This is a genomic window from Actinomadura sp. NPDC000929, from assembly GCF_040492065.1.
Lineage (GTDB): Bacteria > Actinomycetota > Actinomycetes > Streptosporangiales > Streptosporangiaceae > Spirillospora > Spirillospora verrucosospora.
The window spans coordinates 1-43,264 of the sequence record NZ_JBEUPA010000054.1 but is presented as its reverse complement, the minus strand read 5'-3'; the positions used below and the strand labels follow the sequence as shown (position 1 = coordinate 43,264).

At 73.7% G+C, this 43,264-nt stretch carries 45 protein-coding genes, 1 pseudogene and 1 riboswitch; of the genes and pseudogenes, 26 read left to right on the top strand and 20 right to left on the bottom strand.

Translation table 11 applies throughout. The features are described 5' to 3' along the window. On the bottom strand, positions 1 to 627 hold a 627-nt coding region (locus tag ABWI04_RS20295), incomplete at its 3' end, for an MFS transporter (protein WP_353833408.1). Between the two features lie 42 nt (positions 628 to 669). Between ABWI04_RS20295 and ABWI04_RS20290 the strand changes: the two genes are divergently transcribed. After that, positions 670 to 1,878, top strand: coding sequence for an arginine deiminase (locus tag ABWI04_RS20290; protein WP_345171671.1), 1,209 nt, complete (start codon positions 670 to 672; stop codon positions 1,876 to 1,878). 181 nt (positions 1,879 to 2,059) lie between these two features. Here the strand turns inward: ABWI04_RS20290 and ABWI04_RS20285 are convergent, their stop codons facing one another. The 4 genes from ABWI04_RS20285 to ABWI04_RS20270 all read right to left on the bottom strand — a co-directional run bounded on the left by ABWI04_RS20285 (position 2,060) and on the right by ABWI04_RS20270 (position 7,020). Next, positions 2,060 to 2,605, bottom strand: a complete 546-nt coding sequence (locus ABWI04_RS20285) for an ATP-binding protein (RefSeq protein WP_345171673.1) — start codon at positions 2,603 to 2,605, stop codon at positions 2,060 to 2,062. A gap of 371 nt (positions 2,606 to 2,976) precedes the next feature. Next, entirely contained in the window at positions 2,977 to 4,989 is a 2,013-nt protein-coding gene (locus ABWI04_RS20280) for a sensor histidine kinase (protein ID WP_353833407.1), read from the bottom strand. Positions 4,990 to 5,053: 64 nt separating this feature from the next. Continuing rightward, entirely contained in the window at positions 5,054 to 6,400 is a 1,347-nt protein-coding gene (locus ABWI04_RS20275) for a purine-cytosine permease family protein (RefSeq protein WP_345171677.1), read from the bottom strand. Next, positions 6,394 to 6,511, bottom strand: a riboswitch (TPP riboswitch). Its footprint overlaps the gene before it by 7 nt. Positions 6,512 to 6,684: 173 nt before the next feature. Further along, positions 6,685 to 7,020 carry a rhodanese-like domain-containing protein gene (locus tag ABWI04_RS20270; RefSeq protein ID WP_353833406.1) on the bottom strand — a complete coding sequence of 112 codons (336 nt, stop codon included), beginning with the start codon at positions 7,018 to 7,020 and terminating at the stop codon, positions 6,685 to 6,687. Between the two features lie 209 nt (positions 7,021 to 7,229). On the opposite strand from ABWI04_RS20270, the gene ABWI04_RS20265 reads away from it, so the two are divergent. Further along, a complete protein-coding gene (locus ABWI04_RS20265; RefSeq protein ID WP_345171681.1) occupies positions 7,230 to 7,529 on the top strand; it encodes an SSI family serine proteinase inhibitor in 300 nt (99 codons plus the stop codon). Positions 7,530 to 7,652: 123 nt separating this feature from the next. Here ABWI04_RS20265 and ABWI04_RS20260 read toward each other — a convergent pair whose 3' ends face one another. Further along, positions 7,653 to 8,516 (bottom strand): Fpg/Nei family DNA glycosylase, encoded by an 864-nt coding sequence (locus tag ABWI04_RS20260; protein WP_345171683.1) that lies wholly within the window; start codon positions 8,514 to 8,516, stop codon positions 7,653 to 7,655. Between the two features lie 197 nt (positions 8,517 to 8,713). Here ABWI04_RS20260 and ABWI04_RS20255 point away from each other — a divergent pair, with 197 nt between their 5' ends. The 3 genes from ABWI04_RS20255 (at position 8,714) to ABWI04_RS20245 (ending at position 12,214) form a co-directional block, all read left to right on the top strand. Continuing rightward, positions 8,714 to 8,920, top strand: coding sequence for a heavy-metal-associated domain-containing protein (locus tag ABWI04_RS20255; protein ID WP_141579550.1), 207 nt, complete (start codon positions 8,714 to 8,716; stop codon positions 8,918 to 8,920). Positions 8,921 to 8,985: 65 nt separating this feature from the next. After that, positions 8,986 to 9,954, top strand: coding sequence for a DUF8832 domain-containing protein (locus ABWI04_RS20250; protein WP_353833405.1), 969 nt, complete (start codon positions 8,986 to 8,988; stop codon positions 9,952 to 9,954). 28 nt (positions 9,955 to 9,982) lie between these two features. Further along, on the top strand, positions 9,983 to 12,214 hold the full coding sequence (locus tag ABWI04_RS20245; protein WP_353833404.1) for a heavy metal translocating P-type ATPase: 2,232 nt from the start codon (positions 9,983 to 9,985) through the stop codon (positions 12,212 to 12,214). A gap of 178 nt (positions 12,215 to 12,392) precedes the next feature. Here the strand turns inward: ABWI04_RS20245 and ABWI04_RS20240 are convergent, their stop codons facing one another. Next, positions 12,393 to 12,824, bottom strand: coding sequence for a MarR family winged helix-turn-helix transcriptional regulator (locus ABWI04_RS20240; protein ID WP_353833403.1), 432 nt, complete (start codon positions 12,822 to 12,824; stop codon positions 12,393 to 12,395). A 114-nt stretch (positions 12,825 to 12,938) separates the two neighbouring features. On the opposite strand from ABWI04_RS20240, the gene ABWI04_RS20235 reads away from it, so the two are divergent. Further along, positions 12,939 to 14,018 (top strand): alkene reductase, encoded by a 1,080-nt coding sequence (locus ABWI04_RS20235; protein ID WP_353833402.1) that lies wholly within the window; start codon positions 12,939 to 12,941, stop codon positions 14,016 to 14,018. Between the two features lie 4 nt (positions 14,019 to 14,022). Here ABWI04_RS20235 and ABWI04_RS20230 read toward each other — a convergent pair whose 3' ends face one another. The 3 genes from ABWI04_RS20230 to ABWI04_RS20220 form a co-directional block, all read right to left on the bottom strand. Beyond that, a complete protein-coding gene (locus ABWI04_RS20230) occupies positions 14,023 to 14,631 on the bottom strand; it encodes a TenA family protein (RefSeq protein ID WP_353833401.1) in 609 nt (202 codons plus the stop codon). A gap of 176 nt (positions 14,632 to 14,807) precedes the next feature. Continuing rightward, positions 14,808 to 16,985: a bifunctional polysaccharide deacetylase/glycosyltransferase family 2 protein gene (locus tag ABWI04_RS20225; RefSeq protein WP_353833399.1), complete on the bottom strand. Its 2,178-nt coding sequence runs from the start codon at positions 16,983 to 16,985 to the stop codon at positions 14,808 to 14,810. A 1-nt stretch (position 16,986) separates the two neighbouring features. After that, positions 16,987 to 17,547, bottom strand: a complete 561-nt coding sequence (locus ABWI04_RS20220; protein WP_353833398.1) for a hypothetical protein — start codon at positions 17,545 to 17,547, stop codon at positions 16,987 to 16,989. Positions 17,548 to 17,667: 120 nt separating this feature from the next. Here ABWI04_RS20220 and ABWI04_RS20215 point away from each other — a divergent pair, with 120 nt between their 5' ends. Beyond that, positions 17,668 to 18,297, top strand: coding sequence for an RNA polymerase sigma factor (locus ABWI04_RS20215; RefSeq protein WP_345171700.1), 630 nt, complete (start codon positions 17,668 to 17,670; stop codon positions 18,295 to 18,297). Continuing rightward, positions 18,294 to 19,001: a hypothetical protein gene (locus tag ABWI04_RS20210; protein WP_353833396.1), complete on the top strand. Its 708-nt coding sequence runs from the start codon at positions 18,294 to 18,296 to the stop codon at positions 18,999 to 19,001. Before ABWI04_RS20215 ends, ABWI04_RS20210 begins: the two co-directional genes overlap by 4 nt. Positions 19,002 to 19,008: 7 nt before the next feature. On the opposite strand, the gene ABWI04_RS20205 is transcribed toward ABWI04_RS20210, so the two are convergent. Further along, positions 19,009 to 19,812 carry a transporter substrate-binding domain-containing protein gene (locus ABWI04_RS20205; protein WP_345171704.1) on the bottom strand — a complete coding sequence of 268 codons (804 nt, stop codon included), beginning with the start codon at positions 19,810 to 19,812 and terminating at the stop codon, positions 19,009 to 19,011. Between the two features lie 221 nt (positions 19,813 to 20,033). Between ABWI04_RS20205 and ABWI04_RS20200 the strand changes: the two genes are divergently transcribed. After that, entirely contained in the window at positions 20,034 to 20,594 is a 561-nt protein-coding gene (locus ABWI04_RS20200) for a dihydrofolate reductase family protein (RefSeq protein WP_353833395.1), read from the top strand. 61 nt (positions 20,595 to 20,655) lie between these two features. On the opposite strand, the gene ABWI04_RS20195 is transcribed toward ABWI04_RS20200, so the two are convergent. Both ABWI04_RS20195 and ABWI04_RS20190 read right to left on the bottom strand, forming a co-directional pair. Then, positions 20,656 to 21,066, bottom strand: a complete 411-nt coding sequence (locus ABWI04_RS20195; RefSeq protein WP_345171708.1) for a phosphoribosyl-AMP cyclohydrolase — start codon at positions 21,064 to 21,066, stop codon at positions 20,656 to 20,658. A 45-nt stretch (positions 21,067 to 21,111) separates the two neighbouring features. Then, complete coding sequence (locus ABWI04_RS20190; RefSeq protein WP_345171710.1) at positions 21,112 to 21,894, bottom strand: helix-turn-helix domain-containing protein; 783 nt, start codon at positions 21,892 to 21,894, stop codon at positions 21,112 to 21,114. Between the two features lie 86 nt (positions 21,895 to 21,980). Here ABWI04_RS20190 and ABWI04_RS20185 point away from each other — a divergent pair, with 86 nt between their 5' ends. Next, complete coding sequence (locus ABWI04_RS20185) at positions 21,981 to 22,409, top strand: hypothetical protein (protein WP_353833394.1); 429 nt, start codon at positions 21,981 to 21,983, stop codon at positions 22,407 to 22,409. A gap of 69 nt (positions 22,410 to 22,478) precedes the next feature. Here ABWI04_RS20185 and ABWI04_RS20180 read toward each other — a convergent pair whose 3' ends face one another. After that, on the bottom strand, positions 22,479 to 23,057 hold the full coding sequence (locus ABWI04_RS20180; RefSeq protein ID WP_345171714.1) for a TetR/AcrR family transcriptional regulator: 579 nt from the start codon (positions 23,055 to 23,057) through the stop codon (positions 22,479 to 22,481). Positions 23,058 to 23,136: 79 nt separating this feature from the next. Between ABWI04_RS20180 and ABWI04_RS20175 the strand changes: the two genes are divergently transcribed. The 5 genes from ABWI04_RS20175 (at position 23,137) to ABWI04_RS20155 (ending at position 28,181) form a co-directional block, all read left to right on the top strand. Then, entirely contained in the window at positions 23,137 to 24,546 is a 1,410-nt protein-coding gene (locus ABWI04_RS20175; RefSeq protein WP_353833393.1) for an MFS transporter, read from the top strand. A gap of 81 nt (positions 24,547 to 24,627) precedes the next feature. After that, positions 24,628 to 25,650, top strand: a complete 1,023-nt coding sequence (locus tag ABWI04_RS20170) for an MDR family NADP-dependent oxidoreductase (protein ID WP_353833392.1) — start codon at positions 24,628 to 24,630, stop codon at positions 25,648 to 25,650. Between the two features lie 19 nt (positions 25,651 to 25,669). Then, positions 25,670 to 26,044: a MerR family transcriptional regulator gene (locus tag ABWI04_RS20165; RefSeq protein ID WP_345171720.1), complete on the top strand. Its 375-nt coding sequence runs from the start codon at positions 25,670 to 25,672 to the stop codon at positions 26,042 to 26,044. A gap of 90 nt (positions 26,045 to 26,134) precedes the next feature. Further along, on the top strand, positions 26,135 to 26,707 hold the full coding sequence (locus tag ABWI04_RS20160; protein ID WP_345171722.1) for an NADPH-dependent FMN reductase: 573 nt from the start codon (positions 26,135 to 26,137) through the stop codon (positions 26,705 to 26,707). A gap of 1 nt (position 26,708) precedes the next feature. Next, positions 26,709 to 28,181 carry a DHA2 family efflux MFS transporter permease subunit gene (locus ABWI04_RS20155; protein ID WP_353833391.1) on the top strand — a complete coding sequence of 491 codons (1,473 nt, stop codon included), beginning with the start codon at positions 26,709 to 26,711 and terminating at the stop codon, positions 28,179 to 28,181. A gap of 50 nt (positions 28,182 to 28,231) precedes the next feature. Here the strand turns inward: ABWI04_RS20155 and ABWI04_RS20150 are convergent, their stop codons facing one another. Both ABWI04_RS20150 and ABWI04_RS20145 read right to left on the bottom strand, forming a co-directional pair. Beyond that, on the bottom strand, positions 28,232 to 29,038 hold the full coding sequence (locus ABWI04_RS20150) for an SDR family NAD(P)-dependent oxidoreductase (RefSeq protein WP_345171726.1): 807 nt from the start codon (positions 29,036 to 29,038) through the stop codon (positions 28,232 to 28,234). Between the two features lie 110 nt (positions 29,039 to 29,148). Continuing rightward, the gene (locus ABWI04_RS20145; RefSeq protein WP_345171728.1) at positions 29,149 to 29,721 is read right to left on the bottom strand and encodes a CGNR zinc finger domain-containing protein; all 573 of its coding nucleotides are present in this window, start codon (positions 29,719 to 29,721) and stop codon (positions 29,149 to 29,151) included. A gap of 68 nt (positions 29,722 to 29,789) precedes the next feature. On the opposite strand from ABWI04_RS20145, the gene ABWI04_RS20140 reads away from it, so the two are divergent. Continuing rightward, positions 29,790 to 30,179: a carboxymuconolactone decarboxylase family protein gene (locus tag ABWI04_RS20140; protein WP_353833390.1), complete on the top strand. Its 390-nt coding sequence runs from the start codon at positions 29,790 to 29,792 to the stop codon at positions 30,177 to 30,179. Next, positions 30,176 to 31,048 (top strand): phosphotriesterase family protein, encoded by an 873-nt coding sequence (locus tag ABWI04_RS20135; RefSeq protein ID WP_345187655.1) that lies wholly within the window; start codon positions 30,176 to 30,178, stop codon positions 31,046 to 31,048. The genes ABWI04_RS20140 and ABWI04_RS20135 overlap by 4 nt, the downstream gene beginning before the upstream one ends. Here ABWI04_RS20135 and ABWI04_RS20130 read toward each other — a convergent pair. After that, positions 31,045 to 31,494, bottom strand: coding sequence for a hypothetical protein (locus ABWI04_RS20130; protein ID WP_345187657.1), 450 nt, complete (start codon positions 31,492 to 31,494; stop codon positions 31,045 to 31,047). The genes ABWI04_RS20135 and ABWI04_RS20130 overlap by 4 nt on opposite strands. A 47-nt stretch (positions 31,495 to 31,541) precedes the next feature. Further along, positions 31,542 to 32,192 (bottom strand): YoaK family protein, encoded by a 651-nt coding sequence (locus tag ABWI04_RS20125; RefSeq protein ID WP_353833389.1) that lies wholly within the window; start codon positions 32,190 to 32,192, stop codon positions 31,542 to 31,544. Between the two features lie 169 nt (positions 32,193 to 32,361). Here ABWI04_RS20125 and ABWI04_RS20120 point away from each other — a divergent pair, with 169 nt between their 5' ends. Then, positions 32,362 to 33,696: a serine/threonine-protein kinase gene (locus tag ABWI04_RS20120; protein ID WP_353833388.1), complete on the top strand. Its 1,335-nt coding sequence runs from the start codon at positions 32,362 to 32,364 to the stop codon at positions 33,694 to 33,696. Positions 33,697 to 34,085: 389 nt separating this feature from the next. Next, positions 34,086 to 34,289: a hypothetical protein gene (locus ABWI04_RS20115; protein ID WP_353833387.1), complete on the top strand. Its 204-nt coding sequence runs from the start codon at positions 34,086 to 34,088 to the stop codon at positions 34,287 to 34,289. Positions 34,290 to 34,347: 58 nt separating this feature from the next. On the opposite strand, the gene ABWI04_RS20110 is transcribed toward ABWI04_RS20115, so the two are convergent. Continuing rightward, a complete protein-coding gene (locus ABWI04_RS20110; protein WP_353833386.1) occupies positions 34,348 to 36,132 on the bottom strand; it encodes an alpha/beta hydrolase in 1,785 nt (594 codons plus the stop codon). 354 nt (positions 36,133 to 36,486) lie between these two features. On the opposite strand from ABWI04_RS20110, the gene ABWI04_RS20105 reads away from it, so the two are divergent. The 6 genes from ABWI04_RS20105 (at position 36,487) to ABWI04_RS20080 (ending at position 40,869) form a co-directional block, all read left to right on the top strand. After that, on the top strand, positions 36,487 to 36,645 hold the full coding sequence (locus ABWI04_RS20105) for a hypothetical protein (RefSeq protein ID WP_345187669.1): 159 nt from the start codon (positions 36,487 to 36,489) through the stop codon (positions 36,643 to 36,645). A gap of 62 nt (positions 36,646 to 36,707) precedes the next feature. Then, positions 36,708 to 37,214 carry a MauE/DoxX family redox-associated membrane protein gene (locus ABWI04_RS20100; protein WP_345187672.1) on the top strand — a complete coding sequence of 169 codons (507 nt, stop codon included), beginning with the start codon at positions 36,708 to 36,710 and terminating at the stop codon, positions 37,212 to 37,214. Then, entirely contained in the window at positions 37,214 to 37,726 is a 513-nt protein-coding gene (locus ABWI04_RS20095) for a peroxiredoxin family protein (RefSeq protein WP_345187674.1), read from the top strand. Before ABWI04_RS20100 ends, ABWI04_RS20095 begins: the two co-directional genes overlap by 1 nt. A 31-nt stretch (positions 37,727 to 37,757) precedes the next feature. Then, a complete protein-coding gene (locus ABWI04_RS20090; RefSeq protein WP_353833385.1) occupies positions 37,758 to 39,593 on the top strand; it encodes an ABC transporter ATP-binding protein in 1,836 nt (611 codons plus the stop codon). Next, the gene (locus tag ABWI04_RS20085) at positions 39,590 to 40,084 is read left to right on the top strand and encodes a S26 family signal peptidase (protein WP_345187679.1); all 495 of its coding nucleotides are present in this window, start codon (positions 39,590 to 39,592) and stop codon (positions 40,082 to 40,084) included. Before ABWI04_RS20090 ends, ABWI04_RS20085 begins: the two co-directional genes overlap by 4 nt. Positions 40,085 to 40,182: 98 nt before the next feature. After that, complete coding sequence (locus tag ABWI04_RS20080; protein ID WP_345187682.1) at positions 40,183 to 40,869, top strand: response regulator transcription factor; 687 nt, start codon at positions 40,183 to 40,185, stop codon at positions 40,867 to 40,869. Positions 40,870 to 40,886: 17 nt separating this feature from the next. Here ABWI04_RS20080 and ABWI04_RS20075 read toward each other — a convergent pair whose 3' ends face one another. Further along, the gene (locus ABWI04_RS20075) at positions 40,887 to 42,779 is read right to left on the bottom strand and encodes a protein-arginine deiminase family protein (protein WP_353833383.1); all 1,893 of its coding nucleotides are present in this window, start codon (positions 42,777 to 42,779) and stop codon (positions 40,887 to 40,889) included. On the opposite strand from ABWI04_RS20075, the pseudogene ABWI04_RS20070 reads away from it, so the two are divergent. After that, positions 42,768 to 43,264 (top strand): annotated as a pseudogene (locus tag ABWI04_RS20070) (hypothetical protein); the annotation flags it as partial. The gene ABWI04_RS20075 and the pseudogene ABWI04_RS20070 overlap by 12 nt on opposite strands.

The window sequence follows — 43,264 nt, the reverse complement described above, 5'->3', positions numbered from 1 at the left end:
CGCCCCCAACGCGCCGTCGACTGCTTCCTGCGCGGGTCGGAACAGCCCGAGGACGCTCGCGGACGGGCCGGGGAAGGGCAGGAACGGGAGGGTCAGGAGGCCGAGGACGCCGACCGCGACGACGGCGGTCCCGGCGTACTGGCCGCCGGCCAGGGCGGCCAGGGCGGCGGCGAGGCCGGGGCCGGCGATCCCGGCGAGGTTGTAGCTGGAGGCCTCCAGCCCGTAGGCGCGCGAGAGCCGGCCGGCCGGGACGAACCGGGGCAGCAGGCTGGTCAGCGCGACGACGATGGGCTCGGTGCAGCCGATCACGGCGGCGACGACCAGCGCCAGGGCGAGCGGCGAGCGCCCCGCGAGGACCAGCAGCAGCCCGGTCGCGGCGACGTAGCAGGCGGCGAGGGCGACGGCGCCGCGGCGGGGGCGCGCCACCCGGTCCAGCGCGTTCCCGATCACGGGGCCGCTCAGCACGTACGGCAGCGTCATCGCGGTCTGCAGGTACCCGGCGGTGGCGGCGTGGCCGGTCCGCGCCTGGACGGTCAGGACCAGCGCGGTCGCGACGCCCTCGGCGGAGACGCGCAGCATCGTCGCCGAGGTGAGGTGGAGGGGCAGCCCCGCGTTCCTGCCGATCACCCTCGAATGGTGGCATACCGTCCGCCGCCTAGACTGCGGAGGGTGACGGCAGCGAAGACAGCGCACGAGCACCGGGTCACCAGCGAGGTCGGACGGCTGAGGACGGTGCTGCTGCACCGCCCCGGCGCGGAGCTCAAGCGGCTGACCCCGCGCAACAGCGACAAGCTCCTGTTCGACGCGATCCCGTGGGCGGGCCGGGCGCAGGAGGAGCACGACGCGTTCGCCGAGGCGCTGCGGTCGCGCGGCGTCGAGGTCCTGTACGTGACCGAGCTGCTGCAGGACGCCCTGGAGTACGAGGCCGCGCGCGAGCAGGCGATCGCCGACGCCATCGTCGACCTGCGCCTCGGGGACCAGCTTCGCCGCGTCGTCGAGGACCACCTGCGCGGGCTCGACCCCGAGAACCTCGCGCACACGCTGATCGCCGGGCTCGCGCACGAGGAGCTGAAGGCCGGGCACGGCCTGGTCTACCGGCTGATGGACGAGCGGGACTTCATCGTCGACCCGCTGCCGGGCCTGCTGTTCACGCGCGACAACAGCACGTGGATCGGCGACCGCGTGGCGGTGACGAGCCTCGCGATGGAGGCGCGGCGGCGCGAGTCGGCCCTCACCGGCCTGATCTACGCGCACCATCCGCGGTTCGCCGGGGTGGAGCCGGTCTACAGCCCGTCCCTGGAGCACCTGGAGGGCGGCGACGTCCTGCTGCTGCGCCCGGGTGTGATCGCCGTGGGCACCGGCGAGCGGACGACGCCGGCGGGCGTCGAGCGCCTGGCCCGCCAGGTGATCGGGGCCGGGCTGGCCCGCACGGTGCTGGCCGTGCCGATCGCGCAGGAGCGCGCCACCATGCACCTCGACACCGTCTGCACGATGGTCGACGTCGACACCGTCGTGATGTACCCGCCGGTGGCGCACTCGCTCACCGCCTACACGGTGACGCTGGACGACGGCCACCTGCGCGTCGCCGAGCCGCGCCCGTTCCTCCAGGCCGCCGCCGACGCGATGGGCCTGGACCGCCTCAAGGTGATCGACACCGGTCTCGACCCGGTCACCGCCGAGCGCGAGCAGTGGGACGACGGGAACAACACCCTCGCCGTGGCGCCGCGCCTGTGCGTCGCCTACGAGCGCAACATCGAGACCAACGCGCAGCTGGAGGCGTCCGGGATCGAGGTCATCCGGATCAGCGGGAGCGAGCTCGGGACGGGGCGGGGCGGTCCCCGCTGCATGTCGTGCCCGATCCTGCGCGAGGAGATCTGAGCCGCGCCCGGGGCGGCCGGGGAGAAGAGGGTTCTGCGTTCTTCCCGGCGCCGGGGGCTCAGAGGCGCGCGGCGCCGGGAAGAACCATCAACGCTCGCGATGTCGACGGGGGCACGACATCGCCCGAGCGTTGGAGAGGACCATACAAGGTCGGGCGGGGTTCCTTCCAGGCAGGGTCGCTCTATGCCGGATATGCCCGACTTGGAGCTACTTCACTCCTGGTTCCGTTGCAGAGGTCTTCATCCGGCTCGTCGAGCAGGTCCGGAAAGGCGGAGAGATCCGGGACGACGGCGTGCGCGCCGGCGGGAGCGGCCATCCGCTCGTCGCCGGACGACCTGGGCGTCCGCAGGATGGCCCAGACGGTCGTGGTGCCGTCCTCGTGGCGCACCCCCCAGCCCTCGGACAGCGCCTCGACGATGCCGAGCCCGCGCCCGCCGAGCGAGGAGAGCGTGCCCGGTCCCCGGCGCGGCTCGGTCATGGCGCCGCCGTCGCTGACCTCCAGTTCGAGGAGGTCGCCGCGGCAGAGCCAGCAGACCTTCACCTGGCCGGACGGCAGCGGCCGCGCGTGCCGCAGTGCGTTGCTGAGCAGCTCGCTGACGATGACACTGGCGTCGTCCACGACGGAGTCGTAGACGCCCGAATCGGCCAGCTCCGAGCTGAGGCGCCTGCGGGCGACCGCGACGCTGGACGGTGCGTGTGGTAGCAGTACGACGCTCGACGCCCTCACCTCCCCGATGCTCCGCTCACTCGGACGAGTCCCGTCATCACCCTTCCGGTACGTCCGAAATGCCCTGATGGCCATGACGGGAAACCAGGACGAACCAGTTCACCACCTGCACAACGAGTCATCCGCCGTCCGGTCACGGTGATCACCCCCGGGATCGGAATCTCGTCACCAACGGCGACCAACCAAGGATCTATCCAGCCAACGGCGGATTTACTCCTCGCGCACGCGTTTCGTCCGTCACACGCCGCCGTCACCGCACTTCTCCGCACCGTTCCCAGCCTGCCACCCCGCGAGACCGCCGAAAGCGCTGGTCACGCCCGTCTCACCGGACCGCCCGGGACGGACTGTCCGCACGGTAAGTAACCGTCCGCTCAGCGCGCCGAACGCAACACCAGGCGCATGCACGTCCCCTCGCCCGCCCGCGCGCCACCTGCGGGTCCCCGCCCGTTCGTGACGGAGAGTAGTCGACCCGCCTGTTCTTCGTGGGTGTTTTCAGAGGGATTTGACTGGTTATTCAGAGTTTGGGGGGTTTCGTTGTGAGATGTCTCACGCTCGGCCGGGTGCGCGGAGATCGTGCCGCCCTGCGCCTCCGTCAGCCGTCTGACGATGTAGAGGCCGAGCCCGATGCCGCCGAACCGGCGGCGGTCGCCCGCGTCGCCCTGGACGAACCGCTCGAAGATCCGCTCATGGTCGCCGGCCGGGATGCCGATGCCCTCGTCGGAGACCGTGACGACGATGCCGGAACCCTCGCGGCGGGCCCGCACCCGCACGGTCCCGCCGTCCGGGGAGTACTTGAACGCGTTCTCCAGCAGCTGCCCGAGGACGATGTCGGTGGCCATCGCGTCCCCGCTGCACGGCGGCAGGTCGGGGGCGATCTCCAGCTCCACCCGGTGCAGCGGCGACAGCGAGCGGAACCCGGCGACCACGCCCTCCAGGACGCGGCCGAGATCGAACGGCTCGATCGTCACGGCCAGCTCGTCGGCCCCGGCGCGCGACCCGAGCAGCAGGTGCTCCACGAGCCGCCCGAGCGACTGGGCCCGCTCGGCGATGGTGGCGACCGCGGCGCGGCGGTCGGCGTCGGTCAGCTCGTCCCACCGGTTGACCAGCGTGGACGCGAACCCCTGCACGACCGTGATCGGGGTGCGCAGCTCGTGGCTGGTCGTGGCGAGGAACAGGTCCTTGGCCTCCTCCAGCGCCTTGGCCTCCGAGACGTCGCGGAAGTCGACGACCAGCTCGCCGGTCTCCTCGATCTCGGCGGCCAGCACGTTCAGCCACGTGCCCGACTCCAGGCGGAACGTGAGCATCTCGCCGAGATCGGGCATGTCGAAGGGCAGCGGGCGCCCGATCGCGTCCTCCGGCGGGATGCCGGTCAGGGTGTGCGCGGAGTTGTTCCAGTGCCGGACGACGAGGTCGTGGTCCAGCACCGCGATGCCGTCGGCGCTGGAGTCGATGACGGCGCGCTCGTGGGCCCGCTGCCGGACGACCTCCGCGTAGGCGACGGCGTTGCCGACCGCGACCCCGGCGTGCCCGGCGAGCAGTTCCAGCAGTTCGAGCTCGGTGTGCCCGACCTTGCGTCCGGAGAATAGCGCGTACAGAGCGCCGTACGGCCGGTTCTGCAGGTACGACAGGCCGAGCGCGATCGTGTGCAGGCCGGGCAGCTCCGACCAGATCAGGTCGCCGAGGCGCCGCTCGCCCGTCGCGAGCTTGACGGTCTTGCCCGACCGCAGCAGCTCCCCGACCAGGCTCGGCCGCAGCTCGGCGCACCGGCCGCGCATCCGCTCCGGCAGCCCCGACATGCTGACCAGCCGCAGCCGCTCGCCCTCGATCTTGACGAACCCGCCCGCGTCGGCCCCGGTCAGCTCGATGAGCGCGGCGGTGATCCGGTCGAGCACGACGGCCAGGTCGAGCTCGGCTCCGAGATCGGCGACGATGTCGTTCAGCCGCCGGACCAGCCGGGCCCGCTCGGTCATCCGGTTCTGGACGATCTCGTCGTCCTCGACCGGGTGGTACACCCCGACCCAGCCGAGCAGCGTGCCCCTCGGATCCTTCAGCAGGCTCGTGTCGATGCGCACGTCGATGAGCCGGCCCTCGCGGTGGAAGCGGCGGGTGGCGATCGAGATCTGCCCGCCGTCGGTCTCGCCCTCGCCGCCGCGCCGGGTGAGGAGCCGCTCCTGGACGGCGTTGTGCTCGGCCTTCAGCTCGTCCGGGACGATCGGCGGGACCCGGCCGAGCATCTCCTCGGCGCTCCAGCCGAACATGCGCTCGGCCGCCGGGTTCCACACGGTGACCCGGTGCCGCTGGTCCACGGCTACGATCGCGTCGGCGGCGCTCTCGATGACGGCCCGCGCGATCGGATCGTGCACGTGCTGATACACGTCTGTCATCGTGCCACCGCACTCCGGCATGGCGCCGGGCAACTTGCGCCGAAACTTGCTTTCGACCCAAACCTTACCGTCTGGTAAGCCTACCGATGAGCAGGGCCGCGACCCCCGCCACCAGGAACGACAGCAGCGAGGCGCTCATCCACGCCTGCGGCGTGAAGTGCAGCGCGTCCCGCACGTCCGACCAGAAAGCGGTCCACCGCGCGACCGTGCCCGGGTTGACGAGCTGGTAGACGACGAACCCGATCGCCCATGCCGCGATCATGCCCCAGCGGGACGGCGCGGTCCGCGAGACGTCCCAGCCGCCGGCCCGGCGGCGGCCGAGGAAGAAGTCGGCGGCGAGGACGCCGAGCATCGGCACGAACACCGATCCGATCAGCGACAGGAAGCCCGCGTAGTCGCCGATGTCGAGGACCAGCGCGAGCACGGTGATGCCGACGCCGAGCGCGACGCTCAGCACCCGGCGGTCGGCCCGGGGGAACAGGTTCTGGATCGACACCGCCGTGGAGTAGGTGTCGGCGAACGACTGGTCGGCCTCCCGCAGCACGAACACGGCGAAGAACACCACGCCCAGCGAGACGCCCAGGAACGGGTCGAAGATCCTGCTCGAGTCGCCCGCCACCAGCGCCAGCGCGAGGAGCCCGAGGACGTAGGCGACGATCTGCGTGACGGAGTAGCCGACGGCCGCGGCGCCGAAGGCCCCGCGCTCGGTGCGCGCGTGCCGGGTGTAGTCGGCGGCGACCGGGACCCAGGAGATCGACACGGCCAGCGCGGCGTCCGCGCCGAGCCAGAACCCGCCCCAGGAGCCCTGCGTCAGGTCGGGCAGCGGCTCCCGGACGAGCTGGACGTAGAAGTACACGAGCGCGATCGCCACGGCGACGGTCACGTAGCGGCGCAGCAGCCGCACCGAGCCGAGCGGCCAGACCGTCAGCACGGTGGTGATCGCGCCCGCGGCGACCACGTAGCCCCAGCGCGGGACGCCGTCCCACAGCTCGCGGGCGGCGTCGGCGATGACGATCAGCTCGAACGTCCCCCACCCGACGAGCTGGGCGATGTTGAGGACGGTCGGCGCGTACGACAGCTTCGCGCCGAACAGGCCGCGCAGCAGCACCATCGCGGGCTGCCCGGTCCGCGCGCCGGGCACGGCGGCCAGGCCGAGCATCAGCCCGCCGAGGGCCGTCCCGACGGCCATCGCGACGATGCCCGCCATGATCGAGATCGTGGGGCGGCCGCCGGCGTCCGGCGCGAGGACGGTGTAGGCGCCGGAGAAGGCCAGGAGGCTGACCCCGAGGTTCCCCCAGAAGGCGCTCTGGTCCCAGAATCCGAGGACCTTGGGGGCCGGCTCGTCGAGGGTGAAGGGGACCTCGTCGGGGGCGCGCTCGCCCTGAGGGCGCTTTTCGACGTCGGACGTCACGGGACACACACTCCCTACGCCGGCATTACCCGGACAGGTTCATGCGGTCGGCGACGCCTTGGAGGCCGCCCTCTCAGCCCGGCTGTGGCCCGAGCTCCCGCGGTCATCGGTCAGGCCCGATCGTACAACCGCCCGTCACGCCCCAGAAGAGGGCAACCGGGTCAGATCACGCGAAAGTTTTCAGATCCCCCAGAGTCATCGAGCTCATGCAGCGACATCGACGCTCACGCAGCGACATCGACGCTCACGCGACGTCATCGACGCTCACGCAGCGACATCGACGCTCACGCGACGTACGGTGGACCGTCCCCCGCGCCCTCCATCGGCCGGCCCGCCTCGGCCCACCCGTGCATGCCGTCGCCGACGTTCCTCGCCAGCCACCCCGCCTGATTGAGCGCGGACGTGACCTGGGCGGACCGCGCCCCGGACCGGCAGATCACGTAGACCTCCCGGTCGCGGGGGATCTCGCCGGCGCGGTCGCCGAGATGGCGCATGGGGATGTGGACCGCCGCGGGCGCGTGGCCCGCGTCCCACTCGTCCTGCTCCCGGACGTCCAGCAGGTAGCCGTCCTGCGGAACATCCGCGGCGACCACGGCCGGCACGTCTTCCCCGAAATTCATCACACCCCCCATGGAACCGTGCGAAGCCCCCCTGCGTCGAATCACGCATGCGGTATCGGACGCTCGTTTTCGCAGCGCCCGGGCTGGCCTTGCTCCTGTCCACGGCCGCCTGCGGCGACGAACAGGCAAACGGAAACTCCGCCGGAGCGCCTTCGGGCACGACGTCCGTGCAGCCGTCCGGCTCACCGGCGGACACGCTCACCGTGCGGGTGAAGGCCTCCAAGGAGGCGCCCGCCAAGACCTGGAGGCTGACCTGCGCCCCGCCGGGCGGGGACCATCCCGAGGCGGCCGGCGCCTGCGCGGCGCTCACCAAGGTCAAGGATCCCTTCGCGCCCGTCCCCAAGGACCAGATGTGCACCAAGATCTACGGCGGTCCGGAGATCGCCACGGTCGAGGGCACCTGGCAGGGCAAGCGGATCGACACCACGTTCACCCGCGACGACGGCTGCCAGCTGCACCGCTGGAGCCAGATCGGCCCGGTCTTCGGGAACGTCCCGAAGGTCCGCTGATCCCGTCCCCGATCCTTCGTCCCGTCCGGACGAGCCATCCCCGTTCCGGCTCCGTCCCCGACTCCCGTCGCCAGGCCCCGGCACCCGCCGGGGCCTGGCCCGTCTCACGGCGCCCGGGGCCCGCTACTTGAGGAGGCGGGACATGCGGCGGTCGGCGAGCGGCTTGCCGCCCGTCTGGCAGGTGGGGCAGTACTGGAGCGCCGAGTCGGCGAACGACACCTCGCGCACCGTGTCCCCGCACACCGGGCATTTCTCGCCCGCGCGCCCGTGCACCCGCAGGCCGGTCTTCTTCTCGCCCTTGAGGTCCTGGGCTTCGAGGCCGCGCGAGCGCTCCACCGCGTCCCGCAGCGTGGTGACGATCGCCTCGTGCAGGACGGCGACGTCCTCCTCGGTCAGCGAGGACGCGATCTTGAAGGGGGACATCCTGGCGACGTGCAGCACCTCGTCGGAGTAGGCGTTGCCGATACCGGCGATCACCTTCTGGTCGCGCAGCAGCCCCTTGATCTGGCTGCGCTTGCCGTTGACGATCCCCGCCAGGGCGGCGGTGGTGAACGACTCGTCCAGCGGGTCGGGGCCGAGTGAAGCCACGCCGGGCACGTCGTCGGGGTCGCGGACGACGTAGACGGCGAGGCCCTTCTTGGTGCCGGCCTCGGTGAGGTCGAAGCCCGAGCCGTCGTCCAGGTGCACGCGCAGGGCGAGCGGGTTCTTGCCTCCGGGCCGGACGGGCCTGGCCGGGATCTCGTCGCGCCAGCGCAGCCAGCCGGCGCGGGCGAGGTGGACGACGAGGTGCAGCCCGTCGACGTCGAGGTCGAGGAACTTGCCGTGCCGGGTCGCGCCGGTGACGGTCAGCCCGCCGAGCGCGGTCACCGGCGGGTCGTAGGTCTTCAGCGCGGAGATGGCGAGAACATCGACGCGGGCGACGGCATGGCCGACCGCGCGCTCCCGCAGGAACCCCGCCAGCGCCTCCACCTCAGGTAGCTCAGGCATGGGTTCAGTATCCGCGACGAGGCACGCTGCCGGAACGTCCGTCCACAGCCCTGTGGACGCCTGTGGAAAACCTGGGGGCGGTGTGACCCGGATCTCGGAATCACCCATACCCCCCAGGGGTTGTCACGGGTGTCCGGTTATGGCAGCATGAGGCCCACGAGATACCCCCCAGGGGTAAAACACCGAGGGAGAAGACGATGAGCACCGCCACCTACACCGTCAGCGGAATGACCTGCGGCCACTGCGTGAGCTCGGTGACCGAGGAGGTCGAGCAGATCGCCGGTGTGACCGGCGTGGACGTCGACCTCCAGACCGGCAGGGTCACCGTCACGAGCGAGACCCCCCTCGACGACGCCCGGGTCAAGGACGCCGTCGAGGAGGCCGGATACCAGCTGACCTCCTGAGCGGACCGCGCCTCGCCCCCGCGGCGGGGTGCGTCCCTCGCAACACCGAGCGGAGTGAAACGGCAATGAACAGCGCGACCAGGCTGGGGGCCTACGCGGTGGGCCTGGCGGTCGTCTTCGGCGGCGCCGCGAGCGTCGGCAAGATCGTCGGCCCCGTCGGAGGAACGGCGAAGATGGCGTCCCACGAGAACGGCGAAGGCGGGCACGGCAGCGGAGGGCACGGCGGCGGAGGGCACGAGACCGCGGCGTCCCACGCGCCGGGCGGCCTCCAGGTGTCGGAGGACGGCTTCACGCTGGCCCCGCAGCGGACCGTCCTCACCGCCGGGGAGAAGACGGACTTCCGGTTCACGATCAACGGGCCGGACGGCAAGCCCGTCACCGGGTTCAAGCCGCTGCACGGCAAGCGCCTGCACCTGATCGTGGCGCGGCGCGACCTGTCCGGCTTCCAGCACGTGCACCCGACCGAGGCCGGGGGCGGCGTCTGGACCGTCCCGATCACGCTGGCCAAGCCCGGCGTGTACCGGTTCTTCACCGACATCCAGCCGGACGGCGCGAAGCGGCAGCTCACGCTCGGCACGGACGTGTTCGTCCCCGGCGACCTGAAGCCCGCGCCGCTGCCCGGGCCCGAGCAGGTCGCGAAGGTGGACGGCTACGAGGTGCGGCTCACCGGGGGCCTCACTCCCGGGAAGTCGACCGAGCTGACCCTGAGCGTGAGCAAGGACGGCAGGCCGGTCACCGACCTGGAGCCGTACCTTGAGGCGTACGGGCACCTCGTCGCGCTGCGGCAGGGCGACCTGGCCTACCTCCATGTCCACCCGGACGGGGAGCCCGGCGACGGCGAGACCGAGCCCGGCCCCGGGATCACGTTCTTCGCCGAGGCGCCCAGCTCCGGCGCGTACCGCCTGTACCTGGACTTCAAGCACGACGGCAAGGTCCGCACGGCCGAGTTCACGGTGCACGCCGGGAACGTCCCCGCCCAGGAACAGGGCGAGGAGCCCGAACCGGGCCACGACGACCGGCCCCACACCCACTGACGTTCCGATCGAGGCAGAGGAGGACGCGATGAGCACGGACGCTGTGTCCGGGCGTGTCGAGCTGGCGATCGGCGGTATGACGTGCGCGTCGTGCGCCAACCGCATCGAGCGGAAGCTCAACAAGATGGACGGCGTGACCGCCACGGTCAACTACGCCACCGAGAAGGCCAGGGTCGAGTTCGCGCCGGAGGTCTCGCCCGACGAGCTGATCGCCACAGTGGAGAAGGCGGGCTACTCCGCCGCCCTCCCCGCCCCGCCGAAGGCCGCCGGCGAGGCGGCCCCGGAGCCGGCCGACGAGCTGCGCCCGCTGCGGCAGCGGCTGGTCACCGCGGTGGTGCTGTCGATCCCGGTGATCGCGATGGCGATGGTCCCGGCGCTCCAGTTCGAGGCGTGGCAGTGGCTGTCGCTGACGCTCGCCGCCCCCGTCGTGGTGTACGCGGGCTGGCCGTTCCACCGGGCCGCGGCGGTCAACCTGCGGCACGGCACGGCGACCATGGACACGCTGATCTCGCTCGGCACGCTGGCCGCGTTCGCGTGGTCGCTGTGGGCGCTGTTCTTCGGCACCGCGGGAGAGCTGGGCATCAAGCACGGGTTCGAGTTCTCGATGACCCGCTCGGACGGGTCGATGAACATCTACCTGGAGGCCGCCTCCGGCGTGATCATGTTCATCCTCGCCGGGCGGTACTTCGAGACGCGCTCCAAGCGCCGTGCGGGCGCCGCGCTGCGCGCCCTGCTGGAACTCGGCGCCAAGGAGGTCTCGGTCGTCCGGGACGGCCGCGAGGAGCGGATCCCGGTCGACCGGCTGGCCGAGGGGGACCTGTTCGTCGTCCGCCCCGGCGAGAAGATCGCCACGGACGGCGCGGTCGAGGAGGGCTCGTCCGCCGTGGACGCGTCCATGCTGACCGGCGAGTCGGTCCCGGTGGAGGTCGGACCCGGCGACACCGTGGTCGGCGCGACCGTGAACGCGGGCGGCCGGCTGCTGGTGCGCGCCACCCGGGTCGGTTCCGGCACCCAGCTCGCGCAGATGGCGCGGCTGGTGGAGGACGCGCAGACCGGCAAGGCGCAGGTGCAGCGGCTCGCCGACCGGATCTCGGGCGTCTTCGTCCCGGTCGTGATCGCGCTGGCGCTCGGCACGCTCGGCTTCTGGATCGGCACCGGCGAACCCCTCGCCGGCGCCTTCACCGCCGCGGTCGCCGTGCTGATCATCGCCTGCCCGTGCGCCCTCGGCCTGGCCACCCCGACCGCGCTGATGGTCGGGACCGGGCGCGGCGCGCAGCTCGGCATCCTGATCAAGGGCCCGGAGGTGCTGGAGTCCACCCGCGCGATCGACACCGTCGTGCTGGACAAGACCGGCACCGTCACCACCGGCAAGATGGCCCTGGTCGACGTCATCACCGCCGACGGCGTCGCGGAGGAGGACGTGCTGCGGCTGGCGGGCGCGCTGGAGAACGCGTCCGAGCACCCCATCGCCCAGGCCATCGCCAGGGGCGCCGCCGAGCGGGTCGGAGACCTCGGCACGGTCGAGGACTTCGCGAACGTCGAGGGCCTCGGCGTCCAGGGGATGGTGGACGGCCACGGCGTCCTGGCGGGCCGCCCGCGGCTGCTCGCCGAGTGGTCGCAGCACCTCACGCCCGACCTCGAACGCGCCATGGAGAAGGCCCAGGCCCTCGGCCACACCGCCGTCGCGGTCGGCTGGGACGGCGAGGCCCGCGCGGTCATCACCGTCGCGGACCAGGTCAAGCCCACCTCCCGGGAGGCCATCGAGCGGCTGCGCGAGCTCGGGCTGCGTCCGGTCCTGCTGACCGGCGACAACGAGACGGTGGCCCGCACGGTCGCCGACGAGGTGGGGATCGAGGAGGTCATCGCCGACGTCCTGCCGCAGGACAAGGTGGACGTCGTCAAGCGCCTCCAGTCGGAGGGGCGGACGGTCGCCATGGTCGGCGACGGGGTCAACGACGCCGCCGCTCTGGCCCAGGCCGACCTCGGCCTGGCGATGGGCACCGGCACGGACGTGGCGATCGAGGCGTCCGACCTGACCCTGGTGCGCGGCGACCTGCGGGCCGCGGCCGACGCCATCCGGCTGTCGCGCCGCACGCTGGCCACGATCAAGGGCAACCTGTTCTGGGCCTTCGCCTACAACGTGGCCGCCCTGCCCCTCGCGGCGTCGGGCCTGCTCACCCCGATGATCGCCGGAGGCGCCATGGCGTTCTCCTCGGTCTTCGTGGTCACGAACAGCCTGCGCCTGCGGCGTTTTAACTGATCACGGGTCGTGCCGTGTCGGGACGGGGGCCCGACACGGCACGACCCGTTCGGTCAACGCGTCGCTCCGGCTTCGCACGCGATCGCGACAGCTGAGGTCGTTGCGTGGCGGGTGCACCGGTCCATGTGAGCGCCCCGGCGCCGGGTCTTCGGGCTCGGTGCCGGGGCGTCGCGCTTTGTCAGGGGCGCAGGCGAGTGAGGAACGGGGCGAGGGCCGGGTCGGCGGCGGCCTCGTCCAGGGACTCGGTGAGGGTCTCGACGTAAGTGGGGGCGGCCTTGTCCTGGACGGCGCGGCCCTCGTCGGTGATGACGGTGTAGACGCCGCGGCGGTCCTTGGGGCACATCGCGCGGCGGGTGAGGCCGGCGGACTCCAGGCGCGCGACCAGGCGGCTGACCGAGCTCTGGTTGAGGCCGATCAGGTCGGCGAGCTCCTGCATGCGCAGCTCCCCGTCCTCGGCGCGGGCGAGGTGGCACAGCGCGCGGTACTCCGACAGGCCGATCCCGTGGCGGCGCTGGAGTGCCTTGGCGAGCCGGTGCTCGACCCGTCCGTGAAGCACGACGATGCCGTCCCACAGCGCGCCGTCCGCCATGGCCTCGGTGCCAGCGCTCATCGCGCACCCCACTTTCTCTTGACGCCAGTTTACCCGCGATGCCAACATGTGCATGTACATACAACTCATGCAGATGCATAAAAGTGCCCGGCGCTCGACCGGAGGGACAAGACGATGACCAGCCCCCTGCTCGCCCCGTACGAAGGCCCCCACCTCAGGCTGCGCAACCGGATCGCGATGGCGCCGATGACGCGGGGCCGCGCCGACGACGCGACCGGCGTCCCCCACCCGCTGACCGCGGAGTACTACGCCCAGCGCGCGACCGCGGGGCTGATCGTCACCGAGGGGATCTGGCCGCACCCGCTCGGCAAGGGCGGGCCCGGCATCCCCGGCCTGGTGACGGAGGAGCAGGTCGCCGGGTGGCGCGAGGTGACGGACGCCGTGCACCGGGAGGGCGGGACGATCTTCGCCCAGCTCTGGCACGTGGGCCGGATGTCCCATCCGCTCACCCTTCCGGGCGGCGCGGCCCCCGTGGCGCCCTCGGCGGTGCGCATCCGGTCCGCGGGCATCCACACCAGGGAGGGGAACGTCCCCCACGTCACGCCGCGCGCCCTGACGACCGCCGAGGTCGAGGAGACGATCGCCGCGTTCGCGGCCGAAGCGCGCAACGCCGTCCGGGCCGGGTTCGACGGCGTCGAGGTGCACGGCGCGAACGGGTACCTCGTCCAGCAGTTCCTGGCCGAGAACACCAACCGGCGCACCGACCGGTTCGGCGGCTCCCGCGAGGGCCGGCTGCGCTTCGCGCTCGACGTCGTGCGGGCCGTCGCGGACGCGGTCGGGCCGGAGCGGGTCGGGCTGCGCGTCTCCCCCGGCAACCCGGAGAACGAGATCGCCGAGGAGGACCCCCGGGGCACCTACCGCGCCCTCGTGGACGCCCTCGACCCCCTCGGCCTGGCCTACCTGCACGTCATCGAGCGCGGCGCGTACGGGGCACTGGCCGACCTGCGGCCCCGCTGGTCGGGCACGCTGATCGGGAACTTCAACGGCCCCGAGCCGACGTCCCGGAGCGCCGGCGAGGAGGTCGTCGCGGCGGGCCTGGCCGACGTCTTCTCCTACGGCCGCCTCTTCATCTCCAACCCCGACCTCCCCGCGCGGTTCGCGGCGTCGGCTCCGCTCGCCGGCGCCGTGGAGGAGCTCGTCTACGGAGGCCACGCCGAGGGCTACGTCGACTATCCCCCGCTCGCCCGGGTGTGACGGCTCAGGACTCCACGGACCAGAAGGCCACTTCGTGCCGCATGCCCTCCATGAAGAGGCGTTCCGCGGTCGCGGGGTCGGGGTCCGCCTCGTCGATCATCTGGGCGATGCGGGCGGCGAGGTCCGCGAAGCCGGGGTCGGCGTAGGTGTCGACCCAGCGGCGGTAGCGGGGCTCGGCCGGCGGGTTCTCGGCGAGGATCCGCCCGAGCGTGGAGTAGCCCCACATGCAGGGGTACAAGGCCGCGAGGCCGTCGCCGTACACGGCGGCGCTCTCCAGCAGGAAGGACGTGTAGGCGGCGCACGCGGGCCCCTTCCGGGCGCCGTCGAGGTCGGCGGCGAAGCTCGCGGAGAGGGAGCGGTGCAGGTCGAGCTCATCGTGGAAGGTGGCGTGGGCCAGGTCGACCAGGTCGCCGAGGTGGGCGTCGGGGGCCTGCCACGCGAGGCGCGAGAACACCCGCACGTAGTCGTGCAGGAAGAGGTAGTCCTGCTCCAGCCATGAGCGGAACACGGCCTCGTCGAGGTTGCCTTGGGCGATGCCCTTCACGGTGGGGTGCTGGAGCTGCTCGTCCACCAGCGGGCGGCCGAGTTCCTCCAGGTGCGCGGCGAGACTCATGGCGCCAGTCTGCCGCAGACACGACCAGGGCCCCGCCGGGTCGTGCGACCCGGCGGGGCCCTGGTCTTGCACCGGTGTGCGGGTCGCCTCTCGGCGAAAGGCACAACACGGCTCCAGCCGAACGGTATTCCGTGAAGGCGAAAGGTGAGGCCCGGGGACACCAGGCACACCGGCTGTCATGTGTAACCGACGGGCCCCGGGGATTGTTCCCGGCTCCCGAGATCCGCGAAGGTCCCGGTCCGGCGGATGGTGTGCCAGCGCAGGCGGGCCCCCAGCAGCGCGGTCACCACGGACTGCACCACGACCAGGTACATGAGCTGCCGGTAGACGAACTGCTGGAGCGGCAGCGCCCACAGCGGGCGGACGGACTCGCCGTCCAGCCACAGGGCGTAGGCGCCGGCGGCCGCCTGCGCGGCGACGAAGAGCGTCCAGGAGACGACCGGGACCAGCGGGTCGAGGAAGATCAGCCCGAACACCGCGAACAGGTCGATGGCCGGGGCGAACAGGGGCAGCAGCACCTGGAACACCGTCAGGTAGGGCAGGCAGCGGCGGCCGAACCGCCCCGAGCCGCCGCGGTCGACGACGGAGCGCCGGTGCTTCCACATCGCCTGCATCGTCCCGTAGCACCAGCGGTACCGCTGCCTCCACAGCTGCCGCAGCGACGCCGGCGCCTCCGTCCAGGCCAGGGCCTTCTCCTCGTAGACCACGCGCCGCCCCGTGCGGCAGATCGCCATGGTGAGGTCGGTGTCCTCGGCGAGCGTTTCGCCCGGGACCCCGCCCACCTCGGCGAGGACGGAGCGACGGAACCCCCCGATCGCGCCCGGCACGGTCGGCATGCACTGCAGGAGGTCGAACATCCGCCGGTCGAGGTTGAAGCCGATGACGTACTCGATGTGCTGCCAGCGGCCGAGGAGGCCGCCCCGGTTGGCGACCTTGGTGTTGCCGCTGACCGCGCCCACCTCCGGGTCCGCGAAGGGCGCGATCAGGTGCCGGAGGGTGTCGCGCTGGAAGACGGTGTCGCCGTCCACCAGCACGAGGATCTCCGACCGCGCCGCGGCGACGCCCGCGTTGAGCGCGCTCGGCTTGCCCCCGTTCGGCTTGCGGAGGAGCCGCACCCCGGGCAGGCGCAGGGACTCGACGATCGCGGCCGTGCCGTCGGTCGACCCGTCGTCCACCACGATCACCTCGACGGTGCCCGGATAGTCGGTGTTCAGCAGCGTGGTCACCGTCGCCGCGATGCCGGCCTCCTCGTTGTAGGCCGGGACGACCACGGAGACGGGCGGGAACGGGTCCGGCGGCAGCCCGCCGGGCGGCGGGGGCGGCCCGGTCGGCCTGCGCCGCCGGCCCGCGGGCCGCCGCACCCGGCGCATGTGGACGTGCGCGAACACCAGCAGCGCCACGAGGCGCAGCACGCAGAGCAGGCCCGCGACCCCGAAGACCGCGCTCATGGCGCCGGTCAGCCCGGACGCGGCGCGCTGGGCGGTCACCAGCGTCCAGCCGACGGCCCGCTCGCGCGCGGGCACCGCGACCTCGGCGCGCGGCATGTCCAGTGCCTGCGCGAGCGTGGTGAAGCGGTAGCCCTGCGGCTGGAGCCGGTCGAGGATCCGCCCGACCGCCGCGACCGTCTCGGACCGGTCGCCGCCCGAGTCGTGCAGCATCACGACGGCGCCCTCGCCGCGCGCCCCCGCCGCCAGCGCCCGCTGGACGATCGTCTCGGTTCCGGGACGCGACCAGTCCTCGGTGTCGCGGTCGGTGAGGACGACGATGTAGCCGTCCCCTCCCGCCCGTTCGGCCGCGCGCCACTCGGGCGCGGTCAGGCCGTCCGGGCGGGAGGAGTACGGCATCCGCATCAGCCTGGTGTGGACGCCCGCCGCGCCCGCCAGCGCGCGTTGGGTGAGGTCCATCTCCAGGCGCGCCCGCCAGCGCGGCGCGGCGGCGAGGTCGGCGTGCGTGTAGGTGTGCGAGCCGATCTCGTGGCCCTCGCGGAGGATGCGGCGGGTCAGCGCCGGCTCGCGGGCCACGTGCGAGCCGACGGTGAAGAACGTGGCGTGCGCGTCGTGGCGGCGCAGGACGTCCAGGATCCGCGGCGTCCACTCGGGGTCGGGCCCGTCGTCGAACGTCAGCGCGATCGTCTTCGGGGGCATGCGGCGGCTCTTCGGGACGCCGCCGGAGAGGTTGACGACGGGACCGCCCTCGGTCACCCGTGACGGAACCGCCCCGGAATGCCCCGGATCGGCCCGCGGGGCCTCGCCGACGGTGCCGCCCGCGAAGCCGTCCATCAGCAGGAGGACGGCCAGCACCAGGCCGCCGAGCGAGAGCAGGATCCAGTGCCCCCGCGGTTCCCCGCGCCCCATGTCAGCCGTTCTTCTTCTTGTGGCCCCACGCGGGGGGCGTCGCCTGCGACCTGCCCGGCGCGCTCGTGGTGGTGCTCGTCGCCGTCGCCGCCGGCGGAGCCGCGGGAGCCGACGGCGCTGCGGGCGCCCCGGACGGCGCGGGAGCCGCCGACGCCCCGGGCCCGGCGGGCACCACCGGCGTGCGCGGGGACCGGGCGCCCGGTCCGGTGGGCAGCGGACGCGCGGCAGGAGCCCGCTCACCCGCCTTCCCCGCCGGGACGCTCGGGCGGTTCACCTTCGCCCGCGGCTGGGCGGACGGCTCGCTCCACGGCGTCAGCGGAACGTCGGCGCCCGTGGTCAGGCCGAGGCCGAGCGCGCCCAGGAACACCAGCAGCACCGCGCCGACGAGCAGGCCCAGCCGGCGTCCGAGCCGCGCCCGCCACCCGGTAGCGTCGACGAAGACGGGCATCGCCTCGGCCTCTTCCAGCGGAACGGGCTCCGCGAGAGGCCGGGGCGGCGGAGCGACCGGCGCTATGCCGGTGACAAGCAGTTCGTCCCGGTCGTGCGAGGCATTGCCGATCATCTTCGTCCGTCATCTCGTGCGAGGGGGCCGGGGCGGCCGGGCGGGAGGGGTTTTCACTCCATCAGCGCGAACCCGCGCGTACGTGTCACACCACAACGGGAATGCCTGCACAATGGCGCGGTGGACGAGGACGAGCTCGGCCGGGCTCTGCGGGCGGCGCAGGACGGCGACGAGGAGTCCTTCCGCATGCTCTACCGCGACGTGCAGCCCCGCCTGATCCGTTTCGCCGGGGCCATCGTCGGCGCGGACGCGGAGGACGTGACGTCGGAGGCGTGGCTGCAGATCGCCCGTGACCTCCCGGCGTTCCGCGGCGACCTCGACGGGTTCCGCGGCTGGACCGCGACGATCACCCGGCACCGGGCGCTGGACCACCTGCGCCGCAAGTCCCGCCGCCCCGGCTCCGACCTCCCGGTCGAGGAGCTGGTCGCGATGGCCGCCGATGCCGACACCGAGCTGGACGCCATGGACGGCCTCGCCACCGAGCGGGCGCTCCGGCTGATCGCCGACCTGCCCCGGGACCAGGCCGAGGCGGTGCTGCTGCGCGTCGTCGTGGGCCTGGACGCCAAGACGGCGGGCAAGGTGCTCGGCAAGCGCGCGGGCGCCGTGCGGACCGCGGCCTACCGGGGCCTGCGGCGGCTCGCCGAGCGGCTGCCGGCGTCCCGCGCGGACGCGGCCGACGGCGCGCCGGGCTCCCGCCCCCTCGTCCAGGGTGACAGAAGCGGCGGCAGCGGCGCTGAAGGGGTGATATGAGCGACGACACCGAGCCCGGACGGCTGGACCCGCGCGCCGCCGAGCGGCTGCTCGACGGCGCCGGCGGCCACGCCGAGCTGCGCGAACTGCTCGCGGCGGCCTCCGCGCCGGCCCGCCCCGGTGAGCTCGCGGGAGAGGACGCCGCCGTCGCCGCCTTCCTGGCCGCCCCCCGGCCGGCCCGCCGCTCCCGGGCCGCGGCCCTGCGCCGGTTCCTGACCGTCAAGGTCATCGCGGTGGTGGGCGGCTCGATCCTGCTGTCCGGCGGCGTGGCCTTCGCGACCGGGAACTTCCCCGGTCAGGAGGCGGCGCCCGGGCCCTCGTCGACGCCTCACGAGCGCAAGACCCGCGAGCCGGGCGGCGGCCCCGGGTCCCGCCCCTCGCAACGTCCCGGCATCGAGCCGTCGCCCAGGCCCTCCCGGGAGGAGGGCAGGGCCGAGGGCGAGGGCGAGGGCGAGGGCGAGACCGGCAAGACGTCCGCGCCCGGCCTGCAGAAGAAGACCACGGGCACGAAGACGAAGCCGACGCCTCCCCGCGGTCCGGGGAGCAACAACGGCACGACCCGCCCGACCGCCCCGATCAAGACGAGCAACCCGAACAAGAAGAACGGCACCCTGGGCAACGGGGGCGCCGGCGACGCCCCGCAGGGCGGAAACCACGGTGGCTCCCGGACCGACGCCCCCCTCGGCGGCGGCGGCGGCCGGTGAGCGGCGGTCAGAGGCAGCCCTCGAACTGGGGCACCCGCACGTCCGACAGGTCCAGGCCCGACGAGCCGAACCACCTGTGCATGATCGCCGCCATCGTCCCGTCCTGGTACATCCGGGTGATGGCCCTGTTGAGCGCCTCGCAGCCGTCGGGGTCGCCACGCCGGACGGCGATGCCCGTCCGCCGCTCGCCGAACCGGGCGTTCAGCAGCCGGAACCCGGCGCCCCACCGCGCCCTCAGCCCGGCCAGGATGGTGTCGTTCGTGGTGATGGCGTCGATGCGGCCGCCCGCCAGCATGCGCATGCACTCGTCGTAGGAGCGCGCGGCCACCGGCACGGCCGGCACCTGCCGCTCGACCGTCACCGCCTCGGCCGCGCCCGAGCCGGTGACGGCGCAGATCCGGCGCCCTTTCAGGTCGCGGACGCCGTGCACGCCGCGCTCGCCGGCGCGGACCAGGATGTCCTGGTACGACAGGAGGTACGGGCCCGCGAACGCGAGCCGCTGCTTCCATTCCGGTTCGATCCAGAATGTCAGGACCATGTCGACGTCCCCGTCGCGAAGCAGCCGTTCCCGGTCCCTCGCCAGCGCGGGGACGAAGCGGATCTTCTTCCCCATCCGCGCGGCGAGGTAGCGGGACACGTCCACGTCCAGGCCCTCGAACGCGCCGTCCGGGCGCCGGAAACCGATACCCGGCAGGTCCGGGCGCACGCCCGCGGTCAGCGTCTCCCCGTCGAGGATGGACGCCGAATCGCGTCCGGCGCACCCGCCGGTCAGCAGGAGGGCCGCCAGCGCCGCCGCGATCGGTCGCCGCATCCCTCGCCCTCCGCCCACGGCCCCGGCCGGTCGGGCAGGGCGCAACCGTCATCACGGTGGCAGGCGGCCGGACGTCCCTCCACCCGGTGACCGCATCCGGTCCTCCCGCCGCCGCCCGCCGCCACGGCCTTCCGAGGCGCCGTAAAGATCCCGTAAACGGTGTCCGCGAAGCTGCGAGCACAGGAAACGACGACGGTGAAACCGGACCCGAGGGGGAGATCATGCGTAAGTTCAAGCTTCAGGTGCAGGTCAGCGCGGACGGCTACATGGCCGGTCCGAACGGCGAGATGGACTGGATGCGGTTCCCCTGGACCGACGACATCAGCCGGTACATCGACGCGCTGATGCGGCCGGTCGACTGCATCGTGCTGGGCCGCAAGCTCGCCGAGGGGTTCATCCCGGCCTGGGAGTCGGGGCCGGAGGGCGAGACGCAGGAGGCCATCGACCAGATGAACGACACGCCCAAGGTCGTCATCTCCGACAGCCTCACCGCCTCGCCCTGGAAGAACGCCGAGATCGCGGGCGGCGACCTCACCGAGATCGTGAACGGGCTGAAGGCCCGCCCCGGCGGCGACCTGATCGCCTACGGGGGCGGCACGCTGGTCCGGGACCTGATCGCCCGGGGCCTGCTCGACGACCTCTACCTGTTCGTCAACCCGACCGCGATCGGCACGGGCATGCCGGTGTTCCCGGAGGGCGGCTACCAGCGGCTCGACCTCGTGGAGTCGCGCCTGTTCGACTGCGGCATCGCCGTCATGCACTACACGCCGAAGGCCGCCTGACCGGCGGCGCGGGCCGTCCGGCCCCCGGCGATCGCCCGGGGCCGGTCGCCCGGCCGGTCCGTCACTGCAGGAGGTGGCGCAGCTCTCCGCCGTCGCCGACGGAGCGGTAGTAGCAGGTGGGCCTGGCCTCCCCGGACGGAAGGTTCGTGTGGCAGGCGCCGCCGGTGGTGCGGTTGACGAGGTAGAGCAGGGAGTTCTGCTCGCAGTTCACGCGGACGTCGACCAGCTGGAGGACGTCGCCCGAGGTCGCGCCCTTGCGCCACAGCTCGTTGCGGGACGTCGACCACAGGACCGCGATCCGCTCCTCCAGCGTGGCCTTGAGGGCCTGGTCGTTCGCGTATCCGATGAACAGGACGTCGCCGCTGCCGGCGTCCTGGAGGACCACCGGGACGACCCGCGCCCCGGTCGCCGCGACGCCCGCCAGCTTGTCGAAGTCCAGGGTGAGCCGGGTGCCTTCTTCGAGTTCGTTCACCCCGCCATCCTGCCCGCCCGCGGCGCCGGCCGTCGCGCTGACACGTCACCCCCGCCGGCGGAGGAGGGCCGCCGTGGCCTCGTCGGCGGGCAGGAACGCTTCGAGACGAAGCTCGGAGAGCGTGACGTCCACGGCGGTCGCGAACGAGGTCAGCGTGGTGATCAGGCGCAGCTCCCCGCCGGGGACCCGCAACCGGAGCGGGACGGCGAACCCCAGGTGCTCGCCCGGCGACTCCACCGGGGGCAGGTAGCCGTCCAGCTCGTCGATGAGATCCGACAGGCCCGGATCGGGAGCCTGCCGCGCCTGGTCGCGGAGGCTGCCGGTGATGTGCCGCCCCCATTCGGCGAGGTTCTCGACGCGGCGGGCCATCCCGTCCGGGTGCAGGGCGAGGCGGAGCACGTTGACCGGCGGTTCCAGCAGCGCGGGCGCGGCGCCCTCGACGAGGACGCCGAGCGCCGGGTTGGCGGCGACGAGTTCGCCGTGCGGCCGGACGACGACCGCCGGGTAGGGCATGTGACCGGCGAGGATGCGGTCGAGGGCCTCGCGCACCGGGCCCAGCTCGGGGGCGTCCAGGCGCGACTCGGTGTAGACCGGCGCGTATCCGGCGGCGAGCAGGAGCCCGTTGCGCTCCCGCAGCGGCAACTCCAGGGACTCGGCGAGCCGCACCACCATGGCGCGGCCCGGCCGGGAGCGCCCCTGTTCGAGAAAGCTCAGATGACGCTGCGTCGTGTCGGCCCTGATGGCCAGTTCGAGCTGGCTGAGGCGGCGCCGCGCCCGCCAGCCGCGCAGGTCGCGGGCGAACTGCCCGGGCTCCGCCACCTTTGTCATGCCCCCATTCAAACCGGACGTTCACGGCGTCGCCATTCCCTGGAGGGAATCGCGGAGTCGCACCCGCGGCTCGCAGACTGCCGGACATGCCGATCGATGTGAAGCAGGTTGCCGACCGTTACCTCGCCCAGTGGAACGAGCCCGACCCCGCGGCGCGGAGCGCGCTGATCCGCAAGCTGTGGGCGCCTGACGCGCTCCACGTGCTGGTCAACCCGCCGGAGGAGGTCCGGGACGCCGCCGCGGCGCTCGCCGTGCCCGCGCCGCCCCTGGAGGTCCACGGGCACCACGCCCTGGACGCCCGGGTCGCCAGGGCCTACGAGATGTTCGTCGCGCCGGGCGAGCACGTCTTCGAGATCGCCGAGGAGCCCTCCGTTCTGCTGCCGCACGTGGTCGCGGTCCGCTGGTCGATGGTGACCGTCGACGGCGGCGAGGCCGTCGGCGGCGGGCTGGACGTCCTCTACCTGGACGAGGACGGCCGCGTCCGCACCGACCACCAGTTCGTCGGAACGCGGTGACGCGCCGCGCGGGGAGGGGCGGCCGTCAGGACGGTCGCCCTCCCCGCGCAGGGCGAGGGCGCCGAGCGGTCATCCGGCCAGGATCGACCGCACCGTCGCGGCCACGACACGGCCCGTCTCCTCCGCGTCCAGGCGCTCGGCGCGGGTCTCCTCGGCGGCGCCGTGCAGGACGTACTGCACGACGTTGACCAGCCAGGTGATCGGCAGGTCGGTGCGGAACACCCCTTCCTCCTGGCCCCGGCGGACGATGGCCTCGACGCGCTCCGCGGGATCGGCGTGCAGTTCGCGGACGCGTCCCGCCGGGAGGGCCTCCTGCGCCGCCGCCAGCAGCGCCCTCGACTCGGCCACGAGGGACCAGCTCGACTCCACCAGCCGCGCGAGCGCCTCCCGCGGGTCGCCGGACAGGTCGACGTCCGACAGCACCGCGTCCCCCGCGCGCAGGGCGTCGACCAGGGCGGCCTCCACCAGTTCGGCCCGGTTGCGGAAGTGGCCGTAGAGCGTCATCCGCCCGACCCCGGCCGCCTTGGCGATGTCGTCGGTGCTCGCGCCCGGGTCCGTGCTCAGGCACTCGCGCGCCGCGGACACGATGCGGGCGATGTTGCGCTCGGCGTCGGCGCGCCGGCGCCGGCCGGTGGTGGCGGAGGGCATGCCGCATCTTAACTCGTATGTCGCCGTACGCGTTATTCTGCTATATCTCGTATGAAGCTGTACGAGTTAAGGAGTCGTCATGGCAGAAGACGTCCACCCCCCGGCCGCGCCGCCCCATCCGCTGCGCTGGCGCGTCCTGGGATTCCTCGGCGTGGCCCAGCTGATGCTGATCCTCGACGTGACGGTCGTCGCGATCGCGCTGCCGCACATGGAGGCCGACCTGGACCTCGGCCGCCAGGCCGTGACCTGGACGGTCAGCGCCTACACCCTGGCGTTCGGCGGCCTCATGCTGCTCGGAGGGCGGGCCGCCGACCTGTTCGGGGCCCGGCGCGTCGTCCTGGCCGGACTGCTGGTCTTCACGGCCGCGTCGCTGGTCACCGGCCTGGCCGGGTCGTCCGCCCTGCTGCTGGGCGGGCGCGTGGCCCAGGGCGTGGGGGCGGCGCTGCTGTCGCCGTCGGCCCTCTCCCTCGTCGTCACCCTGTTCCAGGACGACGAGCGGAACAAGGCGCTCGGCGTCTGGTCGGCGCTGGGCGGCGGCGGGGCCGCCCTCGGCGTCCTGCTGGGAGGAGCGCTGACCGCCGGTCCCGGCTGGCCCTGGGTGTTCTTCGTCAACGTCCCCATCGGACTGGTGATCTTCGCCGCGCTCGCCCGGATGCTGCCGCGCCACCGGCCGGCCGCGCCCCGCCCCCGCCTCGACGTCCTCGGCGCGCTGCTCGTCACCGCCGCGTCCGGCGCGCTGATCTACGCGTTCATCCGCGCCGGGGACGACGGCTGGCTCAGCCCCGGCACCGGGTGGCCGGCGCTGCTCGCCGTGCTCGGCTACCTCGCGTTCGCCGCCCGGCAGAAGACCGCCCGCTCGCCCATGATGGACGTCGCGCTGCTGGTGCGCCGGCCGGTCGCCACCGGCACGTTCCTGATCGTGATGGCGACCGCCCTGATGATCGCGATGTTCTTCCTCGGCACGTTCTACTTCCAGCACGCCCGGGACTACGGCGCGCTGCGCACCGGCCTGCTGTTCCTGCCCATCGCGGTCGCGACGATGACCGGCGCCAACCTCACCGGCCGGTTGATCGCCGCGGCGGGTCCGCGGCGGCTCGCCGTGGCCGGGCTCGTCATAACCGCGGCGGGCATGGCCCTCCCCGCCTTCTCCCTCCACCCCGTGACCGTCGTGATCGGCACCGCGGTCGCGGGTGCGGGGACCGGGGCGATGTTCGTCGTCGCCTCCGCGACGGCCCTCGGCCAGGTCGCGCCGCACGAGGCCGGCATCGCGTCCGGGATCGTCAGCACGTTCCACGAGTTCGGGGCCTCGGTCGGGGCCGCCGTCATCTCCAGCGTCGCGGCCGCGAGCCTCACCGGCGACACCCTCGACGGCTTCACGGACGGCTTCGTCCTCGCCGCCGTCACCGCCGCCGTCGCGACCCTCGCGGCCGGCGTCCTGACACCGCCCCGTCCGCGCCGCCCGGCCGAACCGGGACTGGTGGACGCTTGACCCTGACGCGCGGGTCAAGGGTTAGCTTCTTGGCCCGCGTCCGGGCCTGATCCCGGACTCCAGTCCCTGAGGAGTGTCCCGATGCCGTCTTCGCCCCGCACCTCGCGCGTGGTCCAGCTCGCCGCCGTTCCCGACGGGCTGCCCGGGCCGGAGCATTTCAGCGTCGTGGACGTCCCCGTGCCGGCGCCGGCCGACGGGGAGGTGCTGGTCCGCAACCGCTGCTTCCAGGTCTTCCCGGCGCTGCGGACCCTGATCGGCGGCGGCGTGAAGGGCACCCCCTTCCCGCCGCTGCACCCGGGCGACCCCCTGTTCGGGGCGGCGATCGGCGAGGTCGTCTCGGCGACCGGCGGCACCGGGCTCCGTCCCGGCGACCTGGTCCGGCACTGGCTGGGCTGGCGCGAGTACGCCGTCGTGCCCGCCGGCCAGTGCACGCCGCTCGACGGCACGCTGCCCGACCCGGCCGCGCACCTCGGCCAGGCGGACGTCGCGTACACGGCGCTGACCCGGGACGCCCGCGTCCGTCCCGGCGACACCGTGTTCGTCTCCGGCGCCGCGGGCGGGGTCGGCTCGCTGGCCGGCCAGATCGCCCGGCTGCTCGGCGCGGCCCGGGTGATCGGCAGCACGGGTTCGCCGGGCAAGGCCGCCCGCCTGGTGTCCGAGCTGGGCTACGACGCCGCCGTGATCCGGGGCGGGCGGCCCATCGCCGAGCAGCTGGCCGAGCCCGCACCCGGCGGAATCGACGTCCTCGTGGACAACGTGGGCGGCGAGCAGCTCCGGGCCGCGATCACCGTCGCCAGGCCCGGTGCGCGGTTCGTCCTCGTCGGGACGCTGGCCGGGCAGCTCGCGCCGGACCGCGCCGGCACCACGGCCCCGGTCGAGGTCGACACGTTCCAGCTCATCGCCAAGCGCATCGAGATGCGCGGTTTCGGCGGGCTGGACGACACCGGGGAGCGTCCGGAGTGGTCCGAGCGCTTCGGCGCCTGGCTGCGGTCCGGCGACATCGCCTTCCCGCACGTGCGCGTCGCGGGCATCGAGCACGCCCCGCGGGCGTTGCACGAACTGATCAGCGGACGGCATCTGGGAGCCGTCATCGTCGAGCTGTGACGTTCCGGGAGGAGACCACATGCGGATCGGCGACGCCGCCGCGGCGGCGGGGACCACCCCGCGGGCCCTGCGGTTCTACGAGCAGCGCGGCCTCCTGCCGCCGCCGTCCCGCACCTCCGGCGGGCAGCGGCGGTACGGGCCCCGCGAGGTGGCCCGGGTGCTGACCATCCGCCGCCTGCTGTCCCTCGGGCTGACCGTCGAGGACATCCGCGGCTGCGCCGACCGGCTCGACCTCCTGGACGGCGACGCGCTCCCGCCCTACGGCGGCCCCGGCTGCACGACGAGCACCGGGGTCGCCCGGCGCCGGCTCGCCGCCCTCGACGCCGAGATCGCCCGGCTGACGGAGCTGCGCGACGCGCTCGCCGCCCGGATCGGCGAACCCGCGGACAGGTAGGGCCCCCAGTCATCTGACGGATGAGCCCCCGGCGGCGGTCTCCGTAGCTTCGATCGCGTCACCAAGCCGCGACTTCGAGGGAGAGACCGTATGACCGAGGAACCGCTGCGCGTCGCGATCATCATCGGGAGCACGCGCGAGGGACGGTTCGGGCCGACCGTGGGCACCTGGTTCGCCGAGCGGGCCGGGGAGCGCGACGACCTCACCGTCGACGTGGTCGACGTCGCGGACGAGCCGCCGCCCGCCGCGCTGGGGGCGCCGCCGTCCGAGGGGTTCGCGCGCGTGACCCGGACGCTGCACGAGGCCGACGCCTACGTCGTGGTGACCTGCGAGTACAACCACAGCTTCCCCGGCACGCTGAAGAACCTGATCGACACCCACTTCCACGAGTGGCGGGCCAAGCCCGTCGCGTTCGTCTCGTACGGCGGGCTGGCCGGCGGGCTGCGGTCCGTCGAGCACCTGCGGGGCGTCTTCGCCGAACTGCACGCCGTGACGGTCCGCGACACCGTCAGCTTCCACCACCCGTGGAACTGGTTCGGGAACGACGGTCTGCCGAACGACCCCGAGGGGGCGTCCGGCGCGGTCAAGGGGATGCTCGACCAGCTCGCCTGGTGGGGGCACGCGCTGCGCGACGCCCGGGCCGCCCGCCCGTACGGAGGCTGAGGTGACCGCGACGGCCGAGGCCCCGCCGCGGGGCCGGACGGCGCCGGACCCGATGGCGGTCGTGCTGGTGCTCGTCCTCGGCTCCATCATGATCACGCTGGACACCACGGTCGTGAACGTCGCCGTCAACCGGCTGTCGCAGGAGTTCCGCGCGCCCCTCGGCACGATCCAGTGGGTGGCGACCGGGTACTCGCTGGCACTCGGCGCGGTGATCCCGTCCAGCGCCTGGGCGGTCGGGCGGTTCGGCGCCCGCCGGCTGTACCTGGGCGCGATCGCGGCGTTCGGGGCCGGGTCGCTGCTCGCCGGGCTCGCCTGGAACATCGAGTCACTGATCGCGTTCCGGGTCGTGCAGGGGTTCAGCGGCGGGCTGGTGATGCCGGTCGGCATGACGATCCTGCTGCGCGCCGCCGGGCCCGAGCGGCTCGGCCGGCTGATGAGCACCCTCGGCCTGGCGATCCTCGTCGGCCCGCTCGCCGGGCCCGTCCTCGGCGGCTGGCTGATCGACGAGGTGTCGTGGCGGTGGATGTTCTTCGTGAACCTGCCCGTCGCGGCGGCCGTGGTGGCGCTGGCGGCGCGGCTCTTCCCGCGCGACGCCCCGGCGGAGGCGAAGCCGCTGGACGTCCCCGGCCTGCTGACGCTCTCGCCCGGCATCGCCGCCGTGCTGTACGGCGTGACGACGGGCGGCGACCGCGGCGCGTTCGGCTCGCCCGGCGTCGTGGCGCCGATGGCCGCGGGCGGGGTGCTGATCGCCGCGTTCGTCGTCCGGGCGCTGACGGCCCGGCATCCGCTGATCGACCTGCGCGCCTTCCGGGACCGGACGTTCGCCGCCGCGACCGGCACGCTGACCCTGTTCGCGTTCGGCTACTTCGGCTCGATGCTGCTGCTCCCGCTGTACCTGCAGGTCGTGCGGGGTGAGAGCGCGACGATGGCGGGGGTGCTCGGCATCCCGTTCGCGCTCGGTTCCGGGACGGCGATGCAGGTCGCCGGCCGGATCGCCGACCGGGTGCCGCCCGGGCGGCTCGTCCCGGTGTCGGTCGCGACGGCCCTCACCGGGTTCGCGCTGTTCGCCGTCCAGCTCGACGCGGACGCGCCCTACTGGGGGCTGTGCGCCACGATGCTGCTGATGGGCGCGGGCGGCGGCGCGACGATGATGCCCGCGATGACGGCGGCGACCCGCGGCATGGCCCGCGACCGGGCCCCGGCGGCGAGCGCGACGGTCAACCTGATCAACACGATGTCGGCCGCGATCGGGACGGCGACGGCGTCGGTCCTGCTGTCGTCGCTGATGCGCGGCCTGGTGCCGGACGAGCGGGACGGCGCGCTCCAGGCCGTCCACCGGCTGGGCCCGGACGGGCGCCGGGCGGTGGCCGGGCCGCTGGCGGAGGCGTTCCAGCACACCTACCTGCTCGCGGCGGGCATGCTCGCCCTCGCCCTGGTCCCGGCCCTGCTGCTGCCGCGCCGCCCCGCCGGGTGACGCGCCGGCCCCCGGCCCTCCGGCCGGGGGCGGCGCTCCTCCGGCCGGGCTCAGACCTCCTTGAGGAAGCCGGAGTCAACGGCGAAGTCGGCCCCGGTCGTGCTCGCCGAGCGCGGGGAGGCCAGCAGCACGACCACGTCCGCGACCTCCTGCGGCGCGGCCAGACGGCCGGTCGTGAGGCTCATCATCTGGGCCGCGCCGCCGTCCAGCACCGCGTCGCGGTCGGAGCCCATGGCCCCGGCGATGATGTCGGCGGCGCCGCCCTCGTCCGTCCACCACGGCGTCCGGACCGGGCCCGGCGACACCGAGTTCACCCGGACGCCCTGCGGCGCGAACTCCTCCGACAGCCCCTTCGTCAGGTTGTTCAGCGCCGCCTTCGCCGCGTTGTAGTCGTAGTTCATCGGCCCGGGACGCCGCCCGTTCCCCGACGAGACGTTCACGATCGACGCCGCGTCGCTCTCCAGCAGGTGCGGCATCGCCGCCCGCACCGCGCGGACCACCGCAAACAGGTTGAACTCGAACATCTCGCGCCAGTCGTCGTCCGACGGGGTCAGGAAACCGAACCGGGGCAGCGTCGCGCCGGGCGGCGGACCGCCCGCGTTGTTGACCAGGATGTCGAGCCGGCCGAACTCCTCGACCGCCCGCGCCACGACCTGCGCCGGAGCGTCGGCGTCCATCAGGTCGGCGGGCACGTGCAGCAGGTTCGGCCCGGCGAGCGCGTCCAGCTCCCCGCCCGGCTTGCGGGACACGGCGACCACGCGGGCGCCCTCGTCCAGCAGGGTCCGCGTGACGGCCGCCCCGATCCCCTTCGACGCCCCGGTGACGATCGCGACGCGCCCGTCGAGCCTCAGGTCCATGGGTTCCCCTCTCATAAGGCGGGCGCGCCCATCCCGGACGCGCCTCGCCCTCTGAACCCCACCCCGTCCCCGGCGGTTGCATCGGAGAGCGCGTGCTCGCCGCCCGGGGACTAGGCGTTCCGGGTCTTCGCCTCTGCCGCGCGGCGCGCGCGCAGGGCGCGCACCCGGCCGCGGCTCGCGCAGGCAGGGGACGGGCACCAGCGGCGGCGGCCGGCCGTGTCGACGAAGACACCGCGGCAGTCGTCCTCGGGGCAGACCTTGAGATCGCTCCGTCCGGGGCCGGTCAGGTGGTCGACGGCCTGCCGCGCGATGCGCCCCAGCGCCGCCCCCGCGGTCGGGGGCGCGGACCTGGTGATCCGCCCGTCGACCGAGAGGGCGACCGGGTCCTCCTCCGCGAGGTAGCCGGCGAGGCTCCGCACGTCGTCCTCGTCCGGCGGGCGCCCGTCCACGGTCGCGAGGGCGATGGGACGGAGCAGCTCGCGCAGGAGGAGCGCCCGGTCCAGATCGTCCCGGTCGGGCGGCCGGACCGGGGCGAGTTCGCACAGGTCCAGCCACTCGGCGAACCGGCCGGGATCGGGAAGGCGCTCGACCGACCGCGCGCCGAAGGCGCGGCCGCGCGTGGCGAGCAGGTTCAGCCAGGTGGCACCGCAGTCGAGCCGGAACGCCGACGGATCACCCTTCATGCCTCAAGAGTAACGCTCGACCCGTTACGGTGCTACTGTAACGACCCAAGCGTTACAGAGGAGATCCCATGTCGCTCGCCGAGCACCTCACCCCCAGCCGCCCCGACCGCGACGCGGCCTACCGGCTGCTGGACGTCCTCCAGGACGAGGCCACCCAGAACGCCGCCCTCCCCGGCCTCGACGACCTCGCTCCGGGCTTCCCCGACTGGATCGTCACGAGCCTGTTCGGCGGCACCTACCAGCGCGACGGCCTGTCGCTGCGCGACCGGCAGCTGCTCAACCTCGCCGCCCTCACCGCGATGGGCGGCGTGGATCCGCAGCTCGCCGGGCATGTGCGGACCTGCCTGCGGCTCGGCATGGCCCGCGAGGAGATCGTCGAGGCGCTCGTCCACCTCGCGCCCTACATCGGCGTCCCGAAGACCCTGGCCGGCCTGCGCGTGGCGGCGGCGGAACTGTGAGGATCAGGACGGTCCTCGGCGACATCGCCCCCGGCGACCTCGGCGTGTGCGACGCCCACGACCACCTCTTCATCCGCTCGCCCCGGCTGCCGGGCGAGGAACTCGACGACCCCGCCGCGGCCGCCGCCCAGCTCCGCGCCTTCGCCCGCCTCGGCGGCGGGGCGGTCGCCCAGTGGACTCCCCACGGGATGGGACGCCGCATCGACGACCTCGCGGACGTCTCCCGCGCCACGGGCGTCCACGTCATCGCCGCCACCGGCCTGCACCAGGCCGCCCACTACGATGCCGACCCGCTGGAGAGCGTCCGGCCCGCCGACCTCTTCGTCGACGAGCTGACCCGCGGCCGGGCGGGCATGATCAAGGTCGCCACGGCCTTTCACGGCCTGGACGCCCGCGCCCGGCGCGTCATGACCGCGGCGGCCGAGGCGTCGAACGCGACCGGCGCCCCCATCGGCGTCCACCTGGAGCAGGGGACCTCGGCCCTCGACGTCCTCGACCTGCTCTGCGGCGCCCTCGGCGTGCCGCCGGACCGGGTGATCCTCGGCCACCTCAACCGCTCTCCCGACCCGTGGGTCCACCGCCGCGCCGCCGAATCGGGCGCCTACCTGGCGTTCGACGGCCCGTCCCGCGCCCACCACGCCACCGACTGGCACCTGTTCGAGTCGCTCGCCGCGCTCGCCGAAGCGGGGCACACCCACCGGCTCCTGCTCGGAGGCGACACGACGACGGCGAGCGCACGCGCGGAACTGGGCGTCCCCCACACGCTCCGCGCCCTGCGCCCGCGCGTCGAGCGGCAACTGGGCCGCGAGGCGGCGACGGCCATCTTCGTCACGAACCCGGCCAGGGCGTTCGCCGCGCCCTGGCCCTAGTTCAGAGCCTCGTAGACGAGGGCGGCCACCGCGCCGTACGCCAGGTGGGGCACGACGTCCGACGCCCAGTCCGACGCCGACCACTTCCTGGGGTCGGTCAGGCCGAGAACGGTCATCGGGGCGGTCGACCCGGCCATCGCCAGCGCCGTCAGCACGGCGGTCCCGGCCGGCCGGGGGAAGCGCCGGCGTCCGGCGAGCAGGCCGTAGAGCAGCCCCGCGCCGAGTCCGGTGCCGAAGCCGAGCATCGGCCCGAGCCCGGCCTTGCGGTTCTCGGCCTCCTCGCCCTCGCCCAGAGCGAACCCGACGACGTCGGCCAGCTTCTCCACGCTCTTCTCCGGCGTGCTGCTGGCGGGTCGTCCCCGAACCGCCATATCGAGATAGGTCACCATGTTAAGAGCGGTGGTCCCGGCCGCCCCGGCGGTCAGCCCGCGCGTGATTCTGTCCATGCGGTCGCGCTACCCAGCATCCGCGTCCTCCCACCTGGCCCCGCCGGTCAGGCCCAGTTCCGGGCGTCCGGCCGCCGCGCGGCGAGGAAGGACGCGACGGCGACGACCACCAGCAGGACGGCCGCGCACCACAGGGGGGCCGACACCGAGACGTGCCGGATGAGCAGGGCGCCGATGGCCGCGCCCAGCAGCAGAGCCGCGATCGAGAGGCCCCTGCGCGCGAGGGCCGCACCGTGCTGCCCGCGCTCGCCGACCAGCGCGGTGAGGGTCGTGGTGACCACGACCGTCCTGAGGTCGGGCACCTCCAGCCGCCGGACGATCGCGTACTGCCAGCCCATCGAGACGGCGAGGACGGCGATCGTCGCGAGGCGGCCGGAGCCGGAGCGGTGACCGAGGTTCGCCACGATCACCGCGGCGGCGGCGAGCGCGACCGCCTGCACCGCCGTGGCCGCGCCCAGCAGCCGGCCACGGTGCGCCGGCCGGGGGAAGGCGACGCGACCGCCCACGACCGCGCCGGCGCAGAAGAACCCCGTCGACAGCGCGGCCAGCATGATCTCCGTCCCGCTGCCGCCCAGCCCCAGCCCGAGAAAGATGATGTTCCCGGTCATGTTCGCGACGAAGACGTTGCCGAGCTCCAGGAAACTGACCGAGTCCACCAGCCCGGTCATGATCGTGAGCAGCGCGAGCAAGGACGGCAAGGGTCCTTGACCTCGGGGTTCAGGCACGCACGCATTCTCGCAACCCTCGCGCCGGCACCCCGCGAGCCACCCGGGGCGTGTCACGGAAAGGAACGGGGCGTGGGCGTCCTCTCATGCCGGTCAAGGGCGGGCATGGAGAGCACGCCGCCCTCCGGAGTACGGTCCTGCCGTGGCTGATGATCTCGGACGGGTGTTGCTGGACCGGTACCGGCTGATCGAACCGCTGGGCCAGGGCGGCATGGGCACGGTCTGGCGCGTCCATGACACGCGGCTCGGACGGGAGGTGGCCGCCAAGCAGCTGCGGCTGCCCCCCGAACTGGACTCCGAGCAGCGGGCGTCCTGGACGGCGCGGCTGGACCGCGAGGCGCGCGCGGCCGCCCGGCTGCGCCACCCCGGCATCGTCACGGTCCACGACCTGGTGGTCTCCGAGGACGGCCAGCCGTGGATCATCATGGAGCTCGTGCCGGGGCGCTCCCTGGCCGATCTCCTCGCGCGGGAGGGCACGCTGGCGCCGGATCGCGCGGCGGCGCTCGGTCTCCAGATCCTCGACGCTCTGGCGGCGGCGCACCGGGCCGGGATCGTCCACCGCGACCTCAAGCCCGCCAACGTCCTGCTGGAGGGCGAACGGGCCCTGCTGACCGACTTCGGGATCGCCGCGGTGGAGGGCGAGACCGCGCTCACCCGTTCGGGCGCGCTGCTGGGCACGCCGGCGTTCATGGCGCCCGAGCAGGTCCGCGGGCAGCCCGCCACCGCCGCCACGGATCTGTGGGCGCTCGGTGCGACGCTGTACAACGCGGTCGAGGGCCGTCCGCCCTTCGCCGGCTCCGCCACCGGCGCCGTCCTGGTGGCCATCGCCACGGAGGCCCCTTCCCCGATGAGCAACGCGGGGCCGCTCCAGCCCGTCGTGGAGCGGCTGCTCGACAAGGACCCCGCCGGGCGTCCGGACACCGCCGCTCTCCGGGCCATGCTGAGCCGCGTCGCCTCCGCCCCGCCTCGCCCGGCCGCGGAGGCGCCCCCGTCCCCGGCGGCCCCTCCCACCAGGCCTCTGCCACCGGCGCCCGGCCACCCCAAACGCACGGTCCTGATCGCGGTGGCGCTTTTCGCGGTGCTCGCCGTCGCGGGCACGGGTCTCACTTACGCACTGCGAGGAGACTCCGCCTACGCGGCCAACAAGAAAGACGCGGCCACCATCGGGGCGCCTTCCGGATTCACTCTGAAGAAGGAGCAGAAGGTCGACGCGGACCGGGTCCGCCTCGTCTACTCCGGTTGCCCGCAATTCTGCGCCGGTTCCCCATCGACTCTCGCATCGACCGTCCAGGTCGCCGCCCACTGGCTGGCGAGGGTCCGCTCCGTCTCCAGCGTCGGCCCGCCCGTCGCGTCCGCGAACCAGGCGGTCTGGACGATGGCGGTCACCACCAACACCGCCCCCAGGATCTCCAACGTGCGGGTCATCGCGGTCGGCGACCCGATGCAGGACGTCGTCCTGCAACTCGAGGTCGGCTGACACGGCGGCGGGAGCCCGAGAGCACGGGCCGGGCATAATCGGTCATCGCTGATCGAGTCGGGCAGGTGGTACGTGGGCGGGGCGCTGAGACCCATCGTGGATCGCGGGCCGAGACAGGTCCGTGCCGGGCGTGAAGGTTCCCGCCCTGACCGCGCCGCAGCTCCCCAAAGGCGAGGTGCGGCTGACAGTCGTGCGGGTCCCGCGCTACAAGGGGCCCGGGTCACCGGTCCTCGGACGGGTCGGCGATGGCGACGCACGCCTGTCGTACGCCGCGTTGGGCGGCGCCTGGGGCCCGAGCCGGCGGACGGATCCGGAGGTGACCGGGTAGTCAGAACAAGACCTTCACCGAGACCACGACCGGCCGCGACGTCGCGTCCCAGCCCCTGAACGTGAGCGGCCGGAAGGGCTGGGTGATCGTCCGCGAGATGCACTTCCGGAAGGAGGGCGTCAGCTCGACGATGGACCTGTCCACCGTCGTGGTGGTCGACACCGGGCGGCCGCGGCCCTCGTTCGTGTGGCTGGACGTGCCCGCGTCCCACAAGCGGCTCTGGCCGGACGTCAACACGCTGCTCCGTTCGCTGCGCGTCGGCTGATCGGCGAAGCGCGCACCGGGCGGGCCGTCACACGGCCCGCCCGGCAGGGGTGTTCAGGTCAGCGGGTTCCGAGCAGGATGGACGTGGGGACCCGCGTGGCCACCGGCGGCAGCTTCGTGCCGTTGCCGGTGGCGGCCGCCTGGGGCGCCATCGCGCTCGCGTCCGCCGGGCCCCTGGTCTGGGGCGCCGATTCGGCGCCGCCGGCGAACGGCTGGGTGTCGCCGACGCACACCTTGCCCGCGGGCGGCAGCTTCCCGCCGACGAGGTAGCCGTCGACCGCCTTCGTCACGCACTCCGAAGTGCCGTAGGCGGTGTGTCCCCAGCTGTTGCTGGACAGCAGGCGGCTGTTGGGCAGCAGCTTGCTGGACGAGACGGCGTCGTTGTAGTTCGTGGCCGGGTCGTAGTAGTTGCCCACGAACAGGACGGGAGCGTTCGTCCGCCGGTTGAAGGGCCCCGTGTAGGCGTCCTCGTCGCGGACCTTCCAGGCGTCACGGGCGCACTGGACGCTGCTCCAGCCCCACGCGCGCCCGAAGTAGGGCGCCCTCTTGTCGGACGCCGCCGTCAGCGCCGGCCAGCTCCCCGCCTTCTTCGGGTGCAGGCCGTCGGTGCAGGTGACCCCGCTGAACGCCTCAAGGCCGTTGTCGTAGGGGAAGTCCTTGGCCGAGACCTTCTCCGCCGCCTCCTTCTGCCGCGCGACCTCGGCCCGGCGCTCCGCGATGCGGGCGGCGAGGGCCTTGCGCGCCTTGGCGGCCTGCGCCGCCGACGACGCGGGCGAGGTCGCCTTCCACAGGTCGGTGGCCATGGCGTCGATGACCTCGTAGCCTCCCGGGTCGTACAGCCAGCCGAGGGCCGCGCCGACGAAGTCGGCGTAGGTGACCTGCTCGCCTTCGACGTCGGCGGGCTTCGCCCTCAGCCGCTTGGCGAGGACGTCGAAGTTCTTGACGGGGTCCCCGAACTGCGCGAACTGGCACTTCGCCTTGCCCGCCTTGCCGCAGCGGACGAGGATCTCCCGCAGCGCCTTGTAGGCGCCGTCGGCGGACCGCAGCCGGTCGTCCAGTATCCGGTTCGCGGTCTTGGGGGTGCCGACCCAGGAGACGGGGTTGATGACCCCGTCCACGACCACGGCGCGCAGCCGGTCGGGGAACATGTTCGCGTAGTACTGGCCGAGCGCCGTGCCGTAGCTGAAGCCCAGGTAGGACAGCTTCTTGTCGCCGACCGCGCGGCGCAGGACGTCCATGTCGCGCGCCGCCTCGGCGGTCGACATCGCACCCGCCAGCTTCTTCCCGGTCGTCGAGCAGCCCTTGCCGACCGCCTTGGCCGACTTGACGTAGGCCGCCTCCTGCTTCGCGCCGACCGGGAACGCGACGCCCATCCCCGCCAGCGCGAGCGTCTGGTCCCTGGTGGACTTGAAGCAGGCGACGTTGGAGCTGAAGCCGATGCCGCGCGGGTCGAAGCCGACGACGTCGAAGCGGTCGAGGACGTCAGCGCCGAGGAAGTAGGGCGACTGGTACGCGATCGCGGTGCCCTGGCCGCCGGGCCCGCCCGGGTTGACGAAGAGGCTTCCGATCCGCTTCTTGGCGTTGCGCGCCTTCACCTTCAGCAGCGCGATCTCGGTCGTCGCGCCCTTGGGATCGTCGTAGTCCAAGGGCAGCCGGACGGTCGCGCATTCCGCGTAGTCGTAGCACTTGTACCAGGCGAGCTTCGGGGTGGGCACGCGGTCGACGCGCGCCTTCTCGACGGGGCTCGTCGTGTCGCCCGGGGCGGCCAAGGCGGTGGCCGTTAAAGCCGGCAGGAGCACCGCGCCGGCTACGCCCGTCGCGAGAATCCTGTGTCCGAGACGCATGAGGTTCCCTTCGTGGGGGTCGATCCGTGGGGATCGATGCCTCTCCCGCGCAGTTGCACGGATTGGTCCACTGATTCTCGAATGCGCCACTTGTCCCCGTGATCCACCGCCGGACCGGGTCTCCGCTCCGGAAGATCACCCCGCGGACGGATTGACGCTCATCCCCGAGGGCGGACCGCACGGCGCGGCGGAACACCGGCGGATCCCGCCGGCCCCCTCGCCCGGCCAGGCCGAACACGCCAGCGAGAGAAATGATCATTTTTGGCGGAATCGCGGCGCTCGGTGTGCTGTAATCCGGTTGGTCCGAATCATGATCACCGCCCACGCCGCAACGGCCGGGGAGAGGAGACAAGCATGAGCCGTCTCGTCGACCGCCTGCTGGCGCGCGTGGCCCCCAAGGCCACCGCGTCCGCCGCCTGCAAGACGTACTACTACTGCTCGCAGACCATCTACTACAAGAAGGTCTGCTGCGACGGCCAGTGCCGCCACTACGTGATCGGCGCCTGCGGCTGACCGTGGAACTCCCCCGCGGGCGGCGGCGCGACGCTGCCCGCGGGTGCTCCTGAGGAGTGCGGATGGAACTCGTGCGGATCGGCTGCGCCTGCTTGGTCGGTCTGGTCTTCGCCGTGTCGGCCGTGTCCAAACTCCGCGACCTCGACGGCTTCGCCAGGTCCGTCCCCGCGCTGGTGCCCGCGTGGCCCGGCCGCGCCCGGCTACTGGCGATCGCCACCACCGCGCTCGAGGCGCTGGTGCCGCCGCTGCTGGTCGCGCCGGTGACCGCCCCCTTCGGCTTCGGGCTCGCCGCCGTGCTGCTGGCCGCCTTCACCGCGGCCGTCGCGGCGGCGCTCCGGCGCGGACGCCGCACCGCCTGCCGCTGCTTCGGCCCGTCCAGCGCTCCGCTCGGCCCGCGCCATCTCGCCCGCAACGGAGTGCTCCTCACCTGCGCCGTGCTCGGCGCCCTGTCCCCCGGGGACCTGCCGCCCGCGGGCGGAGTCGCGGTGGCCGCCGCGGCCGGGCTGGCCGGAGCGGTGCTGATCGTCTCCCTCGACGACATCGTCGAGCTGTTCGCGAGGAACCCCTGATGCCCTACCTCACCGCCGCCGTCGTCCTCGTCGGGCTGCTGTCCGCCTTCAACCTCGTCCTCACCCTCGCCCTGATCCGCAGGCTGCGCGGGCACGACGCCGCGCAACCGGGCCACGGGGAGCACGGGGGCCCGCCGATGGCGCTCGGGCCCGGCTCGCAGATCGGCGACTTCACCGCGACGACCACCGAGGGCGAGCCGGTCACCCAGGCGGACCTCCTCGGCCTTGTCGGCTTCTTCTCCGCGAACTGCCCGCCCTGCCACGAGCTGGCTCCGCGCTTCGCGGGACTCGCGACGGGCCTGCCCCGGCTCGCGGTGGTGTCCGGTGACGACCCCGAGCTGGTCGCGGTCCTGTCGCCGGCGGTCCGCGTCGTCGTCGAGGAGCACGACGGCGCCGTGAGCAACGCCTTCCAGAACACCTGGACGCCGGCGCTCTACATCGTCGACGGCGGGCAGCGCGTGGTGGCCGCGGGCGGGCGCCTGGAGGACCTGCCCATCGAATCCCCGGCGTGAAGACGCTGGGCGCGGACCGGGGGCCGGGCGTATGAGGGGCCGCGCCCACGTCCGCGGACTGGCCGCCGCCGGGACCGAGGCGGCCGCCCTCATCTGGCGGTCGGCGCCCGGTGGCGTGTCCGGCTACCTGCTGGTCACCCTCGCCGAGGCCGCCGCGCCGATCGCGACCGCCTGGCTGATGAAGACGGTGCTCGACCGGCTGACGATGACGCAGGACCCGGTCGCGGGCCCGGCCGCCGCCCTGGTGGCCGCCGGGCTGGCCGCCGCCGCCCTGCCCGGGATCGGCACGTACCTGCGCGACCAGGCCGGCCGGGCCGCCGGAGTCCTCGCGACCGACCGGCTGTTCGCCGCGACGGAGCGCCAGGTCGGGCTGCGGCGGTTCGAGGACCCCGTCTTCCTCGACCGGCTGCGCCTGGCGCAGGAGGCGTCCGCCAGCGCGGGATTCCTGGTCGACGCCGTCTGCGGCACCGCCCGCGGCGCGCTGTCCCTCGCCGGCTTCCTCGTCTCGCTGCTGGTGATCAGCCCGTCGATGACGGGGCTGGTGCTGCTGTCCGCCGTCCCGGCGCTGGTCGCCGAGCTCCTGCTGTCGCGGAGCCGGGCGGCCATGCAGTGGGCGACCGAGCGGACCCACCGCCGCGAGTACTTCTACAGCGGCCTGCTGACGGACGTGGAGGCGGCCACCGAGATCCGGCTGTTCGGCATCGGCGCCTTCCTGCGCGCCCGGATGATGTCCGAACGCGTACGCGGCAACCGGGCCGAGCAGCGGATGAGCCGGCGCGAGCTGGCCGTCCAGGGCGGCCTGACCGCGCTGAGCGGCGCGGTGGCGGGCGGCGGCCTGTGGTGGGCGATCGCGGCGGCGCGGCACGGGACGCTCAGCGCCGGGGACGTCACGATGTTCGTCGCCGCGGTCGCCGGCGTGCAGACCGCCCTGAGCCTGCTGACGTCCTCGATCGCCACCGCCCACGGCCGCCTGCTCGTGTTCACGCACTACGTCGCGGTGACCCGCGCGGAGCCGGACCTGCCGAGCGCCCCCACGGGCGACGCCCCGGCGCTGCGGCGGGGCGTCGAGTTTCAGGACGTGTGGTTCCGGTACAGCGACGACCATCCGTGGGTCCTGCGCGGCGTCGACCTGACGATCCCGCACGGCCGGGCCGTCGCGCTGGTCGGCCTGAACGGCGCGGGCAAGAGCACCCTGGTCAAGCTGCTCTGCCGCATGTACGACCCGACCCGCGGGCGGATCCTGTGGGACGGCGTCGACCTGCGCGACATCCCGCCGCACGCGCTGCGCGAGCGCATCAGCGCGGTGTTCCAGGACCACATGAACTACGACATGACCGCGAGGGAGAACATCGCGGTCGGCGACCTCCGGACGCTCGACCGGCCGGAGGCGGTCCAGGACGCGGCCGCCAGGGCTGGCGTCCACGACAAGCTCGCCGGGCTGCCGAACGGCTACGACACCCTGCTGACCCGGATGTTCTTCTCGGAGGCCGACAAGGAGGACGCCGGCACCGGGGTGGTGCTGTCCGGCGGCCAGTGGCAGCGCCTCGCGCTGGCCCGCGCCTTCGTCCGCGACGGCCGGGACCTGATGATCCTGGACGAGCCCAGCTCCGGCCTCGACCCCGAGGCCGAGCACGAGGTCCACGCCCAGATGCGCCTCCACCGGTCCGGCCGGACCAGCCTGCTGATCTCGCACCGGCTCAGCGCCGTCCGGGACGCCGGCCTCATCGCGATCCTCGACGAGGGCCGCGTGGCCGAGCTCGGCACCCACGAGTCGCTGATGGCGGCGGACGGACGCTACGCCCGCCTGTTCCGCCTCCAGGCGGCCGGATACCAGGAGACCCCGCAGCCCTCCGGGGACCTCGCGTGACGTGGCTCGCCGCCGCGGCGGGCGTGCTCCTGGCGGTCGGCGCCCTCACCGTGTGGGTGCGCCTGCGGTACCTGGTCACCACGGTCGACGGGCCCAGCATGGAGCCGGCGCTCCACTCCGGCGACCGGCTCCTCGTCCGCCGGACCCGGCGGGTGCGCGCGGGCCAGATCGTGGTGGTGCGGATCCGGCCGCCGACGCTGGACGCGCCGCCGCCGGACGAGCCCGGCCCCGCCCCGGACGAGGAGGTTCCGGTCGTGCGGGACCACCCGGACGGGCTCCTGCTCGTCAAGCGGGCGATCGCCGTGGCCGGCGATCCCGTGCCGGTGGACCGGGTGCCGTCCCTGCGGGAGGCGCGGGAGGAGACCGTCCCGCCGGGCGCCCTCGTCGTGCTGGGCGACAACGCGGCCACCAGCTGGGATTCCCGCGACTACGGGTTCGTCCGCGCCGATCAGTTCATCGGCGTGGCCGTCCGCAGGCTCCCCACGCCCTGACCGCGCGGCCTCCCCACTCCGGACGGCCTCCCGCACGACCGGCGTGGACGCGCGAGTTGCATATGCCGGCGATATGCCGCGCCGCCTAGTCTTCGGGTATGCGCGTGCTGATCGTGGAGGACGAGCCCTACCTGGCCGAAGCCGTCCGCGACGGGCTGCGGCTGGAGGCGATCGCCGCCGACATCGCCGGGGACGGCGACTCCGCCCTGGAACTGCTCGGCGTGAACTCCTACGACCTCGCGGTCCTGGACCGCGACATCCCCGGCCCCTCCGGCGACGAGGTCGCCCGGCGGATCGTCGCCTCCGGCAGCGGCATCCCGATCCTCATGCTCACCGCCGCCGACCGCATCGACGACAAGGCCTCGGGGTTCGAGCTCGGCGCCGACGACTACCTCACCAAACCGTTCGAGCTCCGGGAGCTCGTCATGCGGCTGCGCGCGCTGGACCGCAGGCGCGCGCACGCCCGCCCCCCGGTCCACGAGATCGCGGGCCTGCGGCTGGACCCCTTCCGCCGGGAGGTCTTCCGCGACGGGCGCTACGTCGCCCTCACCCGCAAGCAGTTCGCCGTCCTCGAAGTCCTCGCCGCCGCCGAGGGCGGTGTCGTCAGCGCCGAGGAGCTCCTGGAACGGGCCTGGGACGCCAACGCCGACCCGTTCACCAACGCCGTCCGCATCACCGTCTCCGCCCTGCGCAAACGCCTCGGCGAACCATGGCTCATCGCCACGGTGCCCGGCGTCGGCTACCGGATCGACACCGCCGCCGGCCCCGACGGCCTGAACGAATAGACGCCCACCCCCGGGGCTCATCGGGCGGGGCGCCACCAGGACGTGGTGCCGCTCAGATTGCGCTGCACGTTGGTGACGCAGTGGATGTCGCCGCCGGCCGTGCCGACGTAGTGGGAGTAGTCCCAGTCCTCGATCCAGTGGACGCGCACGCCGGCTCCGCGCAGCGCCTGCTCGGTCTCCCGCTGGAACACGTCCTGCCCGCCCTGCCGCGGCCCGTGCTGGGCCGGGGCGAGATAACCGCCGGTGCCGGTGCTGATGCCGTTGGCGGCGTCCGGCAGGTACGTGACGGTCAGGTCCTTGCGCGGATAGCCGTCGGGCAGGCCGAGCTGCGTGAACAGCGCCGGAACGCGGATGACGTCCCGTTCGGTGATCCCGGCCTTCTCGCGGAACTGCCGCAGCGCGCGGTCGACGCCCGCCGCCGCGATGCGGGTGCCGTTCACCAGATCGGGCTTGGCGAGGGCCTGGGCGACCGTGAGGCCCGGGAACTGCGTGTCGGACGGGGCGACGCCCTCGACCAGCCGCCGCCCGCCGCCACCGCTGCGGGCGACCTTCGTCAGGAGGTCCATGCCCATCCGCGGATCCGCGACGACCATGGCCCAGCCCTTGCCGCCGCGCCGGGGCACGAAGTGGAAGAACTCGTCGATGTGGCCCACCCCGAGCCAGCTCGTGTCGATGGCGATCGGGTCCTGGTAGCCCTGGGCCTCCAGCATCCGGGTGAACGTCGCGTCGGGCGCGAACCTGCCCTCGCCTCCGTACACGATCCGCCCGGTCCGGTAATCGCCGTACGGCGGGATCGTCCCGAAGTTGCCGCTCGAACTGGCCGATCCGTAGTACAGGTTGTCGTCGGGCCGGTCGACCGCCGTCGCGTCGAACTCCTGGAGGCCCGCGACGCCCGGCCCGCGCATCAAGGTGAACACCGGCCGGGACGCGTCCCGCAGCGGGCGGTCGCGGGCCGGGAAGTGAGGGGTCACGGCGGGCGACCGGAGGTTGACCACGATGTGGTGCTCCTTGCCGTCCCGGCCCGGCATGGACGCGTAGCCGGCCTTGAACATGTCGCCCATCCACTGATCGCCCCCCGCCGGCGACTCGATGAACGGTGCGCGCAGGCCCTCGGCGTCCAGGCCGCGCCGCAGGTCGCGCCGGTACGCCTCCTGCCCCTTGACGGGCTTGTCGGGCGCTGTTCCCTTTTCGAGCGTCACGGGAGCCTTGGGGTTCGCCACGACCGCGCGGTCCAGCGGCAGGAGGTCGTGCTGGAAGAGAACCGGCGCCACGCGCAGCCGGACCGTGTCGGCCCGGGTCCGGCCGCCGTCGGTGACCGTCAGCGTGAGGTCGCTGAAGCCGGACCAGGCGGCCGGGTCGCGGACGACGTCGCGCGCCTCGACGGCGAGCCGCACCCCGCGGCGCAGCTCGCCGGGGCGGATCCCGCCGTCCGCGCCGAGCGCCGTCAGCCGCCCGCCGCGGCGGACGAAGATCCGCACCTTGTCCGCCGAGCGGGCGTCGGCGCGCAGCGTCGCCCGCGCGGAACCGGACGCGCCCGCCATCGCCGGAATCTCCAGCGGCGCCAGGTCGGCGGCGTCGGCCGCACCGTTCACCACCGCGTCCGCCGCGTCGTCGCACGCCGCCAGCGCCGCATCGGTCAGCCGCTTCCCACCGGGGCCCGCCGCAGGACAGCGGGAGGCGTCGTCGTCCAGGTTCGGCAGCATGATCGCCCCCCGGGCGGCGGTCCACGCGCCGCGCCGGGCGTCGTCGGCGGCCGACAGCCGCCCGTCGCGATCGGCGTCGGCGCGCAGCAGCGCCCACGCGGACGCCGCGCCCGCCGGCGCGGCCTCGGCCGTCGGACCGCACCCCGCGAGGCAGGCCACGGCGGCCGCGGCCAGCCCGGTTCGTACGATTCGCTTGTGATCGTTCATGAGGACGAGCCTCGCGACGGGACCCCCGCCCGGGCATCGGCCGTTCGGCAGATCTTCCTGGCGTGCGCCTCGGCCGTTCGGCAGAGCCGCCCGCGGGCCCGCGCGGCCGGAGCGGCGATCGCCGCGACGGCGGCGGCCGCCGCCGCGGGCACGCCGGGCGCGGGTCCGCTGATCACGTTCTCGGCCTGGCTGACCGGCGCCGCCCTGGTCCTGATGCTCGCCTTCCCGGCCGCCCGGCCGGGCGCGATCGCCGGCACGGCCGCGGCCGGCTCGCTGGCCGCGACCCTGCTCTACCGGGGCCCGGCCGACAACCGGACGGCCGGCTGGTGGGCGGCCGAGACCGGCGCCGCCCTGGTCCTCCTCAACCTGGTGGTGCGGCGCGCGGAGGCCCGTCCCGCCGCGATCGTGGGCGCGGCGGCCGCCGCCGCGGCGACCGCGCTTCCGCTCCGGCTGACGCTGCACGTCGTCCCGCCCGCCGAGATCGG

Coding starts and splice junctions, on each gene's coding strand:
- ABWI04_RS20280 (WP_353833407.1), bottom strand. CDS start 4,989: ATGACAGACGTGTATCAGCACGTGCACGATCCGATCGCGCGGGCCGTC.
- ABWI04_RS20270 (WP_353833406.1), bottom strand. CDS start 7,020: ATGAATTTCGGGGAAGACGTGCCGGCCGTGGTCGCCGCGGATGTTCCG.
- ABWI04_RS20260 (WP_345171683.1), bottom strand. CDS start 8,516: ATGCCTGAGCTACCTGAGGTGGAGGCGCTGGCGGGGTTCCTGCGGGAG.
- ABWI04_RS20255 (WP_141579550.1), top strand. CDS start 8,714: ATGAGCACCGCCACCTACACCGTCAGCGGAATGACCTGCGGCCACTGC.
- ABWI04_RS20250 (WP_353833405.1), top strand. CDS start 8,986: ATGAACAGCGCGACCAGGCTGGGGGCCTACGCGGTGGGCCTGGCGGTC.
- ABWI04_RS20245 (WP_353833404.1), top strand. CDS start 9,983: ATGAGCACGGACGCTGTGTCCGGGCGTGTCGAGCTGGCGATCGGCGGT.
- ABWI04_RS20240 (WP_353833403.1), bottom strand. CDS start 12,824: ATGAGCGCTGGCACCGAGGCCATGGCGGACGGCGCGCTGTGGGACGGC.
- ABWI04_RS20235 (WP_353833402.1), top strand. CDS start 12,939: ATGACCAGCCCCCTGCTCGCCCCGTACGAAGGCCCCCACCTCAGGCTG.
- ABWI04_RS20230 (WP_353833401.1), bottom strand. CDS start 14,631: ATGAGTCTCGCCGCGCACCTGGAGGAACTCGGCCGCCCGCTGGTGGAC.
- ABWI04_RS20225 (WP_353833399.1), bottom strand. CDS start 16,985: ATGGGGCGCGGGGAACCGCGGGGGCACTGGATCCTGCTCTCGCTCGGC.
- ABWI04_RS20220 (WP_353833398.1), bottom strand. CDS start 17,547: ATGATCGGCAATGCCTCGCACGACCGGGACGAACTGCTTGTCACCGGC.
- ABWI04_RS20210 (WP_353833396.1), top strand. CDS start 18,294: ATGAGCGACGACACCGAGCCCGGACGGCTGGACCCGCGCGCCGCCGAG.
- ABWI04_RS20205 (WP_345171704.1), bottom strand. CDS start 19,812: ATGCGGCGACCGATCGCGGCGGCGCTGGCGGCCCTCCTGCTGACCGGC.
- ABWI04_RS20200 (WP_353833395.1), top strand. CDS start 20,034: ATGCGTAAGTTCAAGCTTCAGGTGCAGGTCAGCGCGGACGGCTACATG.
- ABWI04_RS20190 (WP_345171710.1), bottom strand. CDS start 21,894: ATGACAAAGGTGGCGGAGCCCGGGCAGTTCGCCCGCGACCTGCGCGGC.
- ABWI04_RS20185 (WP_353833394.1), top strand. CDS start 21,981: ATGCCGATCGATGTGAAGCAGGTTGCCGACCGTTACCTCGCCCAGTGG.
- ABWI04_RS20180 (WP_345171714.1), bottom strand. CDS start 23,057: ATGCCCTCCGCCACCACCGGCCGGCGCCGGCGCGCCGACGCCGAGCGC.
- ABWI04_RS20175 (WP_353833393.1), top strand. CDS start 23,137: ATGGCAGAAGACGTCCACCCCCCGGCCGCGCCGCCCCATCCGCTGCGC.
- ABWI04_RS20170 (WP_353833392.1), top strand. CDS start 24,628: ATGCCGTCTTCGCCCCGCACCTCGCGCGTGGTCCAGCTCGCCGCCGTT.
- ABWI04_RS20165 (WP_345171720.1), top strand. CDS start 25,670: ATGCGGATCGGCGACGCCGCCGCGGCGGCGGGGACCACCCCGCGGGCC.
- ABWI04_RS20160 (WP_345171722.1), top strand. CDS start 26,135: ATGACCGAGGAACCGCTGCGCGTCGCGATCATCATCGGGAGCACGCGC.
- ABWI04_RS20150 (WP_345171726.1), bottom strand. CDS start 29,038: ATGGACCTGAGGCTCGACGGGCGCGTCGCGATCGTCACCGGGGCGTCG.
- ABWI04_RS20145 (WP_345171728.1), bottom strand. CDS start 29,721: ATGAAGGGTGATCCGTCGGCGTTCCGGCTCGACTGCGGTGCCACCTGG.
- ABWI04_RS20140 (WP_353833390.1), top strand. CDS start 29,790: ATGTCGCTCGCCGAGCACCTCACCCCCAGCCGCCCCGACCGCGACGCG.
- ABWI04_RS20130 (WP_345187657.1), bottom strand. CDS start 31,494: ATGGACAGAATCACGCGCGGGCTGACCGCCGGGGCGGCCGGGACCACC.
- ABWI04_RS20110 (WP_353833386.1), bottom strand. CDS start 36,132: ATGCGTCTCGGACACAGGATTCTCGCGACGGGCGTAGCCGGCGCGGTG.
- ABWI04_RS20105 (WP_345187669.1), top strand. CDS start 36,487: ATGAGCCGTCTCGTCGACCGCCTGCTGGCGCGCGTGGCCCCCAAGGCC.
- ABWI04_RS20100 (WP_345187672.1), top strand. CDS start 36,708: ATGGAACTCGTGCGGATCGGCTGCGCCTGCTTGGTCGGTCTGGTCTTC.
- ABWI04_RS20095 (WP_345187674.1), top strand. CDS start 37,214: ATGCCCTACCTCACCGCCGCCGTCGTCCTCGTCGGGCTGCTGTCCGCC.
- ABWI04_RS20090 (WP_353833385.1), top strand. CDS start 37,758: ATGAGGGGCCGCGCCCACGTCCGCGGACTGGCCGCCGCCGGGACCGAG.
- ABWI04_RS20080 (WP_345187682.1), top strand. CDS start 40,183: ATGCGCGTGCTGATCGTGGAGGACGAGCCCTACCTGGCCGAAGCCGTC.
- ABWI04_RS20075 (WP_353833383.1), bottom strand. CDS start 42,779: ATGAACGATCACAAGCGAATCGTACGAACCGGGCTGGCCGCGGCCGCC.